Genomic DNA, 55,670 nt, shown 5'->3' with positions numbered 1-55,670 from the left:
GGCATTGCCACACCGGATGATCAGACCGTCGTCTTCACGTTGTCGCGTCCCGACGCCACCTTCCTGCACGTTCTCGCCATCAACTTCGCCTCCGTCGTACCCAAGGAAGCCGTCGAGGCAGCGGCCGGCGATTTCGGCAAGAAGCCGGTCGGTTCGGGCACGTTCGTGCTGAAGGAATGGACCATCGGCCAGCGTCTCGTGTTCGAGCGCAACCCGGATTATTTCGTCAAAGACATGCCACATATCGACAAGTTCACCGTCGAAGTCGGCCAGGAGCCGCTGGTAGCGCTGTTGCGCCTGCAGAAGGGCGAAGTCGATATCGCTGGTGATGGTGTTCCGCCGGCAAAATTCCTTGAGATCAAAAACTCGCCTGAAGGTGCCGAGATCATCGTCGATGGCGCCCAGCTGCATACCGGCTACATCACACTCAATACCAAGGTCGCTCCGTTCGACAACGTGAAGGTCCGCCAGGCCCTCAACATGGCCATCAACAAAGAGCGCATCACCCGCATCCTCAACGGCCGCGCAACGGCTGCCAACCAGCCGCTGCCGCCGCTGATGCCGGGCTATGACAAAGCCTTCACCGGCTATGCCTTCGACGTCGAAAAGGCCAAGGCGCTCTTGGCGGAAGCCGGCTTCCCGGATGGTTTCGAAACGATCCTCTACTCGACCAATACCGATCCGCAGCCGCGCATCGCCCAGGCAATCCAGCAGGATCTGGCCGCTGTGGGCGTCAAGGCCGAGGTTCGCGCTCTGGCCCAGGCCAACGTGATCGCCGCCGGCGGTACCGAAGGCGAAGCACCGATGATCTGGTCGGGTGGCATGGCCTGGATCGCCGACTTCCCGGATCCGTCCAATTTCTACGGCCCGATCCTCGGCTGCTCGGGTGCTGTCCAGGGCGGCTGGAACTGGTCCTGGTATTGCAACAAGGACCTCGACGCCCGCGCGATTGCCGCCGATTCGATGTCGGACCCGGCCAAGGCTGCCGAGCGTCAGGCCGAATGGGGCAAGATCTTCACCGATATCATGACGGATGCGCCGTGGATTCCCCTCACCAACGAACGCCGCGTCGTCGCCAAGTCGCCGCGCATGGGCGGTGACGGCAATATCTACATCGATCCGACCCGCGTCATCAACTACGACGCGATCTTCGTGAAGGACGAATAATCGAAAACGCACCATGGCCTGGTGAAAATCGGAGCCATGGAACGGCTATTGAGGATGGCGGTACGGCGCTGTCACTTCTCCCCAACGGGGAGAAGTGACAGCGGATGCGGGCGATGAGGGGGCGGCACGGCACGTTCAGAGTGTTTGGCTCCCCCTCATCCGACCCTTCGGGCCACCTTCTCCCCGTTGGGGAGAAGAGGGAGCATGCCGCCACTGCAGACCAAGAACACCGATATGCGGAGGTTCGGGACAATCCGGCAAACCGCTCTTCTAAGGGAGAACAACCAATGTGCGTCGCCTGCACCCACACCATCCACCGCGCCCAGCACAATTTCGGCTGGAACAAGGATTTCGAACCCGCTCTCATCGCCAAGCCCGGTGAGACCATCCATTTCGAATGCCTGGATTCCTCCGGTGGCCAGCTCGGTGCCGGTTCGACGCTCGAAACCCTGGCGGGGCTCGATTTCAACAAGATCAATCCTGTCACCGGCCCCGTCTATGTCGAAGGCGCCAAGCCCGGCGATGCGCTGAAGGTGACGATCCGCCGTTTCATCCCGTCCGGTGTCGGCTGGACCGCGAATATTCCGGGCTTTGGCCTGCTGGCCGACCAGTTCAAGGAACCGGCTTTGCATATGTGGTCCTACGATCCGCACAGCATGGCGCCGTCGCTCTATGGCCCGGGCGGCAAGGTGCCGTTGAAACCCTTTGCCGGCACGATCGGCGTTGCCCCGGCCGAGCCCGGCTTGCATTCCGTCGTACCGCCGCGCCGGGTCGGCGGCAATCTCGATATCCGCGACCTGACCTCCGGCGTGACGCTCTATCTGCCGGTCGAAGTCGAGGGCGCGCTGTTCTCGATCGGGGACACCCACGCCGCCCAGGGCGACGGTGAAGTCTGCGGCACCGCGATCGAGAGCCAGATGGAAGTCGAGGCGACGATCGAGCTGGTCAAGGACGCGCGCCTGCAAAGCCCCCGCTTCACCACCACCGGACCCGTCACCCGCCATCTCGACGGCATGGGCTACGAGGTGACGACCGGCATCGGCCCGGACCTGATGACCGGCGCCCGCGAAGCGCTGATGCGGATGATCGATCTGCTCGGTTCCGAACATGGCATGAACCCCGTCGATGCCTATCTGCTCTGCTCGGTCTGCGGCGATCTCAGAATCAGCGAGATCGTCGATATGCCCAATTGGGTCGTCTCCTTCTATTTCCCGAGGATCGTGTTCGCGTGACATCACCTTCCCCCGTTTCCCCATCGGTCCTCACCGTCGGCAAGCTCTGCGTCGATGCGCGCACACCGGAAGGCCGGCGGCGCGTTCTCGACGACGTCAGTTTCGATCTGAAGCTTGGGGAAACGCTCTGCATTGCCGGCGAAAGCGGATCGGGAAAATCGGTGACGTCGCTGGCGATCATGGGGCTTCTGCCGAAGGCGTCGCTGCAGATCGCCTCCGGCAGCATCGCGCTCGAAGGCCGGGAACTGTCGCAACTGTCCAACAGCGCCATGCGCAGCGTCCGTGGCGGCGATATCGCCATGGTCTTCCAGGAGCCGATGACCTCGCTCAATCCGGTGATGTCGATCGGCGCGCAGCTGACCGAAGCCATTCGCGAGCATCAGGCGTCCGAAGGAAATAGTGCCGAGGCCGTGGCGTTGCGCATGCTCGATGCCGTCCATATCACCGAGCCTGCCAAGCGGCTGAAACAATATCCGCACGAACTGTCCGGCGGCATGCGCCAGCGGGTGATGATCGCCATGGCGCTGTCCTGCCGTCCAAAGGTGCTGATCGCCGACGAGCCGACGACGGCGCTCGACGTGACGGTACAGGCGCAGATCCTTAAGCTGATGGACGAGCTGAAGCGTGAATTCGGCGCCTCGATCATCCTGATTACCCATGACATGGGCGTTGTCGCGCAGATGGCCGACCGCGTCGTCATCATGCAAGCCGGCCGCATCATCGAGCAGGGCGATGCCCTGCCGATCTTCAGCGCCCCGACGCAACGCTATACCCAGGAATTGCTGGCCGCCGTGCCCCGGCTCGGCGCCCATGCCGGCACCGATGGCCCGCCGCGTATCAGCCCCGCAGCGGTGGATGCGCCGCCGCTTGATCGCACACCGGTGCTGACCGTGCGCGGGCTGGACGTCACCTATGGCAAGGCGACCGGCTGGCTCTCGGGCAAGACGCCGCCCGCTTCCGCGGTCAGCGATGTCTCCTTCGAGATCCTGCCCGGCCAGACACTGGGCCTCGTCGGCGAAAGCGGTTCGGGCAAATCCACCACCGGCAAGGCCGTGCTCGGCCTCATTCCCTTTACTGGCGACGTTGTCATCGACGGCCAGAATATCGGCGGCCTCAGCCAGCGGCAGATGCGTCCGGTGCGGCGCAGCGCGCAGATGATCTTTCAGGATCCCTACGCCTCGCTCGATCCGCGCATGGCGGTCGGCGCCGCCATCGCCGAACCGCTGATCATCCATGGCCTCGCCAACAAGGGCGAGCGCGACGACCGCGTGGCGGAACTCCTGCGCCGCGTCGGCCTGCAGCCCGATGCCGCCAGCCGCTATCCGCACGAATTTTCAGGCGGCCAGCGCCAGCGCATCTGCATCGCCCGGGCGCTGACGCTCGGCCCAAAACTGATCGTCGCCGACGAAAGCGTCGCAGCCCTGGATGTCTCGGTGCGCGCCCGCGTGCTCGACCTGATGCTGGAGCTGCAGGAGACGATGGGGCTTGCCTATCTGCTGATCTCGCACGACATGGCGGTGATCGAGCGCATGTCGCACAATGTCGCGGTCATGCGCTCCGGCCGCATCGTCGAAATGGGATCGCGCCGGTCGGTCTTCGAAAATCCGCAGGACGCCTATACGCGGGCGCTGATGGCAGCTGTGCCGATCCCCGACCCGGCCTTGCGCAACGTCGCTTGATAGGCCGGTAGCGAGCACGCATCTGTAGCCGGATAATCTTCTGTCTGGGCTACGTCGGGGTAGCGAGCGAATCGCGTTCGATGAGGTTGCAATCCATCTTGGTCAGCGGATAGCCCTCTTTGCCTGGTCTGCGGCCCTTGCCAAGTTCGGAGATAGCCCAGGCGCCCATCGCCCGGTGCGGCAGGATCAGCGTGCTCAACTGCGGCCGCAGGTGGCGGCAGAGTTCGTCGTCGTCATAGCCGATGACGGAGACATCCTGCGGGATTTTCAGGCCGACATCGCGCAGCGCGTTGTAGCAGCCGGATGCCATCTTGTCGTTCTGGCAGAAGAAAGCGGTCGGGCGATCCTTCAGCGCCAGAAACCGCTGCGTCGCCTCGAACCCCGAGGTCGGCGACCAGTTGCCTTCGCCGACCAGGCCGGCATCATAGGCGATACCGGCCTTTGCCAGCGCCTTCTTGTACCCCTTCAACCGGTCCTGCGCGGCTTGCATGAACGGTTCGCCGATAATGGTCGCGATGCGGCGATGGCCAAGCCGGATCAGCGTCTCGGTGGCGGCAAAACCGCCGGCGACTTCATCGGGAACGACGGACGGAAACCGGCTTTCCGGCGCGTAGCAATTCAAAAGCACGACGGGGACCGGAAGACCTTCGAGAAAAGCCGGCGGCGTTACCTGCCGGGTAAAGATCGTCATGTAGATCAGTCCCTCGATGCCGCTGCGCAACATCGCCTCGACGGCCTTTTCCTCGCGGTCAGGATTGCCCATCGTCTGGGCAACGAGGATGGTCGCCCCCTCGTCCCAGCAGGCCTGCCGCGCGCCCTCGATGGCATTGACCGATTCCGGCGTCGTGGCCAGCTGATCGCAGATGAAGCCGATTGTGCCGCGGCCGAGATTGCCGAGCACGGGCCGATGGATCAGCGACGACGCGCCATAGCCCAGCGTGCGGGCCGCCTCGATGACCTTGCCGCGCGTTTCCGCCGAGATCGTCACCCCCGTCGCATTGTTCAGAACAAACGACACGGTCGCCTGCGAGCAGCCGGCAAGCCGCGCAACATCCGTCATCGTCACGCGGCGCGGCGGTTTTTCATGTTTGGTTTTCGTCAAGACTGCAATTCCCAGGACAGAGCGGGAAATCTAGCTCATTTATTCTCATAAGCATATTGACTAATAATTATTAGTTGCACTAGGCTGGGAGTAACGGAGGAGACCGATCATGAATGCACCAGCGCGTTTTTCGTATGACCTGCAGGACAATCTCAAGACCCTGAAGGAGGACGGCATCACCGGACTGAAGGGCGCCTTTGCGCCCGAATGGGCCGATGCGATGCGGGAGGACATGATGACGGCCTTCTGGTCGGCCATCCAGCGTCCGGGCGGCGCGGTCGGCCGTGGTCCGCGGCGCTGGTATGTGGAAATCCATCCGCAGGATTTTCGCGGCTTCGTCGATCTGATCATGCATCCCTGGGTGATCGCCATGTGCGAGAACGCGCTGGGGCCGGACTACCAGATCGTCGAGATCGGCCTGGACGTGCCGTTCGAAGGTGCAAGATACCAGCCCTGGCACCGCGACTTCCCCTCGCCGGAGGATACCTATGTGGACCGCCGCATCACGTCGCTCGCCTTCAACCTGACCGGCGTCGATGTCACGCCGGATATGGGGCCGTTCGAGATCGCCCCCGGCACCCAGTATGACGACGGCCGCCACTGGAAGCACGAGATGTTTCCGGACAAGGCGCTCTGGGCTCCTTTTCAGGAACGCGCCACCCGCAAATTCCCGCAGCGCGGCGACATTTCCTGCCGCTCGGCACTGACTGTCCATCGCGGTACCGAACACCTGTCGCCGATCGCCCGGCCGGTCATGGTCTTGGGCGTCGATGCGCCCGGTGCCGGCCATGCGGAACTGCACGACATGATGGTGACGCAGGACTATTTCGATGCCCTGCCGGACAAGGCCAAGAAGCACCTCGTCTGCCGCGTCGTCGATGAACTGGTGCCGATCACCCAGAAGCATGACATCGAGGGGCTGGTGATGGGTGCTGATCCCGCTTAGGCGGATTTTCCGGCGAGGGCGGATCAGTTACGTGTCTTCGCCGGGATATTGTGAGGCCTTGAGCAGACCGGCAAGATGCGCGGTATTGCGGGCAAGTATGGAGATCATCGTCTCCACCACTTCCGGAACCGTGTCCAGATCGACGAAATTGACCGAGCCCATCGCCTCGCCGACCCAATAGGCCACCGCATTGGCCGGGATGGTGAAGCCGACATCGTTGAGCGCCTGATAGACTTCGGCCGAGACATGATGGGCGCCGTCTTCGTTGCCGACCACCGCGACGGCGGCAACCTTGCCATAGGAAACCATTCGCCCGGCATCATCGGTTTCATCGAGAAACGCGTCCATCCGCTCGAGAGCCCGCTTGCAGACGCTGCCCGGCTGCCCCATCCAGATGGGGGTGCCCATGATCAGAATATCGGCGGCCAGAATCTTGCTGCGTATCTCCGGCCATTCATCGCCCTCCCCTTCGTCAGAGGCTACGCCCGGCTTGATATTATGGTCAGCAAGCCAGATGGTGTCGGTACTGACGTCGTACTTGGTGAACTCAACCGCGATCAGGTCGAGCATTTGCGCGGTCGATGATTTCTCGGTCGAGGAAGAGGATTTGAGCGTGCCGTTCAGGGCGAGGGCTTTCAGGGGCATTGGCTTTTTCTCCGTTGACATCAGCGCTAACGCGCCTTGACCGGAAAAGATGCGGCCTGGATCGGATTCCCCTTCGTCCAACAGCCGGCCCACTGACACGATCGGTGATTTCCTTCGATCGTGTTTCCGGCTAAGCAGGAGACAAAGACGACGGGAGGAAGCATGCGCAATATCATCGACACCGTGGAAGCGCGCCGCACTGAAGCGCGTCTTGGCGGCGGGCAGAAGCGCATCGATGCCCAGCATGCCAAGGGCAAGCTGACGGCACGCGAGCGCATCGAGGTGCTGCTCGACGAAGGCTCGTTCGAAGAATACGACATGTACGTCACCCACCGCGCCGTCGATTTCGGCATGGCCGAGCAGAAGGTGGCCGGCGACGGCGTCGTCACCGGCTGGGGCACGATCAACGGCCGCCAGGTCTATGTCTTTTCCCAGGATTTCACCGTGCTCGGCGGCTCGCTGTCCGAAACCCATGCGCAAAAGATCTGCAAGATCATGGACATGGCGGTGCGCAACGGTGCGCCGGTGATCGGACTGAACGATTCCGGCGGTGCCCGCATCCAGGAAGGTGTCGCCTCGCTTGCCGGTTATGCCGAAGTGTTCCGCCGCAATGCCGAGGCGTCGGGCGTCATCCCGCAGATCTCCGTGATCATGGGACCCTGCGCCGGCGGTGCCGTCTATTCGCCGGCCATGACCGACTTCATCTTCATGGTGCGCGACAGTTCCTACATGTTCGTCACCGGCCCGGATGTGGTGAAGACCGTCACCAACGAGATCGTCACGGCCGAAGAGCTGGGCGGCGCCGGTACCCATACGAAGAAATCCTCGGTCGCCGATGCGGCCTATGAAAACGACATCGAGACGCTGGAACAGGTCCGTCTGCTGTTTGATTTCCTGCCGCTCAACAACCGCGAAAAGCCGCCGGTCCGCCCGTTCCACGACGATCCGGCCCGCCTTGAAAACCGGCTCGACACGCTGATCCCGGACAGTTCGGCAAAACCCTACGACATGAAGGAGCTCATTCACGCGATCGCCGACGAAGGCGATTTCTTCGAGCTTCAGGAAGCGTTTGCCCGCAATATCATCACCGGCTTCATCCGGCTGGAAGGCCAGAGCGTCGGCGTCGTCGCCAACCAGCCGATGGTGCTGGCCGGCTGCCTGGATATCGACTCATCGCGAAAGGCTGCCCGCTTCGTGCGCTTTTGCGATGCCTTCTCGATCCCGATCCTGACGCTGGTCGACGTGCCCGGTTTCCTGCCCGGCGTGGCGCAGGAATATGGCGGCGTCATCAAGCACGGCGCCAAGCTTCTGTTCGCCTATTCACAGGCAACCGTGCCGATGGTGACGCTGATCACCCGCAAAGCCTATGGCGGCGCCTATGACGTCATGGCCTCTAAGCATATCGGCGCCGACGTCAACTATGCCTGGCCAACCGCCGAAATCGCCGTGATGGGCGCCAAGGGCGCGACTGAAATCCTCTATCGCTCCGAACTCGGCGACCCGGAAAAGATCGCTGCCCGGACGAAGGAATACGAGGAACGCTTCGCCAATCCCTTCGTCGCCGCCGAACGCGGCTTCATCGACGAAGTGATCATGCCGCACTCCTCCCGCCGCCGCCTTTCCCGCGCCTTTGCCTCGCTGCGCGGCAAACGGAAAGAGCAACTGTGGCGCAAGCACGATACGATACCGCTATAGCCTTCGCAGGCGTTTGACCCCACAATCGTCATCCTCGGGCTTGACCCGAGGATCCACAGATACCCACTCCGCCGGAATGTTGGGCATGGATCCTCGGGTCAAGCCCGAGGATGACGGAGAAAGAAAATACGCCTTGGGGGAAATTGACGATCTACACTAGCGAAAATCATTACGCGCTTCCCATATGCCTATTGTGCTCCCCTCTCGCGCACATCTCCCATTATCAAGGACCACACCCATGACCGAAAAATCCCCCGCCGATAATTTTCCCGCCGGTTACGAAGTCCCGAAGGTCTGGACTTGGGACAAGGGCAATGGCGGCACGTTTGCCAACATCAACCGGCCGATCGCCGGACCGACGCAGGAAAAGCCGCTGCCGGTCGGCAAACATCCGCTGCAGCTCTATTCGCTCGGCACGCCGAATGGCGTCAAGGTCACGATCATGCTGGAAGAGCTGCTCGCTGCAGGTCATACAGGTGCCGAATACGACGCATGGCCGATCCGGATCGGCGATGGCGACCAGTTCGGCTCGGGTTTTGTCGACGTCAATCCGAACTCGAAAATCCCGGCGCTGATGGACCATGCGCCAAAGGGCGGCGGCGCGCCGGTGCGCGTGTTTGAATCCGCCTCGATCCTGCTCTATCTCGCCGAAAAGTTTGGCGCCTTCCTGCCAACGGACCTTCGCGCCCGCACCGAGACGTTCAACTGGCTGTTCTGGCAGATGGGCTCGGCCCCCTTCCTCGGCGGCGGCTTTGGCCATTTCTACGCCTATGCGCCGATCCACATCAAATACGCCATCGACCGCTACGCCATGGAAGTGAAGCGCCAGCTCGACGTGCTCGACCGGCACCTGGCCGACAACCAGTTCCTGGCGGGCTCGGAATACACCATCGCCGACATGGCCACCTGGCCCTGGTATGGCAACTTGGCGCTCGGTCAGGCCTATGGCGATGCCGGTATCTTCCTCGATGTGCAGAGTTATAAGAACGTCCAGCGCTGGACGGCCGAGATCGCTGCCCGCCCTGCGGTCAAGCGCGGCCGCATGGTCAACCGTCTGAGCGGCGATCCCACTGAGCAACTGCATGAACGCCACGACGCCTCCGACTTCGATACGAAGACGCAGGACAAGATCGCCCCGGCCAGCGCGGCCAAGGCGTAAGGAGACCAAGATGGCCAAGCGGCCCGAGATGACAAAACACAGGGGCTTTCCCTCCGGCTTGCCGGGCCACGGCCATCATTTCACCATCCGGCGGGCGAACGAGAAGGGCGTCACTCCGCTCAAGGCGTTGCAACGCCTTGCCCGCCCGAACTCGATCGAACAGAAGGTCGATGCCGCCTTCCTGCATGCACTCTGGCACCAATTTGGCACCGAGCCGTTCGAGCGCGGCAATCTCGATGCCGGACGGCTGAACCTTTTGTTCGGCCGCGAAGTCGTGCCGGCCGAGGAACCGTTCAATGCCACATCCTATGAGGCATTGCTGCGGATCGACGAACGGGTGGGGCGCAAGAACTTCCCGGAAGCTTTCGAAGACGTGTTCGAGGTGTGACGCCATGGCCAAGACCCCTGAAATGCCCAAGCATCGCGGCTTTCCGCCCGGCCTACTCGGAACCCAGTGGCAGTTCACCCTGCGCCGGGCCAATTCCAAGGTCACCCCTTTGACGGCATGGCCGCGGCAGCGGACCATGGATCAGACGGTGGCACTGGCCGATATCGGCTTCGTGCAGGCGCTGTGGCAGTATTTCGGCACGACGCCGTTCCAGCGCGGCAATCTGGACGGAGAGCGGCTGTGCCGCCTGTTCGGGCGCGAACTGCTGCCGGCGGAACGGGGTTTTGATCCTGCCTCATACGAAGGACTGCTGAAGCTCAACGAGGCCTTGGCCCGGAAGAATTTTCCGCAAGCTTTCGAGGTTGAGAAGACAGATGCAGGCGCGGTGCGCGGCAGCGGGAAATCGCGCGGCGACTAGCGCATATGCCGCCCCCCGCGCCGTGCTCGACCGTCTGGAAGGCCGGTCGCGCCCCGCGTTAGGCAGGCTTCACCCCCATTAATCACCGCTCAAAAATTCTGCTTTCGATTTCAAGGAAATGACGCATTCTGTTCACGTGCTCAGCTGATTCGCCTCATGTGCCTGCGTCCAGACCGGATTGAGAGCCGAACGACAACGCTAAATGATTTAGCCGGGGGGCAGGCGCAATGCAGAAGCGCGACGACGTCGAAAACTGGGCAGTTTACAGGGCACAACAAATTCTGATGCGCGAGGGCATGGACCTCGCGCTATCGGCACGCGATTTCGATAGCGGCATGGTGAGAGCCAAGGGCAAGCTCCTTGCCATGGCCATCGCAGCCTCGCTGGTCGAAGCGTCGGCAGCCCGGGCGGATTGATCGGACGGAGCAGGCGTCGCGACCGGCAATTCTTCTGTCCGATAGCTCATTCTCCGGCTTAATACCCTAAGATCTGGATACCCTAAGATCTGGGACTTGTCAGCGCTGCTGAAGGCTCTACACTATCGGTCCGAACTGGGTATGTTTCGAACGATAGGTGAAGCAATGTCGTTTCTCTCGGACATGGCCTTGAACCAGAGTGAAATCGAAGTGGTCTGCGGCGCGCTCGAGGAGTGGTGCCGGCAAACCCGAACGGCTCTTGACAGCGATGATGGCCGCGATGCCGCCACCGTCATGCTCGGCCTCTACAAAACCGGCCACGAGACCAAGGACTCGATCCTTGCGGCGATGCGCCGGGTCAACGGTGGGTGACGCCGAGCAACTTGCATGATGCAAGCCGAGGCTCTACATAAGGGCCATGCAGCGCCGGAACTTCGACGAAATGAATTGCCCCATCGCCCGCACCCTCGACCGGGTCGGCGAATGGTGGAGCATTCTCATCCTGCGGGATGTCTTCTTCGGCCGCACCAAATTCGACGAATTCCAGAAAAGCACCGGCATTGCGCCGAACATCCTGACCCGTCGGCTGAAATCGCTGGTCGAAGCCGGGCTTCTGGAAAAGCGCGCCTATCAGGACCGGCCAATGCGCTACGAGTATCTGCTGACCGGTATGGGACGTGAATTGCAGCCGCTGTTGATCGCACTGTCGGTGTTCGGCAACCGGCATTTTGCCGATCGTGGCGTGACCATGCGGCTGACCGACATTGAAACAGGGGCGGCCGCACAACCGATCTATGTCGATGGGCTGACCGGCAAGCCGATAGACGCCGAAAATTTCTCTCTGAAATCAATCCGCCAAGCCTGAATTTTCCCCGGCCCCAGAGACGGCGGTAAACTCCTCTGAGATCGTCAGTAGAGATCGTCTCTTTGCGCTTTTCTACCCCTACAGTTCCCGAGCCGTCTTGCCGATGAGGCACAGCCCCACGCTGTTCGCCATCCTCCCCGCCAGTAACTTGCATCATGAAAGCTTTTGTATTAGTGACTTTTACATTAATAGTCACTCAGTCGCATCGCTCCTGATGCCGGCGCCCGTTGAGAACCCCGCCCATGCTCTCCACAACGCTCTCCAAACGGCTTGAACAACGGGATATCCACTATGGCTGGATCGTTGCCGCTACCGCATTCCTCACCATGCTCGTCACCGCCGGCACGATCGGCGCGCCTTCGGTGCTGATCGTGCCACTGCAAAAGGAATTCGGCTGGGAGGCAACGGAGATTTCGGCGGCGCTGGCCATGCGCTTCATCCTGTTCGGGTTGATGGCGCCGTTTGCGGCGGCGCTGATGAACCGTTTCGGCATGCGGTTGATGGCGCTGACGGCGCTGACCGTGGTTTTCATCGGCATGGGGCTGTCGCTGTTCATGCGCGAAGTCTGGCAGTTGGTCGTGCTCTGGGGCTTCGTCGTCGGCACAGGCACCGGGCTGACGGCGATGGTCATGGGCGCAACGGTTGCCACCCGCTGGTTTACGGCCCGGCGCGGCCTTGTGATCGGTCTGTTGACGGCCAGCACCGCCACCGGCCAGCTCGTGTTCATGCCGCTGATCGCGGCGCTGACGGAAGCCTATGGCTGGCGTGCGGCCATCCTGTTCATTCTCGGCATGCTGTTCGTCTGCGCCGTGGCCATGCTGCTGTTCATGCGCGACAGGCCTTCCGACCTGGGTCTGCGCGCCTACGGCCAGGTGGTCGACGACCCGCCAGCAACAGGTCCGCTCAAGACCAATTCGCCGATCGACGTGCTGATCGAGGCTTCGAAGACGCGGATTTTCTGGGTTCTGTTCCTGTCGTTCTTCGTCTGCGGCGCTTCGACCAACGGGCTGATCCAAACCCATTTCGTCTCGCTCTGCGCCGATTACGGCATGACGGCGATCACCGCGACCGGCATTCTCGCCATTATCGGCCTATTCGATTTCGCCGGCACCGTCGCCTCGGGCTGGCTGTCCGACCGTTACGATAATCGCTGGCTGTTGTTCTGGTATTATGGCCTGCGCGGATTGTCGCTGCTCTGGCTGCCGTTCACCGGCTTCGAATTCCTCGGCCTGTCGATCTTCGCCATTTTCTACGGGCTGGATTGGGTGGCCACCGTTCCGCCGACGGTCAAGCTCACCGCCCAGCATTTCGGCCGCGAGCGCGCCAACATGGTGTTCGGCTGGGTGTTTACTGGCCACCAGATCGGCGCCGCTTTTGCAGCGTTCGGCGGCGGCTTCATCCGCGACAATTACGCGAGCTACCTGCCCGCGCTGATGATCGCCGGAGCGCTTTGCCTGATGGCGGCACCCTTGGTGCTTTCGGCGGGCACATCCAAGCTGAAGCCGGCAACGGCCGGTTGACGGTGGTCAGTTGACGCTGACGGGCTTGGAACGCATGCGGGACACCGTCTCGCGCTCCGCCCGTTTGCAGCGCATCGGCGGCAGGTTGCGGTCCATCAGGTCCATATCCTCCAGCACCATGTCGCCCATCTTCTTGAAGGCGCTATCGAGCGCTCCAGCCCGATGGGCCGAGCGGAGAAAACCCTTGAGGTTGCGGACGGGATGATCAAGCGGCAATGGCTCGTCGGGATAGACGTCGCTGGCTGCCACGATATGGCCGCTTGCGACCGCCGCCATCAGCGCATCGAAATCGACGACATTGGCGCGGCTGAGCAGGATGAAGGCGGCGCCCGGACGCATGCTGGCAAACGCCGGAGCGCCAAGGAAATGCTGGTTCTCGCTGGTAACGGCCGCGACGACGAAGATGAAATCGCTCTGCGTCAAAACATCCTCCAGGTTCGACGGCGTAACGCCGTTATCGATCAGGATCGAGGCCGGCATCCAAGGGTCGTAGACGCGAGTATGGGTGCGAAAACCGGAGAGCACACGGTTCAGCGCCTTGCCGAGATCGCCAAAGCCGATGATGCCGACATCGGCGCCCGAAAGCAGCCTCGCTTGGACATTGCCTTCGCCACCCCAGAGCTCCCGGCCCTCGCGAAAATCGACGTCCGCATCGACGATGCCGCGGGCGATGTTCAGCGCCATGGCAAGGCCCATCTCGGCGACCGGCTCGGCAAACACTTGGCCCGTCGTCACCACATGGATGCCGCGGGCAAACAGCACCTCATAGGGCATGTTGTTGATCAGGTTGCTTTCGACATTGAGGATACAACGCAGCTGCGGCATCCGCGCCAAGGTCTCGGCGCTCAAGGGCGGCTGGCCGATGATGTAGCGGGCTTCACCGAGGATATCATCGCTGAGCCCGGCGATATTGTCCGGATCGGCTTCGACGATCCGATATCCGGCTTTCAGCTGCTCCAGTGCCTGCGGCGTGAAGATCAGATCGAGCGTGCGCGGCTCCGGCGCGCAGATGGCCAGCGGCCGTTGCGTTTCAGGCATGAAATCATCTCCCTGGCCGGGCGCGGGAAAGGCCCGGCATTCCTCTTGGCCGAACTTGTATTGATGATCCGCCGATTTGCAAGGCGGCTGGCCGCGAGGATCGGGCTAATAATCGAGGCCACGCATGTAGCGGTCGATCGAGCGGGGGGTGCCGGGAGACTGGAACACCGGGCCGTCGCCCTGGCGGCAATTGTTGATGGTCCGGTAGCGCGGTGCGAAGGTCGGGTGCCCCTCGCGCTCGACGACCGTCTGTTCGCAGTAAATCCGTTTGGCATCGAACGCCTCTTCCGGTGTCTTCACACCCGGCAGATCGGTGTAGACCTGCGCAAGCTCAACAGGCGCAGTGGAGAGCGGCGCAGCGACGGCCGGGACAGCGGAGAGAACCAGGGAGGTGGAGAGAAAAACAGTCTGCAGGGTCAACATCTACGTTCCAACTGATGCCCGATCAACGCCACAGGTCTCCCCCGGGCGTGAGGAGACGGTATCGCTTCCGGCGAAGTTGCGCTATAGCCCAACGACTTGAACCAAAGCGCGGCACATCGTCCGGCTGATGTGGGGTTTTCCATGGCAAATACAATACGGCTTCACGAAGGCGATATCTCAGTTGAAGACGCTGCCCGCTACAAGGGTGCCATCGCCGTCGATACCGAAACGCTCGGCCTCGTTCCGCGCCGTGACCGGCTCTGCCTCGTCCAGCTTTCGCCGGGCGATGGCACGGCCGACGTGATCCGGATCGCCAAGGGCCAGACGCAGGCGCCGAACCTCGTTGCCATGCTGGAAGACCCCAGCCGCCAGAAGATTTTCCATTTCGGCCGCTTCGATATCGCCGTGTTGTTTCACACGTTCGGTGTGACGACGACACCGGTGTTCTGCACCAAGATCGCCTCGCGGCTGACGCGGACCTATACGGACCGGCACGGGTTGAAGGACAATCTGAAGGAACTGCTAGAGGTCGATATTTCCAAGCAGCAGCAGTCCTCCGACTGGGCCGCCGAAAAGCTTTCGCAGGCACAGCTGGAATATGCCGCGTCCGACGTGCTGTATCTGCATGCGCTGCGCGACAAGCTGACTGCGCGCCTGATCCGCGACGGCCGCGCCGAGCATGCCGACGCCTGTTTCGCCTTCCTGCCGACCCGTTCCAAGCTTGACCTGATCGGCTGGGAAGACACGGATATTTTCGCACACAGCTGATGCAGCCCATCAAAAATCACCAGACCGGGCCTGTCCTTGAACCGATACGGGTGTGGATCCGCCAGCAGCTGGCCAGGCTGCCACCGGCGCTTGCCGAATTCATTCTGTTTGGACTGAAACAGGCGTGGTCATGCCTGTTTGGCGCCCTTGTGCTGTTTCTGATCATCGTGACCAAGCTGATCTGGAACGAGGATTGGGTGGTCAATCGCTACGATGCGCTGTTTCTGGCGGCGCTGATCATCCAGATTACCTTCCTGCGCCTGAAGATGGAGAGCTGGGAAGAAGCCAAGGTCATCCTGATCTACCATGTCACCGGAACGTGCATGGAGATCTTCAAAGTCCGGATGGGATCCTGGGTCTATCCCGAGGATGCCCTCTTCCAGATTGCCGGTGTGCCGCTTTTCTCCGGCTTCATGTACGCATCCGTCGGCAGCTACATGGCGCGTGCCATCCGCATCTTCGACATGCGGTTCACCCACTATCCACACTTCGCCCTGACCGCCCTTCTGGCGGCCGCCATCTACATCAATTTCTACAGCCACCATTATATAATCGATATGCGCCTGGGGCTGTTTGCGGCCACGCTTCTGCTTTTCGGGCGGGTGCGGATCTGTTTTACCGTGGAGCGGGAGGCACGCTGGATGCCGTTGGTTCTGGCGGCCTTCCTCACCAGCATCTTTCTCTGGATTGCCGAGAACATCGGCACGGCAACGGGCATATGGCTTTATCCCGGCCAGACCGAGTGGCACATGGTATCGCTGCAGAAATTGGGCTCCTGGTACCTGTTGCTTTATGTCAGCTTCGTTCTGGTGACGATCGTGTGCAAACCCCAGCCACCGGCGAAAATGATCGGAAGGACGGCTTGGCCTCCTCACGACGCATGACTGACCGCTAATACAACGATCGCGAAAATAGGTTAATCAGACATTAAAGGTTGCCGGTTACTGTTTACGACATCCCACGTTGCAGACCGCGCGGAGCAGCCATGATTACCCCTCTTCAGTCCAGTGCCGCAATCGTTACCACCACTCTGATGCAGTCGATGATCGACCAGGCGGACGAGAAGCGTGCCGAAGACGAAAAGAAGGCGCGCAGGGAGACGAAAGAAGACGATATCCTCAAGGCACGCATTTCGGCAAGCAAGAGCCATGCCGCCCTGAACGACAAGGTCAATGCCCATTTCTTCGGCGCCCTGAAGGGCGACGACAGCCCCATGGTCGCGCTGATCTCGCGTTTTCTCAATATCCTCGGCGTGAGCCGTGACGAGGGCGAATCCGACTCGGATTTCGGTACCCGTGTCGAGGATACGCTGACGCTGGTCTCGATGATCGGCAAGAAGGAAGCGAACCTCCCTGTCAGTTCGCCCATCCCTGGTGGAGCACAGGAGATCACCCTGGCTCGCTTCCGGGTCAAAGTCGATGACATCGATGCGGTGCTCAACGGCACCGCCGAAGAGCCGACCGAAATGACGAAGATGGCTGCCCGCTTCGTGACGCGTTACGGTCTGACACAGACCGACGGTGAAGAGGATCTGCCCTACAGCAAGCGCATCGGCGAAACGATGGCAAGCGTGCGCAAGTCGATGCCGGCCGATATTGCAGAGCTTGAAACCAAGGCCGGTTTGAGGGACCTTGGGATCACCACGGCCCAACTTGTGGATGCGATCAAAAACCCCACCGGCAAGCAGGCGCAAATCATCCAGGAAGCTCTCGATGATGCGGCGCGCGATACCGGCGGATCGAAGGAAGACAAGCAGATCGCCATCCAGCGGCTGGAGGATGTCGCCGATCCAAAATCCATCGAAGAACTGAAGCTTGAAAAGACACAGCAGCCCGACCCAACCCGCGTCGAGACTGCCGAAACGCGCAAGGAGCGCGAAGAGGATATTCGCAAGCTGGAGGCGGGCGAGAAACTGGAGGACATCAAGGACGTTCAGGAGACGATCGAGAAGGTCAACGATGCCATCCTCGGCGCACCCGGCCAAACCGATACACCGGCCGCTGACGGCAAGCCCGCAGCAGAGGTCGTCACATCGGGCGATCTGCTTCTGACTCTGGCTGCGGGCGCCGAAATGGCGGAAATCGAAGAAGAGGCCGAAAGCGCTACTGCCAGCAGCACGGCTGGCCGCACCGATGCGGTCGATACGGAAGCCGGAACGACGGACACGTCAGAGGAAGCCAAGGAAGAGGCCGATGCGGCCGTTCTGCTGGCCCGAGCCGGCTCAGGAGACGCAGCAGCGCCTGCAGGCGGGGATGCGGAAGCAAGCGGCATTCTGCCCGTTAGCCTGGATGAAAACGGGATTTACGAAATTCTCAAGCGTCAGGCCCAAGGAACGCGGGCCGCCTGATCGAAACCGCAGCTTGAACGACAAGATAGCGCGCTCAACATGACGCCTCAACCGATTGGATCGATTTGACATGCTGTTTCCCACCCAGCAAGCGGCCGCGACCGGCATTACTTCCCTGATGCAATCGGTCATCGATGACGCCGAAAAGCGCCGGGTCGAGGAAGACGAGAAGCTGAAAGGCAAGAAGGACGACAAGGTCCTCAAGACACAGCTGCGTTCCGACGAGGTGCAGAGCGCCGCCAACGATAAGATCAACGCGCATTTCTTCAATACGAGCGCTCTCGATGTCAACGCGATGAAGATCAAGCTGATCGAATCGCTTGGGGAAATGCTCGGCATCGAAAAGCAGGAGGGCCAATCCGGTTACAGCTACGGAGTGCAGCTTGAAAAGGCCATTGCGCAACTCGATCCGCAGCAGAAATTTGCCTTGACCGACAAGCTTGGGCTCAATGAGCTCAAAATTTCCCTTGATGACCTCGTGAAGGCGATCAAGAACCCCTACGGCAAGCAGGACGACAAGCTCGAACTCGCCTTGGAAGAACGCGCCACCGGCCTTTCGGGAACCACGACGTCACGGACGAAGACCCTGCAGAGGATGGAGGCTATTGCCGATCCGAAAACCCTCGAGGAACTGAAACTTGAGCGGGCGGGAGAGATCAGCGACCCGACCAAGGTCGAGGACGAGGAAACGAAGGCTGAGCTTGAAGAGCATATTGGCGCATTGGAGGCCGGAGAAAAGCTGGAGGATGTCAAGGACCTTCGCGCAGCCGTGAAGACGCAGAACGAACAGGCGCTCGGGAAAGGTACTGCCGAAACCGGTGCAACCGAGGACCCGGTGGCGGTGGCCGTCGAGACGATCCAGGTCCTGGCGGCGGTGGATGGAGAGGCGATCGGCAGCACCGTGGACCCGACAGAGGCAGCTGAGGGCCTTGCCAGCGAGATGGCCGACAAAGGTCCAGCAAACGCCAATGGCAAGAACGATATTTCGTTGAGCGAACAGGACGAGGTCTACCTGATTGCCAAGAACGGCCCGGACATGACCGACGTTGCCGACCCGTCAATCCTACCGATTGCGGTCGATGAAAACGGCATATACGCGCTGCTTTTACAGAAGGAAAAGCAAGCCGCCTGATTACGCCTGACGAGGCCGAGGCGCGCCACCATCACTTCCTGGGGCAAAACCCTATTTTGCCCGGGTGCGGATTTCCTCAAAGCTCCAATCGCGCAGCAGATCGCCGTTCTTCCAGACCGTTTCAAGATGATTGTGGCGATCCTTGAGCTCATCAAGGCGCGCCGCTTCGAGGCCACCCAGACCGCTGACAACGGCCTGACGGCCCGCCTTTGAAGCCTTGACGTTCATGGTCGCGGGGCGTTTGAAGACATCGTGCCATTTGCCGGTTTCATCGAGACGCGCATTGGCTTTCATGGCGAAGGAATAGGTGTCGCGGTTGACCTTCTGCAAAAGCCCGCCGCCCATGCCGAAGGCGATGTTTTCGGCCGAAAAGCCGAAAGCCTCCAGCCGGCCGAGGATTTGGCTAATATCGGCGTTGGAAATACCGTCGCCCTGGATCACCCGGACGGACTTGTCGAGCACCTTGTAGCCCTTGCCGTTCAGCGTTGAGCCGAAGTGACAGTCTAGCTGCTTGATCACATGAACCGGCGTCTCGATCGGATCGCCGCTGTCGGGCCTTATGACCACCGTACCGCCGCTGGCCCTGACCTTTTCACGCAGCTGCTTGCCCCAGATTTCCGAGACGGCATAGTTGATATCGTAGCTATCCGACACGACGGCGAACATGCCCCCGCCGGCAAAACGATCGATCATGTTGGAATAGGCTTCGGCTTCCCGCTCGACGCCCCAGGCGGTCATCGTCGAGTGTTCGGATGCGGGGATCGAGAACCCGGCCATTTCGGCGCCATAGTAGCGCCGGGCATAAAGCACGCCGCTCATCGTGTCGGTGCCCATGAAATTGACGAGATGGGCAGCGCCGCCGATACCGGCCTGCTCAAGCGCGCCGACCCCACGCGCGCCAAAATCGTGCAGGCGGAAGGGCAAGGCGGCGTCCGGGTCGTCGCAGGTCTTCTCAAGAATCGGCCGGATGATCTGCTTGACCTTGCGGGCATTGCTGGCGACCGACGACGGATACCAGACGGCGCGCAGCAGCGCGGTCTCGATATAGGATGTCAGCCAGAAACTCTCCGGATCGGTATTGACCACCTGCACCATCGGCACGCCGCGGCGCAGCAAGGTGCCCTCCGGCAGGGCCTGGATTTCCAGCGGCAGGTAGCCGCCGAAATGACCGAGGATCCGCATCCAGCCGGCGCGGTTGAACGGCAGGCCATGGGCAAGGACGATCGCTTCGGCTTCATCGATATCGGCTGATGTCACCGGCTTGCCGAGATATTCCTTCAGGAACATCTGCAGGCCGAAGAACAGGACGTCGGCCTGATCCGGATGTCCGCGCGTTTCGATATAAGCGGAGATTGCCCGCGTGCCCGGCGGATATTGTAGGAAATGGCTGAACTTGTAGCTATCGGTGTTGAGGATCAGGTTGGTCAAGTTCATCGCATTCCCCCCGAAAGCAATTCCATGCCCACCGCACAATGGCCGGTGACGCAGCGCCAAGATGTACGCGAGCGAAGAAAGGGCGGCAAGGGCCAACGGGCGGCCTTCCGCCCAAGATAACCCGCCTTCGGTATGGTTAATATTCTGTCAATCATTCTGCCCTAATATGAAGGACATACAATGCTCGGCCACCTTGGTTCCGAAGCAGCCGCCGCAGTCTGGTTTGGCCGTGAACGAGCCGTCGGGCATGCGCATGAAGCGCCAATATCCCCTGACATATGCGTGGCGACGTCCGGTCCTTAGCCGGCATACCGCACAGCCACGGAGCTTCAACCCGAGCTTGACGGAGATTGCGATGCTGATGCCCATTCTCTCAGTCAAAACGCCCCTCGCAGTGGCACAGGCGGCCGTCGCCGTTGAAACCGTCACGCCCAAGGAACGGACACTGCCCGTCTCGATGCCGGGGCGAATTTCGGGAATCCAGTCGGAAGCGGTTCTCAAAATCCTGGAGACGCTGAACCGGCATCTGCTCGGAAGCGAGCCCCTGCCGAAGGATGCGTTGATCCGCCTGCTCGATACGCTGGCAAAAATCCTAAAATTTCCGCCACTGCCGCAGGAGACGCTGCGCGATTTCGGCAAGCGGCTGGCCGTCTTTCTCGAAACGCTGCCGCCGGCAGCCCGGGCAGCGCTGGAAAAGCAATTGGGGCAGCACAACCTGGCGATCTCTGTCAAGATCCTCGCCGAGGTGCTGAAGATGCCCTCGATCATCGATATGCCGCGACTGCTGGACAAGCCCTTCGTGCCGCCGATGGTGCCGCGTACCGGCGTCGGCCAGCCCGATGGCAGGCCGCTGCCAACGCAGTCACAACCGCAGGGACAGACACCCGTGCCGGGCCGGCAGGCGCCGGTGCCCGCCTTGCAAACGATCATGGCCAGCCCCCCTGTCGTCATTGCCGACCCCGGGATGTTGCAGGCCGCACTGAAAAAGGCTTTCGGTGGCGACGAAACGACGCCCGCCATTTTAGCCTTCGAAGAAAGCCTCAACGAGGACGGTCCGGCAACTACCTTGCGCGCGGAGCAGCCGGCAAAGGCTCCGACGGCACGCGGCAGTGACTCAGCGCCGGTCAGCGGGCAACCTCAACAGGCCGCGAAGGCAAGTTCCGACACGATCCCGCTGCTGCGCGCCGCTGCGGCCTTTCTCGCTGCCGATCCGGAGGCCCTGTCCCTGGTCGCCACAATCGCTTCCGACATGGATGGACAGTTGAAGGCGGAGTTGGTGGAGGAACTGGGGCTCGACCTTTTCGAGCCAAAGGACGCATCCACACAGCCGGAGGATTCTGCCGGGGCGGACAAGACTGGAGCCGACATCGATGGCGGCGATCTCAACACGCTGGAAGCCGAGACAGACACGCGGGCAACTGCGGAAACGTCAACTGTCAAACCGGCCGGCGCCCGCAATCTCACCGAAGTTGACGGCTTCAAGGGGCACGATCTCGGAGAGTGGGAACTGGAGCCCCAGGCACAGGATCAAACGTTCACGGATGCCGAATATATTCCTTCGCCCTTGGACGACGCGGAGATGGACCGCTCGGAAAGAAGCCTCGCCCAGACGCTGAAGGCCCTGGTCGAAGCCAGCCTACCGCTGCCCGGCGGCGCGAATGCGCCAGAGACGCTGTTTGCCATGCTGGCCGCCGAGACGGCGGATATGGGCGCCGAGATCCTGTTTGCGCAGCTGGAAGCCACCGACAATGCCGAGATGATGCCGGACACATCCCTGCTCACCGGCGATATCGGCGACGGGATGGAGATGGCGGGGATGGAACCGGACACATGGAGCGCAATGCTGGATGGACCTGAGGAAAAAGCGGCCGGCCGCCAGACGCTCCTGCATTCCGCGACGATGGAAGAGAATGCACGCGAAGCCCTGACGCCGCGGCTGCCCGACGCGGGCATTATCCGCGACGCCATCCCCTTTGCTATGATCCCCTACCTGCCGGCAAAGACGCTAGACGCGCGCGCCATCGAGTTGGAGGACGAGGAGAAACAGGCCTTTGCGGACGAAGAGGACAAAGGCCAGCAAGGCGAAGACGGCGACCACCCGGAAAGCCGGGAAGAGGATGGGCCCACTGCGCAGCAGACCGATCAGGACGAGCGCGAGAACGACGGCGACGCCGCCTATGATCTCTACCGCCGCATGGGCGGATACGGCTGAGCCCATTCGCGCGCAGATACCACTTGGAACAGGAAACGAAAAAGCCCGCGGAAATCGCTTTCCGCGGGCTTCTTTATTCAGACTGCAGAGGCTTATTCGCCGCCGCGGTTCTTCAGGGCTGCGCCCAGGATGTCGCCGAGCGAAGCGCCACTGTCGGACGAACCGAACTGTGCGACGGCTTCCTTCTCTTCAGCGATTTCCAGAGCCTTGATCGACAGCATGACCTTGCGGTCCTTCTTGGAGAAGTTGGTGACGCGGGCGTCGACAACCTGACCAACGGAGAAACGCTCCGGACGCTGTTCGTCGCGGTCACGCGACAGATCGGCACGGCGGATGAACGAGGTGAGGTCTTCGTGGTTGACGAGCTTCACTTCGATGCCACCGTCGTTGACGGCCAGGACTTCGCACGAGACAACGGCGTTCTTGCGCAGATCGCCAGATGTAGCGGCATCGCCGACTGCATCCTTGCCGAGCTGCTTGATGCCGAGCGAGATGCGTTCCTTTTCGACGTCCACATCCAGAACGACGGCCTTGACCATGTCGCCCTTGTTGAACTCTTCGATGACCTGTTCGCCCGGACGGTTCCAGTCGAGGTCGGAGAGATGCACCATGCCGTCAACGTCGCCGTCGAGGCCAATGAACAGGCCGAATTCGGTCTTGTTCTTGACTTCGCCTTCAACTTCCGTACCAGCCGGATGGCTGTGCGCGAATGCCTGCCACGGATTCTCGAGCGTCTGCTTGAGGCCGAGCGAAATGCGGCGCTTGGTCGGGTCGACTTCGAGAACGACAACGTCGACTTCCTGCGTCGTCGACAGGATCTTGCCGGGATGTACGTTCTTCTTGGTCCAGGACATTTCGGAAATGTGGATCAGGCCTTCGATGCCCGGCTCCAGCTCTACGAATGCACCGTAGTCGGTGATGTTGGTGACGGTACCGGAGATCTTCTTGCCGACCGGGTATTTGGCACCAATGCCATCCCAAGGATCCGACTCGAGCTGCTTCATGCCGAGCGAGATGCGGTGGGTTTCCTGGTTGATGCGGATGATCTGAACCTTGACCTGCTGGCCGATGTTCAGGATTTCCGACGGATGGTTGACGCGGCGCCATGCCATGTCGGTGACGTGCAGCAGGCCGTCGATGCCGCCGAGGTCAACGAACGCACCGTAATCGGTGATGTTCTTGACGACGCCGTCAACAACCTGGCCTTCTTCGAGGTTCTGGACGATTTCCGAACGCTGTTCAGCACGCGATTCTTCAAGAACCGTACGGCGCGAAACGACGATGTTGCCGCGGCGCTTGTCCATCTTGAGGATTTCGAAGGGCTGCGGGTTGTGCATCAGCGGAGTGACGTCGCGGATCGGACGAATGTCGACCTGGGAGCGCGGAAGGAAGGCAACGGCACCATCCAGATCGACGGTGAAACCACCCTTGACCTGATTGAAGATGACGCCTTCGACGCGTTCGCCGGCTTCGAACTTGACTTCGAGACGGATCCAGCTCTCTTCGCGGCGAGCCTTTTCGCGCGACAGAACAGCTTCGCCCATCGCATTTTCGATGCGCTCGACGTAAACTTCGACTTCATCGCCGACCTTCAGCGTGCCGTCCTTGGCCTTCGCGCCGAATTCCTTCAGAGCGATACGGCCTTCGACCTTGAGGCCGACGTCAACGATTGCGACGTCCTTCTCGATGGCCGTTACAATACCCTTGGTGACGTAGCCTTCGGCAAGATCCTGCGTAGCAAAGGATTCCTGCAGCAACGCGGCAAAATCGTCGCGGGTGGGGTTAGCTTGAGACATGAATACTCCTGATGTGCCTTCATGGGGCACAGGCGCCGGGGGTTAGCGTTGACAGGTCCAAAAACCATCCGCTCCAATCATGAAGGAGCAAATCCGGCGCGGGGATGGTGGTTCGGACTATTTCGTCGCAGGCTTGACCGGAAAATCGTGGTTCAATTTTCCGAACCTGCTGAATGCTTCAATGCGGCATCGACAAACGTCTTCGCCGTTAAGAATGCGGCCTCTATACTCATTTCGGACGTATCTAGCAAGTGCGCATCGGAAGCCGGGCGCAGCGGGCTGTCGGCGCGTCCCATGTCGCGTTCGTCACGTTTGACGATATCGGCCAGGATCTCCAGGAAATCGGCCGGAATGCCGTTGCCGACGATCTCGTCGAACCGGCGCCGCGCCCGCACTTCGGCCGAGGCGGTCACATAGAGTTTCACCGGCGCATCCGGGCAGACGACGGTGCCGATATCGCGGCCATCGAGCACCGTGCCGGGTTCACGCAGCGAAAAGGCGCGCTGCGTCTCGACAAGCGCCTGGCGCACCAGCGGCATGACCGCGATCTTGGAGGCCGCTTCGCCGATTGAATGGGCGGAAAGGACGCTGCGGTCGAGCCCTGCAAGCTCGATGTCGCGAGCCATCTGCTCGGCGATCCTTTCGTCGTCCAAAGGCAGTCCGGCATCCAGCAGCGCCTTGGCCGTGGCGCGGTAGGTCAGCCCGGTATCGAGATGATGGAAACCGTATTCCTCAGCGATCCGGCGCGACAATGTCCCCTTGCCCGCAGCCGCAGGTCCGTCGATGGCGATGATGAAAGTCATTGTGCTACCTGAAAATGGATATGATCGTCGTGGCGTGCCGCGCTCTGGAATCTCACAGTACCGTTGTCCGCGGCAAGCGTTTTTGCGAAATCCACCTCCGGTCCTGGCCAGACCATCCACGCACTTCGGCGGTAGATAAAAAAACTCAACGGGCGTGGAACCCGCTATCCGCGACTTTGCATGCTGCGTAACACCAAGTTGCAGAATGGTCATCCTCTCTTCCAAAGAAAAGCGCAGCGGACGCTTGCAGAAGTTAATCTTTGACAGACGGGGCCAAGACGATTATGGGGACCGGCTAATTCATTTCACCTTCAACGCCGGTATTCCGGCAGATGCCGGTAATTCCGGCCATTCAAGAGGCTTTGACCGTGGCAAAAGCGGAACTTGGAACAAAACGCGTCGATCCGGAAACGGGCCGTAAATTCTACGACCTGAACAAGGACCCGATCGTTTCTCCCTATACCGGAAAATCCTATCCGCTCTCCTTCTTCGAGGAAACATCCGTTGCCAAGGTAATGGAAAAGGCTGCAGAAGAAGACGAGGTTCAGGAAGTCGATACCGAGAACCCTGAAGTCGAACTGGTCTCGCTCGAGGATGCCGACAGCGAAGCAGCCGGCGGCGACGACATTCCGGATCTGGGCGATGACGACGTCGAAATCGAAGGCGATGACGACGATACGTTCCTGGAAGCAGACGAAGACGACGAGGACGGCCTGTCCGACCTGATCGGCGTCTCGGACGACGACGACGAGGTCTAAACCTCACAGAATTCAAACAATTGCGTCCGCACGGGGTTTTCAACCCTCATGCGGACGCAAGGCTCCGGGCGCACACAATAAAAACGTCGCCCTTTGTCTTTTTCGGCTTGCCATCTTCAAAAAGCAGAAGTATGAAGCCGCCAACCGACCGGACAAACAGTTCGGACGGCCTTCCCGGAACCGGCTTTGCCGGACCCAAAATGGGGCTATAGCTCAGCTGGGAGAGCGCTTGCATGGCATGCAAGAGGTCAGCGGTTCGATCCCGCTTAGCTCCACCAATTTCTTAAATTGATACAATCACTTGCTAGTTTTGCCTACACGGGCTCAAATTTGTATTTCTTTTAGGCCCCCAGGCACCTCCGAGGGCGATTTCGGTATTTTCGCAAACATCGCCGCCGCTCGGCTGAAGTAATGGCCCTAGGTCTTACATCAGGCTCTCGCAGGGCAACGCTTTACAGTTGAATCGTAAATCACATATAATGTTTGTGGGTGAGATGATCGACTTAAACCGTTTACCGCTTAGGCCGATCGTGGCCGCAATGGAGAAAGCGTCATGACCGCCGGAATGTCGATGAGATGACCTACGTACCGACCATTCCTGATTGGTTTTTAACCCGCAAGGCTGCGCAGGTAACGGCTTTCTTTGCCCTGCAAGCTGGTGGCGCGATCAACATTCTTAAAGCCACCAAACTTCTTTACCTCGCGGATAGGCTGAGCATGGAGCGGCGGGACTTCCCAATTACGAATGATACCTACGTTTCGATGAAGTTTGGGCCCGTGAACTCCTACACTTACAGCTACATGAATGGTGTTGCACCGTCTCGCCAGGACGATTGGCATGAATTCATCTCACCTCGGCACCACGACAACCTCCCTCTGTCTCAACAAGTTGAGGTGGGCGATCTGGACGAATTGAGCCGTGGCGACCTGAAGGTGCTGGAAGACACTTGGGAGAAGTTCAAGGACATCGACCGTTTTGAGTTAGCAGAATGGACTCACTATTTTTGCCCGGAATGGAAAGACCCTGCAGGCTCTTCTATTCCCATTGAACTCGCAAGGATTTTCCAAGTCCTCGATAAAAAAGATCCCATTGACCTTGCTGAAGACCTTCAGAACGAGCGCCGAATGGTGTCCACCTTCAGGGCGGCATGACAGGATACATTCCCTATCGCACAGCGTCATTCCTTGGACCGATCAACGAGGTTCATCACCTATTCGCAGTTATGAACGGACCCTGTGGCGAGAAGCAATGTCTCATCATAAACGTGACTACGATCAAAGCTGGCAAAAGCCACGATACATCCTGCGTTCTTGAAGCCGGAGCCCATCCATTTATCAAGCATCCAAGTTTTCTTTTGTACCGACTGGCTCAAATCACTCGCGCCGCCCATATTGGCAACATGATCGATAAAAAATACTACCTCACTCGCGAAGACTGGGACGCGGGGGTATTTCAGCGGATTGTTGATGGCATCCGGATTTCTGACGATACATCCGGCCGAATAATCCGCTATGCCGATCAGAACGGGATTGTTTAGTTACATCGTAGATATCGGTCGTCTGCGGTTATGCCAGCCTTGAGGCGCGGCGTATCGAATGCGACCATCGTTGGCGTAAAGCCCGCCTCTCGTTTCATGAACTTGCCGCACTCAATCGTGCGCCGCTATTGCTCGGAGAATGGAGAAGGCATTCTCGCCGGGCGCTCGTGCTCCCTACAGGTCGCTCTTCCTCGCGAACTCAATGAGTGTCTGCCTATTGGGCTCGCTATGATGTCGAAGTGCGACGCGCCGCACCTAACAGTCCGCCCCTCATCTTTTCCATTGACTGCAAGCCACCCTCGCGCTCCAACCGTCTCCATAGCAAACGACAGCAGGAGCACACCATGGATCTCGGCATCAACGGCAAACGGGCACTCGTTCTCGGCGGCAGCAAGGGGCTGGGCCGCGGGATTGCCGAGGCGCTGGCGGCAGAGGGAGCGATTGTTGCCCTGACGGGGCGGGATCAGGCCAAGTCGGCGTTGAGTGCGGCGGAGATCGGTGATTCGGTCCGCGGATTTGCGCTTGATCTTGAAGACCCCGATGCCATTGACCCATTCCTCGACCGGCTTGCGGCCGATTTCGGTGATATCGATATCCTCGTGTTGAACGGTGGCGGGCCGCCGCCAAGCCTGGCTTCGGAGATCAATCCGGCGTTCTGGCGCGCGCAATTCGATACAATGGTGCTGGCCGGCATGCGCATCACCAACCGTTTGCTGCCGTCCATGCGGCAGAACGGCTGGGGGCGGATCATGGCCGTGGCTTCCACCAGCATTCGCGAGCCGATCGCGGGCCTCACCGCCTCCAACGCGCTGCGCAGCGCCGTTGCCGGCTGGCTGAAGACGCTGGCGGGGGAAGTGGCGGCCCAAGGCGTTACCGTCAACATGCTTCTGCCTGGCCGGCTGGCGACGGACAGAACGCTGAGCTTCGACAAAATGGATGCCGAAAGCGAAGGCTTGAGCCTCGAGACGGTTGCGGCGCGCAGCCAGTCAGACATTCCGGTCGGCCGCTATGGTACGCCAGCCGAGTTCGGGGCGGTTGCAGCGTTCCTGGCCAGCCGTCAGGCAGGCTACATTACCGGTATTGCTCTGCCAATCGACGGGGGCCTCAGCCGGGCAATGCTGTAGCTGGATTCATTGCTCCGGCTCGCCGGCCGCCCGGTCCACGGACGGCCGGCGAGCCGATGCTGCTATTCGGTTGGTTCGGCCTCGAACCATGAATTGCTGAAGGTCAGATTGGCCATGGAAACAGCTCTGCCTTTGTCATCGCGAACCACAACGGATACTGCGCCGTTTGGCTGCTCGCCAATCTCGTCCTGGACGACATCCAGCAGGATCCGGCTGACTTCCCGGGTCACGCTTTCGCGTGTTGAGAGCTCCAACCCGTCTTCGTCGCGCGTTGCGCCGTCGCCGTTGTGCAGATCGAAAAAGTATCGGCTCATCATCTTTGCATCCCTTGAACGATCAGGAATTCGCCGGAATGAAAATAGTTCCTGAAATCAACAGGATTCGTCATTCATATGTCAATGTTAAATGAGCCCCGGCCGTTTGTGGGATAGGTGGAGAGCCCATCCCTCACATGGCATGCCGCAAATTGATCGATTCCCTTCTTCTCAATCTCCAAAGCCATGATGTGGTGTTGCCGCACGAGGTGGCACTGCTCAGGAACCTGATCTGGCGCGACCGGCGCTTCAAGGTCGACGAGGAGATCGTGGTCGAGGGATCGCGGCCAGGCTACAGCACGCTGCTGATCGACGGCTTTGCGGCGCGTTACAAGTTCCTGGCCGACGGCACGCGCCAGATCACCGCCCTGCACATTGCCGGCGATTTCGTCGATCTGCACGCATTTCTGCTCAAGACCATGGACCATGGCATCGTGGCCATGTCGCAATGCCATGTGGCATTCGTCGAGCACGGCGACCTCAAGGCCATCACCGAATCACAGCCGCATCTCAGCCGCCTGCTCTGGCTCGACACGCTGATCGATGGCGCCATCCACCGCGAGTGGATCGTGGCGATGGGGCGGCGCTCGAAAAAGTCGCATCTCGCCCATCTGGTCTGCGAATTGTTCATGCGGCTGCAGGTGGTCGGGCGCACGACCGGCTACAGCTTTCATTTTCCACTGACGCAGGTGGAACTTGCCGATGTTCTCGGCATATCGCTGGTGCACCTCAACAAGACCCTGCAGATCCTGCGCAAGGCGGAGTTGCTGACCTGGATCGGCCAGATGATCACCATTCTCGACTGGCCGCGCCTGCAGGAGCTGGCGCAGTTCGACCCGACCTATCTCAGCCAGACGGTCGAGCCGCGATAGGCCTGAAGCTCTTCTTCTAACGATGCGCGGCCCAGGGTACGAACCAGCGCTCCAGCAGGCGCGCCAGGATTTCGAACAGGAACGCGATCGCGGCAATGACGATGATGCCGGCAATGACGATGTCGGTGACGAGGAATTGCGCGGCAGACTGGATCATGAAGCCGAGACCGCGGCTTGCCGCCACCAATTCGGCTGCCACCAGCGTCGACCAGCCTGCGCCGAGCGCGATGCGGGTTCCAGTCAGGATCGACGGGATGGTGCTGGGCAGGATCACCTGCAGCAGGATCTGCAGACGGGAAGCCCCAAACGATCTGGCCGCATTGATGAAATCGGCAGGCGCCGATTTGACCCCTGCGGCGGTCGACAGGATGATCGGTGGCAGCATGGCGAGCGAGATGACGGTGATCTTCGAGGCTTCGCCGATGCCGATCCAGATGATGATCAGCGGCAGATAGGCCAGCGGCGGCAGCGGCCGCAGGAATTCGACGATCGGATCGAGAATGCCCTTGCCGACACGGCTGGTGCCGATGGCAAGACCGGCTGGAATACCGATGACGATGGCGGCGGCAAGGGCTGCAAAGATGCGCAGCAGGCTGGCCAGCGTGTGCTCGGCAAGCGTCGAATCGACGAAGCCATTGACCGCAACGGAATAGATCGCCTTCAGGACGATCAGAGGCGACGGCAAAAAGAGCGGCGACACGAGGCCATAGGCCGAGGCAAGGCTCCAGGCGGCGACGATGACGGCGATGGTTGCCAATGAGACCGGCAAGGTCCCTAAGCTGCGCCTGGGCTTTTGCGCTTCGATCACGGCATCCGCAGGCACAGTCGGGGTGACGGGTACAATGGCGCCGATATTGATGGTCATGCCGCTTCCTCCTCGCTATCCGCATGAATGAGGCCGTTCAGGCCATCGTGAAGACGCCGGTATTCCGGCGTATTCTTGATAGCCTGCAGTGATTTTCCGCTGAGCAACTGCCTGCCGAAGCTTGCCGGGATATCGGCGATGATACGGCCGGGATTGGGCGCCAGCACGATGACGCGGGTGGCGAGCAGCATGGCCTCCTCGATACTGTGGGTGATCAAGAGCGCTCCGGTCTTGCTGTCCGACCAGACCTTGAGCAGGAATTGCTGCAGGCGGGTGCGGGTCAGCGCATCGAGCGCGCCGAGCGGCTCGTCGAGCAGCAGGAAGCGGGGCTCGGAGGCCAGCGCACGGGCGATGCCGACGCGCTGGCGCATGCCGCCTGACAGTTCCCAGATATTCTTGGCACCGGCATTTTCCAGGCCGACCTTGGCGAGCAACTCATCTGCCCGCAGCCGGCGCTCGCCCTTGGCGATCCCCTTGAGCTTCAGCGGAAAGGCGACATTGTCGCGGGCGTTCAGCCAGGGATAGAGCGCATCGTCCTGAAAGACGACCGCACGATCGGCGGCCGGCCCGGTAATATCCATGCCATCCACAGAGACGCGGCCGGACGTGGGTTTGAGGAACCCCGCGGCAAGGTTGAGAAGGCTAGTCTTGCCGGAACCGGAGCGGCCGATGACCGCAATGAATTCATCCGAGGCAAGATGCAGCGTCACGCCATCCAGCACCAGCCGCGTTTGACGGCTGTCGCGCTCGGCCGGAAACGCCAGGGATACGGATTGCAGCGACAGGACGCTCATGATCACACCGATGGTTTGTGGCGCTGGAATCCCTGATGGATTCCAGCGCCTGTTTCTTAAAGGCCGGCCTTGGCGGCTTCGCCGACCCAGCGCGACGAGACGTAGGGCGCATAGTCCGGAAGAACCGCCGGAATCTTGCCCTGTTCAAGCAAGAAGGCCGAGGTTTCCGCCACGGCCTTTGCCGTACCGCCGCCGAGCAGATCGGCACCGGCCTGCTCCTTGAGAGATGGGAAGTGATAACCCTTCAGGAGAGCGGGAACTTCCTCGACCTTGGCGCCGGTGAGCTTGGCGATTTTTTCCGCTTCCGGCGATGCGGCATTCCAGCTGTCCGGATTGGCAAGGTAGGATGCGTAGGCCTTGCCGGTCACCTGGACGAAGCCGGTCACGATTTCCGGATGTTCCTCTGCGAACTTCTTGCTGACGATCCAGGCATCGAAGGTCGGACCGCCCCATGAAGCGACATCCGCCGACGTGGCGAGCACGCTGCCGGTTTTTTTCAGCTCCGACAGGACCGGATCCCAGACGTAGGCGCCGTCGATATCGCCGCGTTCCCAGGCGGCTGCGATTTCCGGCGGCCGCAGGTTGAGGATTTCGACCGATTTCGGATCGACCTTCCAGTGCTTCAGCGCCGTCAGCAGGCTGTAATGGGCAGTGGAAACGAAAGGCGTGGCGATCTTCTTGCCGGCAAGACCTTCGGGCTTGTCGATGCCCTTGACGGCCAGCGCTTCGGCTTCCGAGATCAGGCCGACGACGAAGATCGTCTCGATCGGAATTTCGCGGCTGGCGGCAGCAGCCAGCGGCGAGGAGCCGACATAGCCGATATCGAGCGAACCGGAGGCGATCGCGGTGATCACGTCGGCACCGCTGTCGAATTTCTGCCAGTTGATCTTGGCGCCGGTGACCTTTTCATAGGTCCCGTCGGCCTGCGGGACGCGCGACGGCTCGACGATCGGCTGGTAGCCGATATTGACGTTGACGTCGGCGGCGTATGAAAAATTGCTCTGCGTTGCAAAGGCGAGAACGGCCAAGGTGGCGGTTCCCAAAAGGCGGCGTCGGTTGATTGTCATGTCCCTCTCCCGGCAATGGTTCAATGGCATTCCGCGCCGAAGGCTCCGGTGGAATGATGTTTAATCATTGTAAAATTCATAGAATTTATAGAGATAAAAAATTCCTGAATTCGCTATGCTTTCGTAATGCGAATCTAAATTAACGAAGGACTTGGGTCTTTTCGCCGGAATGGTACTAAACAGAGAAAAACGCGACCGAAAGACAGGGGATGGCAGGATGAAGACAATGCAGATCTACGCCTTCGACATGAACTGCGTCGGGCACATCAATCATGGCCTGTGGACGCATCCGCGCGATCAGTCGGTGCGCTATACCGATCTCGACTACTGGACGGATCTGGCCATCACCGCCGAACGGGGCAAGCTCGATGGGCTGTTCCTGGCGGATATCGTCGGGGTCTATGACGTCTACAAGGGTAGCCCAGCACCGACGATCCAGACCGGCGCGCAGATCCCGGTCAACGATCCGCTGATCCCGATTTCAGCCATGGCGCATGTCACCAGGCATCTGGGCTTCGGCGTCACCGTCAACACAACCTACGAGCCGCCATTTCTACTGGCGCGGCGGATGTCGACGCTGGACCACCTGACCAAGGGGCGGATCGGCTGGAATATCGTCACCGGCTATCTCGACAGCGCTGCCCGCAGCATGGGTATGGAGCGGCAGCCGGACCATGACGCCCGCTACGACGCGGCGGAAGAGTATCTCGAGGTGCTCTACAAGCTCTGGGAAGGCAGCTGGGACGACGATGCCGTGCTACGCGACAAGACGGGCCGGATATTTGCCGACCCCTCCAAGGTGCGGGCCGTGAGATATGATGGGCGCTATCACAAGATGGAGGGCATCCATCTCAGCGAGCCCTCGCCGCAGCGGACGCCGCTGTTGTTTCAGGCCGGCGCTTCGGTGCGGGGGCAGGATTTTGCCGGCAAACATGCGGAATGCGTGTTCATTGCCAGCGCCGCGCCGCAAGCCGCCAGGCCGATCGTTGAAGGCTTGCGCCGCAAGGCCGAGGAATTCGGCCGGGGCCGCGATGCCTTGCGCATCCTCAATCTGTTGACCGTCGTTGTCGGGCGGACGGAGAAGGAAGCGCAGGACAAGCTGGAGGACTATCGCCGCCACGCCAGCATCGAAGCGTCACTGGCACATTATTCAAGCTCCATCGGCATCGATCTATCCAAATATGGGCTGGATGAACCGATCGAACAATTGACCACCAATGCCAACCAGTCGGCACTGGCGGCGATCACCAAACAGGCGGCAAAGCCGGTGACGGTGCGGCAGATTACCGAGCAGATGGTGCTGGGAAGCCGGATGAAGCCGGTAATCGGCTCGCCGGAGCAGATTGCCGACCACTTGCAGATGTGGATCGAGGAGGCCGGCATCGACGGCTTCAATCTCGCCCGCACGGTCGCGCCGGAGAGCCTTGGGGATTTCGTCGATCTGGTCGTGCCGGTGCTGCAGGAACGCGGTCTGTTCAAGGCCGATTATGCTGAGGGTCCGCTGCGGCAGAAACTGTTCGGCGGCGGAGACGGAAGGCTGACCGCCTCCCATCCCGCCGCCGCATTCAGGCATAAAAGAGATTAGCCGGCTATTTATGATCCAGTCTGGCGACGAGGCGGTCGCCAAGCCACTGGATGCCGCAGACCAGAATGATCAGCACGATCACCACGGCAATCATCACCGTGGTCTCAAACCGCTGGTAACCGTAGCGGATGGCGAGATCGCCGAGGCCACCGGCGCCGATGGCGCCGGCCATGGCGGAAGCTCCGACCAGGGTCACCAGTGTGACTGTAAAACCGGAGATGATGCCCGGCAGCGCTTCCGGCACCAGCACTTCGCGGATGATCGTCCAGCGATTGCCGCCCATGGCGCGCACCGCATCGATCAGGCCACGATCGACCTCACGCAGCGACACTTCGGCAATACGGGCGTAATAGGGCGTGGCGGCAATCGCCAGCGGCACGATGGCAGCCCAGGTGCCGAGCGCCGTTCCGACGATCAGCCGCGTCAGCGGGATCAGCGCGACGAGCAGGATGATGAAGGGCACGGAGCGGAAGCCGTTGACGATGGCGCCGAGCACGCTGTTCAACCAGGGCTTTTCGGCAATGCCGCCACGGGCGGTGGCAACGAGCGCCAGACCGAGCGGCAGGCCGGCGACCAGCGAAATGATGCCGGAGGCGCCGGTCATCAGGATGGTTTCCCACAGAGAGCGGAAAAGCAGTTCAAGCATGATTGGTGTCATAACCAAGCACCTCCACCCGCGCACCGCGAGCTTTTAGAAAATTCTGGACCTGTTCCGGCAGTGCTGCATCGCGTGTCGGAACGGCAATGAAGAACCGCGCCACCGGCTGGTCCTGGATATGATCGATACCGCCGTGAACGAGGCGGAAAGACTGTGGCAGCGCCTGCGACAGATCGGCAAACAGCGCGCCCTGCGCAGCAGGTCCTGCCATATCGATGCTGAGAATCTGCTCGGCACCGGACACCGGCGACAGCCGCGCGGCGATGGTGTCCGGCAGTTGCGGGCGGATGCCGCTGAGCAGGCTCTGCGTGATCGGCGCCTGCGGATCGGCGAACACCGACCAGACCTGGCCCTCTTCGACGATACGCCCGGCATCGATGACGGCGACCCGGTCGGCGACGCTGCGCACCACTTCCATTTCGTGGGTGATCAAAAGGATGGTCAGGCCGAGCTTGCGGTTGATGTCCTTCAGCAGAGCCAGGATCGAGCGCGTCGTTTCCGGGTCGAGCGCCGAGGTGGCCTCGTCCGACAGCAAAAGTGCGGGACGGGCAGCAAGAGCGCGGGCGATGCCGACGCGCTGCTTCTGACCGCCAGATAGCGACGAGGGATAGGCTTTCGCCTTATCGGACAGCCCGACAAGGTCGAGCAGTTCGGCGGCACGCTTCAGGCGCTCGGCCTTGCCGAGGCCTTCGATCTTCAGCGGCAAGGCGACGTTTTCCTCCACGGTCTTTGCCGACAGAAGATTGAAATGCTGAAAAATCATGCCGATACGGCGGCGCAGTGGTTGCAGATCCTTTTCGCTCAGGCCGGTGATATTGCGGCCTTCGATATGGATTTCGCCGCTATCGGCCTGTTCCAGCCCGTTCAGGCAGCGGATCAGCGTCGACTTGCCGGCACCGCTGCGGCCGATAATGCCGAGGATTTCGCCCTTGCGCACCGTCAGCGACACGCCGTCCAGAGCAGGCGTCGTGCCGAAGCTCCGCTTGACGTCCGTCAGCCGGACGACCTCTTCGGCCAGCGGCGGTACCGCGATCGCAGACGCGGAAACAACAGAATTCATGCCTTGTCCTTCGTTGGGTTTTCGGCGTTTGGTTTCGGGCGTCTCTATAACGCCCAAGGCGGCCCCGGCAAATGAATGCCAGAGCCGCCCGGTTTTGAAGTCGTTCGACGGACCGCCGATAGTGATCAATAGGCGCTGATGCCGGTGCCCTTGTAGACCTTGTCGAATTCGGCCTTGACGGCGTCGTTCTGGTAGGCTGAGACCAGTGTCTTCACCCAGGATTCGTTCTCGCTGCCCTGCTTGACGGCGATGAAGTTGCGGTAAGGATTGTTGTCGACCGGCTCCTGGGCGATGCGGTCGTCTGCAGACAGACCGCTCTTCAGCGCCCAATCGGTGTTGACGACGGCGGCATCGAGATCTTCGATCGCGCGGCCGACGACGCCGGCGTCGAGTTCCTTGATTTCGACCTTCTTCGGATTTTCAACGATGTCGGCGATCGTCGCCAGGATCCCGGTGCCATCCTTGAGCTTGATGATACCTTCGTTCTGCAGCACGCGCAGGGCACGGCCTTCGTTCGACGGATCGTTCGGCACGCCGATGACGGCACCTTCCGGCAGTTCGGCAATGGTCTTGAACTTCTTGGTGTAGAGGCCGATCGGCCAGACGCCGGTATAGCCGACATTGACGATGTGGTAGCCGTGCTGCTGGATCTGATTGTCGAGATAAGGCTGGTGCTGGAAGGCGTTGGCATCGACTTCGCCGCGCTCAAGCGCCTCGTTCGGCTGGGTGTAATCGTTGAAAACGATGGTTTCGATGGTCAGGCCCTGCTTTGCAGCTTCTGCGGTGACAACGCGCCAGACATCCTCGTCCTCACCGCTGATGATGCCGACCTTGATCGACTTGTCTTCGGCAAAGCTTGCCGACGGCGCGGCAAAGCCAGCGATCGCAGCGGCGGAAACGGCAAGAGCGGTCAGGGCCGCGCGGCGCGAGAGAGTGTGAAGAAACGTCTTTTTGGTCATTGTCAGTCCCGTCCTGTCAAATGAGGCGAGCGCCCCGGTGTGGGATGGTTATCGCAAAATAGGATGCACTGGGCGAAGCACGAACGCCTCTTATCAGGTGATGGCCGGGAAAACTCTTGCGGATGTCCGGCTGTTTATGGACACAAATTTCCATAAAATCCGTAGACTAATTATTCCGGCAGGTTTTATTGGTCGCAGAAGCCAATAATGCTTCCAACACAGGAAAATTGCATATCAAATGAGCTGCGCGTGACTTGAGGAGAGCAAAATGGCGGAATTAACGACAAAAACCAGGCCGACGGGCGCAACCGCTGTTCTGGGCCGGCACGGCTTTCCGCAGGTGACATCCGCGACCGGCGGCGAAATCCAGATCGTCACCGGTCCGTCGCAGCCAGGCTTCAACCCGATCGACCTTTTATATGCATCGCTGTCGGCCTGCCTGACGATGAGCGCCCGGATCGCTGCAAACCAGATGGGCCTGCTCGACCGGTTGACTGAAATCCGCGCCGACGTGACCGGCGAAAAATCCACCGAGGGCCTGTCGCGGGTAGTAAAATTCAATGTCGTTCTGACGATCAGGGGAGACATCCACGCGGAAGCAAGACATGCGATTGCGCAAGCCGCCGAGGAGGAAATCTGCACGGTCAGCAATACGCTTCGCGGCGGTGCGGATTTTTCAATGACCGTTCACGATTAAAGCGACCGCGACTTAGTCGTTATCCACATCATGAAGAACGCGGCTGATCGGCGCGCCGACGGCGATATCGCTGAACGTCGCCTCAAACCCACCGCGCTCCGGCGAGCATGCCGTGATCCCGAATTGAGCATCCTCGGCTGAGAACGGGCAAAGCCGCGCCATCTGCCATGGCGCATGCTCGGCAAACCGGAATTGAACGCGCACGGCAGCGTCATGGCGCGTCAGCCGCACGAAAAGCGGTGCGGACGGAGACAGACCGGGCAGCGGGATCACCGACCAGTCCGACACGCCGCGCGTGACGACCACGCTGAAATGCATCATGCCGTCGGTAAATTCTATGCCGCACTTGATCCAGTTGCGCTCATCCAGCCGCAGCATCAGCCCGGCCTGATCATAGAGAGTTTCGTAGACGCCGGTGATCGTCGCAGAGCCGGTGAAATCGCCGGAGACCGGACGCAGATAGGCATGACCGCTATCACGATGGAAGCCATAGAAAGTGTCCTGCCAAAAATCAGTTTTCGCATCGGTTTTCAGCGAAAGCCCGCTGGCGTCTTCGTGCCAGACGGCCGGTTCGTTATGCCAGCGAAATGCCTCGGCCATGTTTGCTTCCCTCGTCACTGGTGTCGTGGCGGCAATCTATCCATCGGCGACCGGCTGGCAAGCCCGACGGCGGGCCGGCGCTTCACATCCGGCATTGGCAAGGCGCGTGTGTTTGACTATGGATGCCGACAAGTGCGCATGTGACGCAGGGCGTGATGCGCCCGTATGATGACATTCTGGAGTGTGCCATGAAAATCACGATGATCGGTGCCGGTTATGTTGGACTTGTCTCCGGCGTTTGTTTTGCCGATTTCGGCCATGACGTTGTCTGTATCGACAAGGACGCGGGCAAGATCGAAGCTTTGCTCGCCGGCCGCATCCCGATCTTCGAGCCTGGCCTCGAGCAGCTGGTCGCCGAAAATGTCAAGGATGGCCGCCTGAGCTTCACCACGGATCTCGCTACCAGCGTGTCCGAGAGTGAGGTGATTTTCATTGCCGTCGGTACGCCGTCGCGCCGCGGCGATGGCCATGCCGACCTGTCCTATGTCTATGATGCCGCCCGCGAGATTGCCGCGCACGTGACCGGCTTTACCGTCATCGTCACCAAGTCCACCGTTCCGGTCGGCACCGGCGATGAAGTCGAGCGGATCATGCGCGAAACCAATCCGGATGCCGATATCGCCGTGGTCTCCAATCCTGAATTCCTGCGCGAGGGTGCCGCTATCGACGATTTCAAGCGGCCTGACCGCATCGTCATCGGCCTCAACGACGAACGTGCCCGGGGCGTGATGACCGAGGTCTACCGGCCGCTCTACCTCAACCAGTCGCCTCTGCTCTTTACGACGCGGCGCACCTCCGAGCTGATCAAATATGCCGGAAATGCCTTTCTGGCGATGAAGATCACCTTCATCAACGAAATGGCTGACCTGTGCGAAAAGGTCGGCGCCAATGTACAGGAAGTCGCACGCGGCATCGGCCTGGACGGGCGTATCGGCGGCAAATTCCTGCATGCCGGCCCCGGCTATGGCGGCTCGTGCTTCCCGAAGGACACGCTGGCGCTGGTGAAGACCGCCCAGGATCACGACAGCCCGGTGCGGCTGATCGAGACGGTGGTCTCCGTCAACGACAACCGCAAGCGCGCCATGGGCCGCAAGGTCATCGCGGCTGCCGGCGGCGACGTGCGTGGCAAGAAGGTCGCGGTGCTCGGCCTCACATTCAAACCCAATACCGACGACATGCGCGACAGTCCCGCCATCGCCGTTATCCAGGCGCTGACAGATGCCGGCGCCATCGTCACCGGTTACGATCCTGAGGGCATGGATAATGCGAAACACGTGATCGACGGCATCGCCTATGCCGACAACCCCTACAAGGCGGCGGAGGGCGCAGACGCACTTGTCATCGTTACCGAGTGGAACGAATTCCGGGCGCTCAATCTCGATCGCCTGAAGGCTCTGATGAACACGCCGGTCCTCGTCGATCTCAGGAACATCTATCAGTCCGGCGAGGTCACCAAGCATGGCTTCGCCTATACCAGCGTCGGCCGCCCGGAATAGGCTGCGATGGGTCCGATCCGGGCAGACAAGACAGGCAAGGAGCCGGCATGCGCTATCTGATAACGGGAACGGCAGGGTTCATCGGGTTCCATCTGGCCAAGCGGCTGCTGGACGACGGTCATTTCGTGACCGGCTTCGATGGCATGACGCCCTACTACGATGTCCGCCTGAAGGAACGGCGCCATGCAATTCTCGCACGGTCCAACGGCTTTCGGCCGGTGATCGGCATGCTGGAAGACAAGAATGCGCTGGAGCAGGCGGCCGAGATCGGCGAACCCGACATCATCGTTCACCTCGCGGCCCAGGCGGGTGTGCGCTACAGCCTGGAAAACCCCAAGGCCTATGTCGATTCCAACCTGATTGGCTCCTGGAACATCCTGGAACTGGCCAAGGCTGTGCAGCCGAAGCATTTGCTTCTGGCCTCAACCTCTTCGATCTATGGCGCCAACGAGAAAATCCCGTTTGCCGAGACCGACCGTGCCGACGAGCCGATGACGCTATACGCCGCCACCAAGAAGTCCGGCGAGCTGATGGCGCACAGCTATGCGCATCTCTACAAAGTGCCGACGACAGCCTTCCGCTTCTTTACAGTCTACGGCCCCTGGGGGCGTCCGGATATGGCGTTGTTCAAATTCGTCGATTGCATCCTCAACGGCCGGCCAATCGAGATCTATGGCGAAGGCCGGATGAGCCGCGACTTCACCTATATCGACGATCTCGTTGAAGGCATCGTCCGGTTGATCGGCGTCGTTCCGGCCGAGGAGAACCGCGTCGAGCAGATCGATACCCTGTCGCACCATGCGCCTTTCAGGATGGTCAATGTCGGCGGCGGACAGCCGGTCGAACTGATGCGTTTCGTCGAGACGGTCGAAGCTGCCGTCGGGCGCCCGGCGATCCGCACGATGCTGCCGATGCAGCAGGGCGATGTGCCCAGAACCTTCGCCGCACCTGATCTTCTCAACAGCCTTACCGGCTTCACGCCGTCCATTTCGGTGGAAGAGGGCGTGCGCCGCTTCGTCGAGTGGTATCGCGCCGAGATGGTGGCGACAGGGGCGCCTGATGATCCGCGGCATTCTTGATTTCCTGCGCGGCGGCGCTCAAGCGCTACAGCCCAAACAAAGGCAAAAGCTCTTTTTCGAGAGCGGCCCTGACCATATCTATGCCGTCGGAGACGTGCACGGTTACGATGACACCCTGGGCAGGCTGGAAGAGCTGATCGTTGCGGATGGCTCCAAGCGGGACGGCACCAAATGGCTGGTCATGCTTGGGGATTACGTCGATCGCGGACCGAGATCATCCGCCGTGCTCACCCGGCTGACCACCCGGCCTCTGGTCGGCATCCGCCGCGTCTGCCTCGCCGGCAATCACGAGGCGGTCATGCTCGATTTCCTCGGCAATCCCTCGGCGGATCATCCATGGCTGAGATTGGGGGGGCTTCAGACACTGTCTTCATACGGGCTGAACACGCTTCCGGCCAACCGCGAAGAGCAGAAAAAACTGTTGCGGTCTCTCATTCCCGTCGCCCACGTCGCTTTCCTCGAATCCCTACCGTCGATGCTGCAGGTACCGGGCTTTTGTTTCGTGCATGCGGGTTTGAAAAAAGGCGTGGCACCGGCCGACCAGACGGATGCGGACCTGCTGTGGCTGCGCCCACTGGCCACTGACGGCAACGCCGCCATCAACGGCTTCGTTACCGTGCACGGCCACACCCCGGTGGCAGGGGTAGAGATCAGGCCCGAGCGCATCAATATCGACACGGGCATCTACATGAGCGGCGTCCTGTCGGCCGTGCGGCTGTCGCGCCGCGAACCGCCGGAAATCATTCAGAGCCGCTGAGCGGCCTCACACGAGCGCACGCATCAGAGCAATCCGCGCGCCGCCAGATTGCGCATCAACGCCGACGGACCAAACGTCCAGGGCGGGCATTCGGTCGAGAGACGCACGGTGTTGGTCAGCGATCCCAGTTCAGCATTGGCAATCGTCACCACATCGCCGAGCTTGTGGGTAAACCCCTGCCCCGGTGCATCGCGGTCTTCGACCGGCGCAAACAGGGTTCCCATGAACAGCATGAAGCCATCCGGATATTGATGATGGCGGCCGATCGTCTGGGAGACGAGATCGAGCGGATCGCGGCTGATTTCCCGCATCGTGCTCGCCCCCTTGAGGACGAACCCGTCGGGACCGCTGATGGTCAGCGACAGATCGGCGCTGCGAACGTCGTCAATCGAATAGGTATCGTCGAACAGGCGGATGAACGGGCCGATGGCGGATGAAGCGTTGTTGTCCTTGGCCTTGCCGAGCAGCAGTGCCGAGCGGCCCTCGACATCGCGCAGGTTGACGTCGTTACCGAGTGTCGCTCCCTTGACGCGGCCCTGGCTATCGACGGCCAGCACGATCTCAGGCTCGGGATTGTTCCATTTCGAGATCGGATGCAGCCCGACCGAGGCACCCCAGCCGACAGAGGCCAGAACCTGCGCCTTGGAAAACACCTCCGCATCCGGGCCGATGCCGACTTCCAGATATTGCGACCAGACGCCCACCTCGATCAGCGCCGCCTTGACCTTGGCGGCTTCCGCCGATCCGGCCTTCAGGTCGCGCAGGCTGTCGCCGATGATAGCGGTAACGCGCTTGCGCATTGTTTCGGCCAGCGCCGGGTTTCCCGCTGCCTTTTCCTCGATGACCCGCTCGATCATCGAGCGGGCGAAAGTGACTCCACAGGCTTTGACCGCCTGTAGGTCGCAAGGGGCAAGCAAATGGATAACACTGAGATCGCCGGCTGCCTCCACCGAGGCGGCCGTCACGGCCTCAAGGCTGGACAGCCGTTCACCTTGACGGCCCGAAAGAAACCCGATGGGGTCGTCGAGTTCCAAAAGGTCGCGCATCGTCGGCACCTCTTTCGACGTGATGTCGATGAGATCGCCACCCCGCAGAACCACCAGCGCTGGACCCGCAACATCGGGCCGCCAGACGCGCCCGACGAATGTTCCCGTTCCAAACACCTCGTTGGCCGATGTCATGCTGTCCCTCCCGAACCAAGATCACGGCGGCAAGATACAAGCCGCTAGATTACGGACAAGGTGCCAAATGGAAAAACAACTCTGCTAACGCCCCGAAACATTCGCGAATACCCCAAAGAGTGTTCATCGAAGAGCTCGGACGCTCTATTTAATTTTACTGATTTTCTGCTAGCACCTGTTTCAGCGAATAAGCGTGTCGAACCAACCGTTAGACGGACGGGCACCAGCAGAGGGACGAGGGGTATGAGCTTTACGGAAACAACCACGAAATCGTGGTTTTCAAAACTGAAAAGCGGCCTTGCCGGGCTTATCATCGGTCCTATCCTGGTGATCGGGATGATCTGGCTGTTGTCCTGGAACGAAGGCCGTTCCGTCCAGACCTATCGCGCTCTGGTGGAAGGTGCCGGCATCGTCGTTTCGATCGATAACGGCAGCGTAGATCCGGCCAATGAAGGCAAGCTCGTCCATGTCTCCGGCCCGGTCAAGCCGGATGGGACGCCCGAGGATCCGATGCTGGGTGTCTCGGCAGAAGGTGCGGCCGGGCTCAACCGCCAGGTCGAGATGTACCAGTGGATCGAAGACAGCAAGAGCGAGACACAGAAGACGCTCGGCGGCGGCGAAGAAACCGTCACGACCTATAGCTACAAGAAGGAATGGCGCCCGCGCCCGGTCGATTCCTCCGATTTCAAGCAGAGCGACCAGCACCAGAACCCCGAGATGCCGATCGAAGGTGACCGCTTCACGGTGGCAACCGCAACGCTCGGTGCTTTTACGGTCGATGGTAAAGCCGTTGCCAATCTCGGCACGGAAACCCCGGTCAAGCTTTCTCCCGATGTCATCAGCAAGGTCACCGCTGCGATCGATACCGGCAAGCCGGTCAATGCCAATGGCACCACAATCTACGTGTCGCAGAACCGTCAGAACCCGGCCATCGGCGACCTGCGCATCAGCTTCAGCCGCGAAGACATTGCCGAAGCCAGCTTCGTCGGCGCCCAGAAGGGCACAAACGTCACCGGCTACAAGGCATCCAACGGCCGTGACCTGTTCCTGAGCGCTGCCGGAAAGGTCGATGCACCGCAGATGTTCGATGCCGCCCAGAGCGAGAATACGTTAATCACCTGGCTCATTCGCGGAGGCGGGTTGCTCGGTATGTTCATCGGCTTTGCCCTGATGCTGTCGATCCTCGGCATCATCGCCGATGTCATTCCGTTCGTCGGCTCGATCGTCGGTTTCGGCACCTCGGTCATCGCCGTCATCCTGACGCTGATCCTTGGGCCTCTGGTTATCGCCATCGCCTGGATTGCCTACCGGCCGGTGCTGGCCATCGCCATCATCACTACCGGCATCCTGCTCGCTGCCGGGCTGATCTATCTGAGGCGGAACAAGACGGTTGCCCCACAAGTGCCAACAACGCTCGGCCGCGCCTGAAAGCCCGGACCGTCTGTAGCCCGGAAGGCCCGTTGCGGATGAACCGCCGCGGGCCTCTTCCTGTCTAGATTTGACTCCATTGGCCAATACCGCTCGGGCTGCTAGGTTCGCCCTCCGCGATCCCATACTCCCAGGAAGAGACGGTAACAGGCACCATGTTTCTCGCATCAAAACTGTTCTGGCTGCTTGCCCAGCCCCTGTCGCTGGTCTTCATTCTCCTGGTCATGAGCTTCCTTCTCGCTGCCGCCGGCTTCCGGCGGCTGTACCGGTTTCTGTCCGGCCTTGCCGTTACCCTGCTTTTCCTCACCCTCTTCACCAGCACCGGTGCCGTTGCGCTTCAGGTGCTGGAAAACCGCATCGCAAAGCCTGCAGGCCTGCCGGCTGATCTCTCCTGCATCATCATCCTTGGTGGAGCGTTCGAAAACGAGGTGATTGCCAAGCGGGGCGGCATCGAACTCAACCAGGCCGCGGACCGGTTCGTCGAGGGGCTGAAGATCGCCCAGTCTCACCCGTCGGCGCGAATTCTGGTCTCGGGCGGCGACGGTTCGTTCAGCGGGCGATATGACGGCGACGCGCAGACATCCGAGACATTCTTCTCGACCTTCGGCATCGCTCCCGAACGGCTGATCCGCGAAGATCAGTCGCGCACCACCTTCGAGAATGCGGCCAATACGAAACAGTTGCTGGACGAAAACGGGTTGTCGAACTGCGCCCTCATCACCTCGGCCTTCCACATGCCGCGCTCCGTCGGACTGTTCCGCAAGCTCGGCATTGCCGTGACGCCATGGCCGGTGGATTATCGCACCAGCGGCGAAGCGACCCTTGGCCCCGATTTCAGCCAGCCTTCCTTGAACGCGCAGCTGACGACAACGGCGATGCGCGAATGGACGGGACTGGTCGCCTATTTCATCAGCGGCCGCACACACGTTCTCTTTCCGCAATAGGCAATGATATCTGCTTTAAGACCTGCCGTTGACGCGAACGCGCGGTTGTGGTCCTTCTCGATTTTTTGACGGGCTCGATTTTCTGGCGGGGGGAAAAATGCCGATCCTGGAAATTCTCGACTATGCGGGGGTGGCGGTTTTCGCCGCAACCGGGGCGCTGTCGGCCTCGCGCAAGCAACTGGATATTATCGGCTATATCTTCCTGGCCTCGGTCACCGGCATTGGCGGCGGCACGTTGCGCGACGTCATCCTTGGTGCGACGCCGGTCTTCTGGGTGACCAATCCGATCTATCTGCTCGTCTGCGGCAGCATGGGCCTTCTGGTGTTCTTCTCGGCCCACATGATGGAATCACGCTACAAGTTCCTGGTCTGGCTCGATGCCATCGGTCTTTCGGCCTATAGCGTCATGGGCGCTGCCAAAGGGTTGGCTGCCACAGGCTCGCCGATCGTCGCCCTGGTCACCGGCATGCTGACGGCAACATTCGGCGGCATCCTGCGCGACCTGCTTGCGGGCGAACCGTCGGTGCTGCTGCGTCCGGAAATCTATGTGACGGCGGCGCTTGTCGGCGCAGGTGTCTTCACCGGTGCAACCTGGCTCGGTGCTCCGCTACTGATCGCCTCAAGCCTTGGCGTGCTGACCGCCTTTGCGGTGCGCGGCGGCGCGTTGAAATACGGCTGGACGCTGCCAACCGGAGACACCAGGCCAGGCCGTCATCCCGACGACGTAATGTAGAACGTCGTCGATGACACAATATCAAAAGAAGGCTTAGCCGCGCTTGGGGCGTAAACGGATGATGACATCCACATGGGCAATTTCCATTCCCTCGGGCGGCTCGGGCAGATTGCCGATCGTCAGGCTGCTGACCGGAATATCGAGGACCTCGTTATGGCCTTCGACGAAGAAATGGTGATGATCCGACACGTTGGTGTCGAAATAGGTCTTGGCGCTTTCCACGGCCAGAACACGGATCATGCCGGCCTCGGTGAACTGGTGCAGCGTGTTGTAGACCGTCGCCAGCGACACCGGAACACCGGCCGTCACGGCTTCTTCATGCAGTTCCTCGACCGTCAGATGGCGATCGCCCTTGGCAAAGATCAGGTCGGCAAGCGCCATACGCTGGCGCGTCGGCCTGAGGCCGGAGCGGCGCAGGCGTTCTTCCGAACAGATCTCGATGGCAGTCGTCATACGGACAGATCCAGATTTCCAAGCTATTGCAGAACACACTTACAGAGCCGATATAACTTTTGCCGAGAATGCTTTCAATAGTAAGCAAGCTCCCTCAAGGCATCCAGGCGGTAAAAACCGCCTGATTCTTGGGGCAAAAGGCAATTATCTCTGGCTGTTGCAGCAGCCATCATGTATGCGACGGCGGAAATAGGCCTTGTGCTTGGTCAGACAGGAATACGCGAAACGACGCGCTTGGGTCATACCGGAGCTTCAATTCGCACCCATCTTGCTCTAAACCAAGTCAACCAAAAACGGATGTAGCGGGGAAACCACAGTTCATGACGACCAGACAATCCAGCTTCAATTATGAAGAGATCCTGAAATGCGGTCGCGGCGAACTGTTTGGCCCGGGCAATGCCCAGCTGCCCCTGCCTCCGATGCTGATGGTTCATCGCATTACCGACATTTCCGAAACCGGTGGTGCCTTCGACAAGGGCTACATCCGGGCAGAATATGACGTGCGTCCCGATGACTGGTATTTCCCCTGCCACTTCCAGGGCAATCCGATCATGCCGGGCTGCCTTGGCCTTGATGGCATGTGGCAGCTGACGGGCTTCTTCCTCGGCTGGCTCGGCGAACCCGGCCGTGGCATGGCGCTTTCCACCGGCGAAGTGAAGTTCAAGGGCATGATCCGCCCGGAAACGAAGCTCCTTGAGTACGGCATCGACTTCAAGCGCGTCATGCGTGGCCGCCTTGTGCTCGGCACGGCCGATGGCTGGCTGAAGGCCGATGGCGAAACCATCTATCAGGCGTCCGACCTTCGCGTCGGCCTGTCGAAAGAAAAAGCTGCCTGAACCGCGGCATAGCCGCACTCAGCTAGATTATAGAAGAGGTCATCCACATGAGACGGGTTGTTGTTACGGGTCTGGGCATTGTTTCCTCGATCGGAAACGATGCGCAGGAAGTCACCACGTCGCTGCGTGAAGCAAAATCCGGCATTTCGTTTTCGAACGATTTTGCCGAACACGGCTTCAAGTGCCAGGTCTGGGGTGCGCCCAATCTCGACACGACCGATCTCGTCGATCGCCGCGCCGCACGCTTCCTGTCGCAGGGCGGTATGTGGAACCACGTTGCGATGAAGCAGGCGATCGCCGATTCAGGCCTTGAAGACAAGGATATTGGCGGCAACGAGCGCACCGGCATCATCATGGGTTCGGGCGGTCCCTCCACCCGCACGCTGATCGAAGCGGCTGAAATCACCCTGAAGAACAACAGCCCCAAGCGCATCGGCCCGTTTGCCGTGCCGAAGGCGATGTCTTCGACCGCATCGGCGACGCTTGCCACCTGGTTCAAGATCCACGGCGTCAACTACTCGATCTCGTCGGCCTGCTCGACCTCGGCGCACTGCATCGGCAATGCCATGGAAATGATCCAGTGGGGCAAGCAGGACGTCATGTTCGCCGGCGGCCACGAAGACCTCGACTGGACCATGTCGAACCTGTTCGACGCGATGGGCGCGATGTCATCCAAGTACAACGACACGCCTTCGACCGCTTCGCGCGCCTATGACGTCTCCCGCGATGGCTTCGTCATCGCTGGTGGTGCCGGCGTTCTGGTTCTGGAAGAGCTGGAACATGCCAAGGCCCGCGGTGCCAAGATCTATGCCGAAATCACCGGTTATGGCGCAACATCCGACGGCTACGACATGGTGGCTCCGTCGGGTGAAGGTGCCATCCGCTGCATGCGCCAGGCACTGGCAACGGTGAAGGGCGAAGTCGATTACGTCAACACGCACGGCACCTCGACGCCCGTTGGCGACAGCAAGGAAATCGGCGCCATTCGTGAAGTTTTCGGCGACAAGATCCCGCATATCCAGTCGACCAAGTCGCTGACCGGCCATTCGCTCGGCGCTGCCGGCGTGCAGGAATCGATCTACGGCCTGTTGATGATGCAGGCCGGCTTCATCGGCGAAAGCGCCCATATCACCGAACTCGACCCGGAATTCGACGGCGTGCCGATCGTGCGCAAGCGCATCGACAATGCCAAGATCGATACCGTCCTGTCGAACTCCTTCGGCTTCGGCGGCACCAATGCCACGCTCGTTTTCCAGCGCCATAACGGATAAATCCATGACCGGTATCATGAACGGAAAGCGCGGCCTCATCATGGGGGTCGCCAACAGCCACTCCATCGCATGGGGCATTGCGCAGAAGCTGGCTGGCCAGGGCGCTGAACTCGCTTTCACCTACCAGGGCGAAGCGCTCGGCAAGCGTGTCAAGCCGCTCGCCGCCGAACTCGGCTCCGATTTCGTCATCCCCTGCGATGTCGAGGACATTGCTTCGGTGGATGCGACCATCGATACGATCAAGGAGAAGTGGGGCAAGCTCGATTTCATCGTGCACGCCATCGGCTTTTCCGACAAGAACGAACTGAAGGGCCTTTACGCCGACACCTCGCGTGAAAACTTTTCGCGCACGATGGTGATCTCCTGCTTCTCCTTCACGGAGATCGCCAAGCGCGCCGCAGGCCTGATGAACGAAGGCGGCGCGATGCTGACGCTGACCTATGGCGGCTCCACCCGCATCATGCCGAACTACAACGTCATGGGCGTCGCGAAAGCCGCATTGGAAGCGTCCGTCCGCTATCTTGCTGGCGACTACGGTCCGCGCGGCATCCGCGTCAACGCCATCTCCGCCGGCCCGATCCGCACGCTGGCTGGCGCCGGCATTTCCGATGCCCGCGCCATGCTTTCCTGGCAGCAGAAAAATGCGCCGCTCCGCCGCACCGTCACCATCGAGGATGTCGGCAACTCGGCGCTCTACCTTCTCTCCGACCTCTCAAGTGGCGTCACCGGCGAAATCCACTATGTGGACTCCGGCTACAACATCACCTCGATGCCGGCCATCGATGCCTTGCGCACGGCGGACACGGAGTAACATCCGGGCCGCCACCCCTTTCCGTGCCTCTTGAATTTTGCACCTGCACTTGCCAGTTCAGAGCGCGCAAACCATCCAGATACACGTTGAGGACAGATACGCATGAGCAATGCCGCTGAAAAACCCGTCGAAAATCACGTCTTCGAAGCCGATGTCGCACGCCTGCTGCATCTCATGGTGCACTCGGTCTATTCCGACAAGGACGTGTTCCTGCGCGAGTTGATCTCCAACGCCGCCGATGCCTGCGAGAAATTGCGATACGAAGCCATCAGCGCGCCCGAACTGCTGCTGGACGATCCGACACCGCGCATCACGCTGACGCTCGACGCGGACAACAACAAGCTCACCGTCGAAGACAACGGTATCGGCATGAGCCGTGACGACATGATCGAGGCGCTCGGCACTATCGCCCGGTCCGGCACCCGCGCCTTCATGGAACGCGTCGAGGCCGCAAAGGCTGGCGAAGGCGCCCAGTTGATCGGCCAGTTCGGCGTCGGCTTCTATTCCGCCTTCATGGTCGCAGACAAGGTCGATGTCGTCTCGCGCCTTGCCGGTAGCGCCCATGCCTTTGTCTGGTCGTCCGACGGCAAGGGCAGCTACACGGTATCCGAGGCCGATCTGACGGACGCGCCCGCGCGCGGTACCCGCATCACCATGCATCTGATGGACGACGCCAAGAGCTATACGTCCAAATGGAGCGTCCAGAAGATCGTCAAGGACCAGTCCGGCCATGTTCCGGTGCCGATCGACCTGATCGAGAAACCCGGGGCGGACGCCGAGCGCATCGGCGATGGCACGGCTCTGTGGACGAAATCCCGCAACGAGATCAGCAAGGAAGAATACGCCGATTTCTATCGCGGCGTTTCCGGCCAGTACGACGAGCCGGCTTTGACCGTGCATTTCCGTGCCGAAGGCCGGCATGAATATACCGGCCTTGCCTTCGTACCGGAATCAAAGCCGATCGACATGTTCGATCCTTCGGCCAAGGGCCGCATGAAGCTCTACGTCAAGCGCGTCTTCATCACCGACGATGCAGAGCTGCTGCCGCGCTACCTGCGCTTCGTGCGTGGCCTGGTCGACACATCCGACCTGCCGCTCAACGTCTCGCGCGAGATGATCCAGGAAAGCCCGATCCTTGCTGCCATCCGCAAGGGCCTGACCAACCGCGTGCTGACTGCCATCGAGAAGATGGCCGACAGCGACGCTGACGCCTTTGCCAAGCTCTGGGACGCCTTCGGCGCCGTGCTCAAGGAAGGCATTTACGACGATTTCGAGCGCCGGGAACAGCTGATCGCCTTGTCGCGCTTCCGCACCACCACCTCTGACGAGGCGACACGGTCGCTTGCCGACTACGTCAAGGACATGAAGGACGCGCAGGCGGCGATCTATTACCTGACGGGCGACAATCTCGACCGGCTGAAGGTCTCGCCGCAGCTTGAAGGTTTTCGCGCCCGCGGGATCGAGGTTTTGCTGCTCACCGATTCCGTCGACAGTTTCTGGGTCACCGCTGCGCCCGATTTCGAAGGCAAGCCGTTCAAGTCGATCACCCAAGGGGCGGCCGATCTGACGCAGGTTCCAACAGCCGACGGCGAAACACCGGTAACGCCGGAAACATCCGAAGCCGTCACCGATTTCATCGCCTTTGCCAAGACGACACTCGGCGATGCGGTATCGGATGTGCGGGCGTCCGACCGGTTGACGGAAAGCGCCGTTTGCCTTGTTGCCCCTGAGCAGGGTTATGACCGCCAGCTGGAAAAGCTGCTGCAGGCTTCCGGTAGGCTCGACTTGATTGCCAAGCCGGTGCTTGAGATCAATCCGGGCCACGGCCTGATCGCAGCGCTTGCCTCCGGTGGTAGCAACGAATTCCGCACCGACGCCGTACAACTCCTGCTCGACCAGGCCCGCGTCCTCGACGGTGACAAGCCACAGGACCCGCGCGCCTTTGCCGAGCGGCTGTCGCGGTTGTTTGAGCGGGCTTTGAAGGGCTAATTTCGCTGGGTGCCTGACGGCCGCCCCCCTCTGTCACTTCGTGACATCTCCCCCTCAAGGGGGGAGATCATTCTTTTCCTCATAATGCGACAAAGCCAGCCAATCTCCCCCCTTGAGGGGGAGATGTCACGAAGTGACAGAGGGGGGTGCTTGCGGCATAGCCAGAGTGCCTATGGCGTGACGTTTCCGGACCTACCGGGCGTTTTCTCTGCTGCCGATGAGGAAGAGGATTTGACCGCAAACGCGGTGGAAGCAATTCGGTTATGGGCTGAGGATCAGCCGCTGCCAGCTCCCTCTTCACATGACGAAATTATGCGCCGGAAGAATATTCTCGGTGAACTCGCGGCGGGTGCCTTTCCTTATGCGCATTCCCTTCATCGAGGATAGCACCCGCATCGTGCGTGCCAATGTTACCTTTGAAAAAGGCATGCTGGATGCCATCGACATGGCTGCCCGCGAACGCGGGCTGACACGTTCGGCCTTTCTTGCCAGCTGCGCCCGCAAAGAAATCGAGGCTGCCTAAAGGCTTAGGCGGCCCACCAGACCGCGAGCAGAACGGCGAGGACCCCGACAGCAAAGATGGCGAACATCGTCATCTGCTTGCGGGTATTGCCCAAAACGACTGGATCGATCGGCGCACGCGCGCCGGTCTGAAAGGCCAGGGGCACCTCGGATGTTGCGCCCTTGCCTTCGATGCTCTTGATATCCTTTACCATCGCCTCAGCGACGCCCTCGGTAACGGGCGGGCGGTACCCAGCGCTAGAAGTCATAGGCACACTCCATTTACGCCTCAACATGGGCGCGTGGCTGCGAGAGCCTGAGCGTGTACCCGTTTCGTCAATAAAGCAATTGCAAAAGCAAGCGCGTCAGCGCTTGCCCCAGAGCACCTTGAACCGCGCATTGCGGCAGGTTTCGCCCCATTCCTTGAAGGTTTCGGGCATGACCGTCTCATAGGGCAGGCCGCGATTGGCAACCAGCATCAGCCGTCCGCCAATCTTCAGCGCCTTGGCGGCCGCCTTGATCATCGCAGCGCCGAGCGCCGGATCGGCAGCCTGCGTCTCGTGGAACGGCGGATTCATGACGATCAGGTCGTACTTGTCGCGGGTTTCTTCGGACGTCAGGTCCTGCCAGAAGAAGCGGGTCGGCACGTTCGGGCAATTGGCCTTCAGATTTGCCCGTGCGGCTTCCAGCGAATGATAATCGGCCTCGAACAGGTCGATGCCCTTCAGTCCTGGTGCCTTCTCGGCCAGCATGACCGACAGATAGCCCCAACCGGCGCCGAAATCGGCGGCGTGGCCCTTGAAGTCGTCTGGAAGGCGCGAGGCCAGCAGTTCGGAGCCGGCGTCGATCCGCTCATGCGAAAACATGCCCGGTGCTGCATCGAAGCGGCCCTCGACACGAGCCGGCTTCTTTGAAAATTTGGCGATGACGTCGGTGGCGTCTTCCGGACGGCCGAACCAGAAGGCGATGCCGTGATATTTCGGCAGGCTGTCGCCACCCCAGCCGAGCTGGTTGACGCGCTTGCGCAACGACTGGATGCCGTCGTCCTTGCCGCCGGCGACAACGATCAGGCCGCCGACCTTAACGCGCTTCAGCGCTTCGGCGATGCGGTCTTCGTTCTCGCCCTTGTGCTTGCCGCAGAGGATCAGGGCCGCGTCATAGTCTTCACCCTCGACAACTGGGGACACGGACGCCTTGGCGGCCTCCAGAGCCTTGTAGAGCGGCTTTGACGCCTGCACGGCGGCAATCGCACCAAAGAACTCTGCCGGCAGCCGGTAGCCAGCCTCGGCTCCCAGGAACAGCACACGCTCGCCTTCGCCGGGTGCCGGAACAACGCCGGTTTCGAAAGGATGGAAAAGGGTCTTCAGCGTGTCGCGGCTCATGGTCGAGGTCCTCGGGCTTGTCAGGGAAGATGGAAAGTGATTTCCCGAAAATGACAAACGGTAACAAAGGGAATGAGAGATTGCCCGGCTCGGACGGCTCTCAGGGAAAATAAGAAAGGGCGCGGAACGATCCGCTCCGCGCCCGTAGTCGATTAAACGGTCGAACGCTTATTCAGCGGCTTCGCCTTCGCCCCTGGCGACTTCCTTGCCGGTTGCCTGATCGACAACCTTCATGGAGAGACGAACCTTGCCGCGCTCATCGAAGCCCATCAGCTTGACCCAGACCTTGTCGCCTTCCTTGACGACGTCGGAGGTCTTGGCAACACGGTCGGAAGCGAGCTGCGAGATGTGCACGAGGCCATCACGCGGACCGAAGAAGTTGACGAAAGCGCCGAAGTCGGCGGTCTTGACGACCGTGCCTTCGTAGATCTGGCCGACTTCCGGTTCTGCAACGATCGAGTGGATCCACTTGCGGGCCGCTTCGATTTCCTTGGCGGAGGACGAAGCGATCTTGATCGTGCCATCGTCTTCGATGTTGATCTTGGCGCCGGTCTTTTCGACGATTTCGCGGATGACCTTGCCGCCCGAACCGATGACTTCACGGATCTTGTCGACCGGGATGTTCATCACTTCGATGCGCGGTGCGAATTCGCCGAGCTGCGAGCGGCCTTCGGTGATGGCGTTGGCCATCTCGCCGAGGATGTGCTTGCGGCCGCCCTGTGCCTGCTCAAGTGCGACCTTCATGATCTCTTCGGTGATACCGGCGATCTTGATGTCCATCTGCAGCGAGGTGATGCCGTCGGCAGTGCCGGCGACCTTGAAGTCCATGTCGCCGAGGTGATCTTCGTCGCCGAGGATATCGGAGAGAACGGCGAAGCGTTCACCTTCGAGGATCAGGCCCATGGCGATACCGGCAACCGGCTTGGCCAGGGGAACGCCGGCATCCATCAGTGCGAGCGAGGTGCCGCAGACGGTTGCCATCGAGGACGAGCCGTTCGATTCGGTGATCTCGGAAACGACGCGCAGCGTGTAGGGGAACTGGTCCGCAGCCGGCAGCATCGGACGGATAGCGCGCCATGCGAGCTTGCCGTGGCCGATCTCGCGGCGGCCCGGGGAGCCCATGCGGCCTGTTTCACCGACCGAGTAGGGCGGGAAGTTGTAGTGCAGCAGGAACTTTTCCTTGTACATGCCGGTCAGGCTATCGACGTACTGTTCGTCTTCGCCGGTGCCGAGCGTGGCAACGACGATCGCCTGCGTCTCACCGCGGGTGAACAGCGCCGAACCATGGGTGCGCGGCAGGATGCCGACTTCGGAGACGATCTTGCGGACGGTGTCGAGATCGCGGCCGTCGATGCGGCTCTTGGTGTCGAGGATGTTCCAGCGAACGATCTTGGCCTGCAGGTGCTTGAACACTGCGCCGATGACTTCGTTCGAATACTTCGGCTCAGCACCTTCCGGGAAGAAGTGGGCCTTGACCTTCGCCTTGACGGCGTCGACGGCAGCGTAGCGTTCAGCCTTCTGGGTGTTCTTGTAGGCAACACGCAGTTCGGCTTCGGCGATGCCGAGCATTTCGGCTTCGAGTTCGGAATGATCTTCCGGCGTGAAATCGCGCGGTTCCTTGGCAGCCACTTCAGCGAGCTTGATGATCGCGTCGATGACCGGCTGGAAACCCTTGTGGCCGAACATGACGGCGCCGAGCATGATCTCTTCGTTGAGTTCCTTGGCTTCCGATTCGACCATCAGGACGGCGTCCTGGGTGCCGGCAACGACGAGGTCGAGGATCGACTCAGGCATTTCGTCGAGATGCGGGTTGAGAACGTACTGGCCGTTGATGTAGCCAACGCGTGCACCACCGACCGGGCCCATGAAAGGAACGCCGGAGATCGTCAGGGCAGCAGAGGCCGCAACCATCGACAGGACGTCCGGATCATTTTCGAGGTCGTGCTGCATGACGGTGACGACAACCTGGGTGTCGTTCTTGTAGCCATCAGGAAACAGCGGGCGGATCGGGCGGTCGATCAGGCGGGAAACCAGTGTTTCCTTTTCCGACGGACGGCCTTCGCGCTTGAAATAGCCGCCGGGGATCTTGCCGGCTGCGTAGGTCTTTTCCTGGTAGTTGACGGTCAGCGGGAAGAAATCCTGGCCCGGCTTCGGCGACTTGGCCGAAACGACGGTGGCGAGAACGACGGTTTCGCCGTAGGTGGCGAGAACTGCGCCGTCAGCCTGACGGGCGATCTTGCCGGTTTCGAGCTTGAGCGGGCGGCCTGCCCATTCAATTTCGACTGTGTGGGTATCGAACATGTTTTGTCCTTCGTGTGCGGCAATGCCGCGCCGCAGCCAGTGTGGCGCGGGCGGCAGTGTTTTCGCTGATATGACACATCACGGGCAAGACAACGGGAGGCTTCCAAAATTGGCTGGCGCTCGTTCCGTTCCCTCAAAGCATGACGCTCCGGGTGCGTGGAAAACGCGCAAGCGCCGAAGCATCCTGCAATCCTGCCCCATGACAGGTCATCGGTTGGTTCCGCAGAGCCGGCCCATCCGGTCTGCTGGGGTGTCCGCTTCCAACCGCGCCTTTTCGGCATTTTTGGAAGCGCAAACGCGGGGTGTACTCCCCCGCAAAAAACAAACCGGCGGGCCCTTGTTGAAAGGTCCCGCCGGTGTAAGGCTTAGCGGCGAATGCCGAGAGCAGTAATCAGCTTGGTGTACCGTGCCTCTTCCTTGCCCTTGACATAG

55 protein-coding genes, 1 tRNA gene and 1 pseudogene (2 of these 57 cut by a window edge) are annotated in these 55,670 nt (G+C 60.7%); 36 read left to right on the top strand and 21 right to left on the bottom strand.

From position 1 onward, the window contains the following. From ACP7BS_RS19295 to ACP7BS_RS19285, 3 genes are all read left to right on the top strand, one after another. On the top strand, positions 1 to 1,167 hold the 3' portion of the coding sequence (locus ACP7BS_RS19295; protein ID WP_426239404.1) for an ABC transporter substrate-binding protein. The gene continues 456 nt to the left of window position 1, outside the view; the window shows 1,167 of its 1,623 coding nt (coding positions 457-1,623); its start codon lies beyond the left edge, outside the window; its stop codon occupies positions 1,165 to 1,167. A gap of 287 nt (positions 1,168 to 1,454) precedes the next feature. After that, positions 1,455 to 2,399 carry an acetamidase/formamidase family protein gene (locus ACP7BS_RS19290; RefSeq protein WP_426239403.1) on the top strand — a complete coding sequence of 315 codons (945 nt, stop codon included), beginning with the start codon at positions 1,455 to 1,457 and terminating at the stop codon, positions 2,397 to 2,399. Next, entirely contained in the window at positions 2,396 to 4,078 is a 1,683-nt protein-coding gene (locus ACP7BS_RS19285; RefSeq protein WP_426239402.1) for an ABC transporter ATP-binding protein, read from the top strand. Before ACP7BS_RS19290 ends, ACP7BS_RS19285 begins: the two co-directional genes overlap by 4 nt. 49 nt (positions 4,079 to 4,127) lie before the next feature. On the opposite strand, the gene ACP7BS_RS19280 is transcribed toward ACP7BS_RS19285, so the two are convergent. Beyond that, the gene (locus tag ACP7BS_RS19280; RefSeq protein ID WP_426239401.1) at positions 4,128 to 5,180 is read right to left on the bottom strand and encodes a LacI family DNA-binding transcriptional regulator; all 1,053 of its coding nucleotides are present in this window, start codon (positions 5,178 to 5,180) and stop codon (positions 4,128 to 4,130) included. Positions 5,181 to 5,289: 109 nt separating this feature from the next. On the opposite strand from ACP7BS_RS19280, the gene ACP7BS_RS19275 reads away from it, so the two are divergent. Next, on the top strand, positions 5,290 to 6,126 hold the full coding sequence (locus tag ACP7BS_RS19275; protein ID WP_426239400.1) for a phytanoyl-CoA dioxygenase family protein: 837 nt from the start codon (positions 5,290 to 5,292) through the stop codon (positions 6,124 to 6,126). 27 nt (positions 6,127 to 6,153) lie between these two features. Here ACP7BS_RS19275 and ACP7BS_RS19270 read toward each other — a convergent pair whose 3' ends face one another. Beyond that, positions 6,154 to 6,771 carry a flavodoxin family protein gene (locus tag ACP7BS_RS19270; protein ID WP_426239399.1) on the bottom strand — a complete coding sequence of 206 codons (618 nt, stop codon included), beginning with the start codon at positions 6,769 to 6,771 and terminating at the stop codon, positions 6,154 to 6,156. 162 nt (positions 6,772 to 6,933) lie between these two features. On the opposite strand from ACP7BS_RS19270, the gene ACP7BS_RS19265 reads away from it, so the two are divergent. The 8 genes from ACP7BS_RS19265 to ACP7BS_RS19230 all read left to right on the top strand — a co-directional run bounded on the left by ACP7BS_RS19265 (position 6,934) and on the right by ACP7BS_RS19230 (position 13,232). Then, a complete protein-coding gene (locus ACP7BS_RS19265; RefSeq protein ID WP_426239398.1) occupies positions 6,934 to 8,466 on the top strand; it encodes an acyl-CoA carboxylase subunit beta in 1,533 nt (510 codons plus the stop codon). A gap of 238 nt (positions 8,467 to 8,704) precedes the next feature. Beyond that, a complete protein-coding gene (gene yghU, locus ACP7BS_RS19260) occupies positions 8,705 to 9,625 on the top strand; it encodes a glutathione-dependent disulfide-bond oxidoreductase (protein ID WP_426239397.1) in 921 nt (306 codons plus the stop codon). Between the two features lie 10 nt (positions 9,626 to 9,635). Next, positions 9,636 to 10,013 (top strand): hypothetical protein, encoded by a 378-nt coding sequence (locus ACP7BS_RS19255; protein ID WP_113246236.1) that lies wholly within the window; start codon positions 9,636 to 9,638, stop codon positions 10,011 to 10,013. A gap of 4 nt (positions 10,014 to 10,017) precedes the next feature. Next, on the top strand, positions 10,018 to 10,431 hold the full coding sequence (locus ACP7BS_RS19250) for a hypothetical protein (protein ID WP_426230946.1): 414 nt from the start codon (positions 10,018 to 10,020) through the stop codon (positions 10,429 to 10,431). A gap of 227 nt (positions 10,432 to 10,658) precedes the next feature. Beyond that, positions 10,659 to 10,847, top strand: coding sequence for a hypothetical protein (locus tag ACP7BS_RS19245; RefSeq protein ID WP_426230945.1), 189 nt, complete (start codon positions 10,659 to 10,661; stop codon positions 10,845 to 10,847). A gap of 165 nt (positions 10,848 to 11,012) precedes the next feature. Continuing rightward, positions 11,013 to 11,219, top strand: a complete 207-nt coding sequence (locus tag ACP7BS_RS19240; RefSeq protein ID WP_426239396.1) for a hypothetical protein — start codon at positions 11,013 to 11,015, stop codon at positions 11,217 to 11,219. Positions 11,220 to 11,289: 70 nt separating this feature from the next. Further along, a complete protein-coding gene (locus ACP7BS_RS19235; RefSeq protein ID WP_426239395.1) occupies positions 11,290 to 11,712 on the top strand; it encodes a winged helix-turn-helix transcriptional regulator in 423 nt (140 codons plus the stop codon). Positions 11,713 to 11,954: 242 nt separating this feature from the next. Continuing rightward, positions 11,955 to 13,232 (top strand): MFS transporter, encoded by a 1,278-nt coding sequence (locus tag ACP7BS_RS19230; RefSeq protein WP_426239394.1) that lies wholly within the window; start codon positions 11,955 to 11,957, stop codon positions 13,230 to 13,232. 6 nt (positions 13,233 to 13,238) lie between these two features. Here ACP7BS_RS19230 and ACP7BS_RS19225 read toward each other — a convergent pair whose 3' ends face one another. Both ACP7BS_RS19225 and ACP7BS_RS19220 read right to left on the bottom strand, forming a co-directional pair. Beyond that, positions 13,239 to 14,270: a hydroxyacid dehydrogenase gene (locus tag ACP7BS_RS19225; RefSeq protein ID WP_426239393.1), complete on the bottom strand. Its 1,032-nt coding sequence runs from the start codon at positions 14,268 to 14,270 to the stop codon at positions 13,239 to 13,241. A 105-nt stretch (positions 14,271 to 14,375) separates the two neighbouring features. Then, positions 14,376 to 14,693 (bottom strand): hypothetical protein, encoded by a 318-nt coding sequence (locus ACP7BS_RS19220; RefSeq protein WP_426230940.1) that lies wholly within the window; start codon positions 14,691 to 14,693, stop codon positions 14,376 to 14,378. 141 nt (positions 14,694 to 14,834) lie between these two features. On the opposite strand from ACP7BS_RS19220, the gene ACP7BS_RS19215 reads away from it, so the two are divergent. The 4 genes from ACP7BS_RS19215 to ACP7BS_RS19200 all read left to right on the top strand — a co-directional run bounded on the left by ACP7BS_RS19215 (position 14,835) and on the right by ACP7BS_RS19200 (position 18,940). Then, positions 14,835 to 15,461 (top strand): ribonuclease D, encoded by a 627-nt coding sequence (locus ACP7BS_RS19215; RefSeq protein ID WP_426239392.1) that lies wholly within the window; start codon positions 14,835 to 14,837, stop codon positions 15,459 to 15,461. Beyond that, a complete protein-coding gene (locus ACP7BS_RS19210; protein WP_426239391.1) occupies positions 15,461 to 16,345 on the top strand; it encodes a DUF817 domain-containing protein in 885 nt (294 codons plus the stop codon). Before ACP7BS_RS19215 ends, ACP7BS_RS19210 begins: the two co-directional genes overlap by 1 nt. A gap of 101 nt (positions 16,346 to 16,446) precedes the next feature. Beyond that, positions 16,447 to 17,808: a hypothetical protein gene (locus ACP7BS_RS19205; RefSeq protein WP_426239390.1), complete on the top strand. Its 1,362-nt coding sequence runs from the start codon at positions 16,447 to 16,449 to the stop codon at positions 17,806 to 17,808. A gap of 70 nt (positions 17,809 to 17,878) precedes the next feature. Beyond that, entirely contained in the window at positions 17,879 to 18,940 is a 1,062-nt protein-coding gene (locus ACP7BS_RS19200; protein WP_426239388.1) for a hypothetical protein, read from the top strand. A 51-nt stretch (positions 18,941 to 18,991) separates the two neighbouring features. Here the strand turns inward: ACP7BS_RS19200 and ACP7BS_RS19195 are convergent, their stop codons facing one another. Continuing rightward, on the bottom strand, positions 18,992 to 20,374 hold the full coding sequence (locus tag ACP7BS_RS19195; RefSeq protein WP_426239387.1) for a nicotinate phosphoribosyltransferase: 1,383 nt from the start codon (positions 20,372 to 20,374) through the stop codon (positions 18,992 to 18,994). A 355-nt stretch (positions 20,375 to 20,729) separates the two neighbouring features. On the opposite strand from ACP7BS_RS19195, the gene ACP7BS_RS19190 reads away from it, so the two are divergent. Continuing rightward, positions 20,730 to 22,586, top strand: a complete 1,857-nt coding sequence (locus ACP7BS_RS19190) for a hypothetical protein (RefSeq protein WP_426239386.1) — start codon at positions 20,730 to 20,732, stop codon at positions 22,584 to 22,586. 92 nt (positions 22,587 to 22,678) lie between these two features. Here the strand turns inward: ACP7BS_RS19190 and rpsA are convergent, their stop codons facing one another. Together rpsA and cmk are read right to left on the bottom strand one after the other, a co-directional pair. Then, positions 22,679 to 24,382: a 30S ribosomal protein S1 gene (gene rpsA, locus ACP7BS_RS19185; protein ID WP_426124856.1), complete on the bottom strand. Its 1,704-nt coding sequence runs from the start codon at positions 24,380 to 24,382 to the stop codon at positions 22,679 to 22,681. Between the two features lie 152 nt (positions 24,383 to 24,534). Continuing rightward, on the bottom strand, positions 24,535 to 25,185 hold the full coding sequence (cmk, locus tag ACP7BS_RS19180; protein ID WP_426239385.1) for a (d)CMP kinase: 651 nt from the start codon (positions 25,183 to 25,185) through the stop codon (positions 24,535 to 24,537). A gap of 368 nt (positions 25,186 to 25,553) precedes the next feature. Between cmk and ACP7BS_RS19175 the strand changes: the two genes are divergently transcribed. The 5 genes from ACP7BS_RS19175 to ACP7BS_RS19155 all read left to right on the top strand — a co-directional run bounded on the left by ACP7BS_RS19175 (position 25,554) and on the right by ACP7BS_RS19155 (position 28,605). After that, on the top strand, positions 25,554 to 25,943 hold the full coding sequence (locus ACP7BS_RS19175) for a TIGR02300 family protein (RefSeq protein ID WP_060638155.1): 390 nt from the start codon (positions 25,554 to 25,556) through the stop codon (positions 25,941 to 25,943). A gap of 202 nt (positions 25,944 to 26,145) precedes the next feature. Next, positions 26,146 to 26,221 (top strand) — tRNA-Ala (locus ACP7BS_RS19170). Between the two features lie 298 nt (positions 26,222 to 26,519). After that, positions 26,520 to 27,095, top strand: coding sequence for a Panacea domain-containing protein (locus tag ACP7BS_RS19165; protein ID WP_426239384.1), 576 nt, complete (start codon positions 26,520 to 26,522; stop codon positions 27,093 to 27,095). Continuing rightward, positions 27,092 to 27,481 (top strand): hypothetical protein, encoded by a 390-nt coding sequence (locus ACP7BS_RS19160; protein ID WP_426239383.1) that lies wholly within the window; start codon positions 27,092 to 27,094, stop codon positions 27,479 to 27,481. Before ACP7BS_RS19165 ends, ACP7BS_RS19160 begins: the two co-directional genes overlap by 4 nt. 344 nt (positions 27,482 to 27,825) lie before the next feature. After that, positions 27,826 to 28,605 (top strand): SDR family oxidoreductase, encoded by a 780-nt coding sequence (locus ACP7BS_RS19155; RefSeq protein ID WP_426239382.1) that lies wholly within the window; start codon positions 27,826 to 27,828, stop codon positions 28,603 to 28,605. A 62-nt stretch (positions 28,606 to 28,667) separates the two neighbouring features. Here the strand turns inward: ACP7BS_RS19155 and ACP7BS_RS19150 are convergent, their stop codons facing one another. Continuing rightward, on the bottom strand, positions 28,668 to 28,919 hold the full coding sequence (locus ACP7BS_RS19150; protein WP_426239381.1) for a DUF6894 family protein: 252 nt from the start codon (positions 28,917 to 28,919) through the stop codon (positions 28,668 to 28,670). A 152-nt stretch (positions 28,920 to 29,071) separates the two neighbouring features. Here ACP7BS_RS19150 and ACP7BS_RS19145 point away from each other — a divergent pair, with 152 nt between their 5' ends. Then, positions 29,072 to 29,791, top strand: a complete 720-nt coding sequence (locus ACP7BS_RS19145; protein ID WP_426230930.1) for a Crp/Fnr family transcriptional regulator — start codon at positions 29,072 to 29,074, stop codon at positions 29,789 to 29,791. A gap of 16 nt (positions 29,792 to 29,807) precedes the next feature. Here the strand turns inward: ACP7BS_RS19145 and ACP7BS_RS19140 are convergent, their stop codons facing one another. Genes ACP7BS_RS19140 through tauA form a run of 3 tightly spaced genes read right to left on the bottom strand, consistent with a single transcriptional unit; the run spans position 29,808 to position 32,517 of the window. After that, positions 29,808 to 30,656, bottom strand: a complete 849-nt coding sequence (locus ACP7BS_RS19140) for an ABC transporter permease subunit (RefSeq protein ID WP_426239380.1) — start codon at positions 30,654 to 30,656, stop codon at positions 29,808 to 29,810. Next, positions 30,653 to 31,450 carry a taurine ABC transporter ATP-binding protein gene (locus ACP7BS_RS19135; protein WP_426239379.1) on the bottom strand — a complete coding sequence of 266 codons (798 nt, stop codon included), beginning with the start codon at positions 31,448 to 31,450 and terminating at the stop codon, positions 30,653 to 30,655. Before ACP7BS_RS19135 ends, ACP7BS_RS19140 begins: the two co-directional genes overlap by 4 nt. Before the next feature lie 56 nt (positions 31,451 to 31,506). Continuing rightward, positions 31,507 to 32,517 (bottom strand): taurine ABC transporter substrate-binding protein, encoded by a 1,011-nt coding sequence (gene tauA, locus ACP7BS_RS19130; protein WP_426239378.1) that lies wholly within the window; start codon positions 32,515 to 32,517, stop codon positions 31,507 to 31,509. 217 nt (positions 32,518 to 32,734) lie between these two features. Between tauA and ACP7BS_RS19125 the strand changes: the two genes are divergently transcribed. Further along, positions 32,735 to 34,102 (top strand): LLM class flavin-dependent oxidoreductase, encoded by a 1,368-nt coding sequence (locus tag ACP7BS_RS19125; protein ID WP_426239377.1) that lies wholly within the window; start codon positions 32,735 to 32,737, stop codon positions 34,100 to 34,102. A gap of 4 nt (positions 34,103 to 34,106) precedes the next feature. Here ACP7BS_RS19125 and ACP7BS_RS19120 read toward each other — a convergent pair whose 3' ends face one another. The 3 genes from ACP7BS_RS19120 to ACP7BS_RS19110 all read right to left on the bottom strand — a co-directional run bounded on the left by ACP7BS_RS19120 (position 34,107) and on the right by ACP7BS_RS19110 (position 36,779). Beyond that, complete coding sequence (locus ACP7BS_RS19120) at positions 34,107 to 34,760, bottom strand: methionine ABC transporter permease (RefSeq protein WP_426239376.1); 654 nt, start codon at positions 34,758 to 34,760, stop codon at positions 34,107 to 34,109. Next, positions 34,741 to 35,820, bottom strand: coding sequence for a methionine ABC transporter ATP-binding protein (locus ACP7BS_RS19115; protein WP_426239375.1), 1,080 nt, complete (start codon positions 35,818 to 35,820; stop codon positions 34,741 to 34,743). Before ACP7BS_RS19115 ends, ACP7BS_RS19120 begins: the two co-directional genes overlap by 20 nt. Positions 35,821 to 35,945: 125 nt before the next feature. Further along, positions 35,946 to 36,779 (bottom strand): MetQ/NlpA family lipoprotein, encoded by an 834-nt coding sequence (locus ACP7BS_RS19110; protein ID WP_426239374.1) that lies wholly within the window; start codon positions 36,777 to 36,779, stop codon positions 35,946 to 35,948. A 268-nt stretch (positions 36,780 to 37,047) separates the two neighbouring features. Here ACP7BS_RS19110 and ACP7BS_RS19105 point away from each other — a divergent pair, with 268 nt between their 5' ends. Then, the gene (locus ACP7BS_RS19105; protein WP_426239373.1) at positions 37,048 to 37,476 is read left to right on the top strand and encodes an OsmC family protein; all 429 of its coding nucleotides are present in this window, start codon (positions 37,048 to 37,050) and stop codon (positions 37,474 to 37,476) included. A gap of 12 nt (positions 37,477 to 37,488) precedes the next feature. Here the strand turns inward: ACP7BS_RS19105 and ACP7BS_RS19100 are convergent, their stop codons facing one another. Next, a complete protein-coding gene (locus tag ACP7BS_RS19100) occupies positions 37,489 to 38,076 on the bottom strand; it encodes a DUF1349 domain-containing protein (protein ID WP_426239372.1) in 588 nt (195 codons plus the stop codon). 188 nt (positions 38,077 to 38,264) lie between these two features. Between ACP7BS_RS19100 and ACP7BS_RS19095 the strand changes: the two genes are divergently transcribed. The 3 genes from ACP7BS_RS19095 to ACP7BS_RS19085 are packed head-to-tail and all read left to right on the top strand — an operon-like array spanning position 38,265 to position 41,408. Further along, positions 38,265 to 39,572 carry a UDP-glucose dehydrogenase family protein gene (locus tag ACP7BS_RS19095; protein ID WP_426239370.1) on the top strand — a complete coding sequence of 436 codons (1,308 nt, stop codon included), beginning with the start codon at positions 38,265 to 38,267 and terminating at the stop codon, positions 39,570 to 39,572. A gap of 47 nt (positions 39,573 to 39,619) precedes the next feature. Next, entirely contained in the window at positions 39,620 to 40,651 is a 1,032-nt protein-coding gene (locus tag ACP7BS_RS19090) for an NAD-dependent epimerase (protein ID WP_426239369.1), read from the top strand. Next, positions 40,632 to 41,408: a metallophosphoesterase gene (locus tag ACP7BS_RS19085; RefSeq protein ID WP_426239368.1), complete on the top strand. Its 777-nt coding sequence runs from the start codon at positions 40,632 to 40,634 to the stop codon at positions 41,406 to 41,408. Before ACP7BS_RS19090 ends, ACP7BS_RS19085 begins: the two co-directional genes overlap by 20 nt. Positions 41,409 to 41,431: 23 nt before the next feature. Here the strand turns inward: ACP7BS_RS19085 and ACP7BS_RS19080 are convergent, their stop codons facing one another. Next, positions 41,432 to 42,589 (bottom strand): fumarylacetoacetate hydrolase family protein, encoded by a 1,158-nt coding sequence (locus ACP7BS_RS19080; protein WP_426239367.1) that lies wholly within the window; start codon positions 42,587 to 42,589, stop codon positions 41,432 to 41,434. A gap of 243 nt (positions 42,590 to 42,832) precedes the next feature. Here ACP7BS_RS19080 and ACP7BS_RS19075 point away from each other — a divergent pair, with 243 nt between their 5' ends. The 3 genes from ACP7BS_RS19075 to ACP7BS_RS19065 all read left to right on the top strand — a co-directional run bounded on the left by ACP7BS_RS19075 (position 42,833) and on the right by ACP7BS_RS19065 (position 45,694). Further along, complete coding sequence (locus ACP7BS_RS19075) at positions 42,833 to 44,017, top strand: TMEM43 family protein (RefSeq protein ID WP_426239366.1); 1,185 nt, start codon at positions 42,833 to 42,835, stop codon at positions 44,015 to 44,017. Positions 44,018 to 44,172: 155 nt separating this feature from the next. Then, entirely contained in the window at positions 44,173 to 44,961 is a 789-nt protein-coding gene (locus ACP7BS_RS19070; protein WP_426239365.1) for a YdcF family protein, read from the top strand. Between the two features lie 97 nt (positions 44,962 to 45,058). Next, a complete protein-coding gene (locus tag ACP7BS_RS19065; protein WP_426239364.1) occupies positions 45,059 to 45,694 on the top strand; it encodes a trimeric intracellular cation channel family protein in 636 nt (211 codons plus the stop codon). A gap of 33 nt (positions 45,695 to 45,727) precedes the next feature. Here ACP7BS_RS19065 and irrA read toward each other — a convergent pair whose 3' ends face one another. Beyond that, entirely contained in the window at positions 45,728 to 46,147 is a 420-nt protein-coding gene (gene irrA, locus ACP7BS_RS19060; RefSeq protein WP_060637917.1) for an iron response transcriptional regulator IrrA, read from the bottom strand. Between the two features lie 320 nt (positions 46,148 to 46,467). Between irrA and fabA the strand changes: the two genes are divergently transcribed. The 5 genes and pseudogenes from fabA (at position 46,468) to ACP7BS_RS19035 (ending at position 51,577) form a co-directional block, all read left to right on the top strand. Further along, the gene (gene fabA, locus ACP7BS_RS19055; RefSeq protein WP_318415760.1) at positions 46,468 to 46,983 is read left to right on the top strand and encodes a 3-hydroxyacyl-[acyl-carrier-protein] dehydratase FabA; all 516 of its coding nucleotides are present in this window, start codon (positions 46,468 to 46,470) and stop codon (positions 46,981 to 46,983) included. Between the two features lie 47 nt (positions 46,984 to 47,030). Next, complete coding sequence (gene fabB, locus ACP7BS_RS19050) at positions 47,031 to 48,254, top strand: beta-ketoacyl-ACP synthase I (RefSeq protein WP_426239363.1); 1,224 nt, start codon at positions 47,031 to 47,033, stop codon at positions 48,252 to 48,254. A 4-nt stretch (positions 48,255 to 48,258) separates the two neighbouring features. After that, entirely contained in the window at positions 48,259 to 49,065 is an 807-nt protein-coding gene (gene fabI, locus ACP7BS_RS19045; protein ID WP_426230912.1) for an enoyl-ACP reductase FabI, read from the top strand. 102 nt (positions 49,066 to 49,167) lie between these two features. Next, entirely contained in the window at positions 49,168 to 51,054 is a 1,887-nt protein-coding gene (htpG, locus tag ACP7BS_RS19040; protein WP_426239362.1) for a molecular chaperone HtpG, read from the top strand. A gap of 123 nt (positions 51,055 to 51,177) precedes the next feature. Beyond that, positions 51,178 to 51,577: pseudogene (locus tag ACP7BS_RS19035) on the top strand (type II toxin-antitoxin system HicB family antitoxin). Between the two features lie 4 nt (positions 51,578 to 51,581). On the opposite strand, the gene ACP7BS_RS19030 reads toward ACP7BS_RS19035, so the two are convergent. The 4 genes from ACP7BS_RS19030 to rpsO all read right to left on the bottom strand — a co-directional run. After that, complete coding sequence (locus ACP7BS_RS19030; RefSeq protein WP_426230910.1) at positions 51,582 to 51,824, bottom strand: hypothetical protein; 243 nt, start codon at positions 51,822 to 51,824, stop codon at positions 51,582 to 51,584. Between the two features lie 96 nt (positions 51,825 to 51,920). Further along, entirely contained in the window at positions 51,921 to 52,937 is a 1,017-nt protein-coding gene (locus ACP7BS_RS19025) for a class I SAM-dependent methyltransferase (protein ID WP_426239361.1), read from the bottom strand. A 168-nt stretch (positions 52,938 to 53,105) separates the two neighbouring features. Beyond that, complete coding sequence (pnp, locus tag ACP7BS_RS19020) at positions 53,106 to 55,238, bottom strand: polyribonucleotide nucleotidyltransferase (RefSeq protein WP_426239360.1); 2,133 nt, start codon at positions 55,236 to 55,238, stop codon at positions 53,106 to 53,108. Between the two features lie 365 nt (positions 55,239 to 55,603). Then, on the bottom strand, positions 55,604 to 55,670 hold the end of the coding sequence (gene rpsO, locus ACP7BS_RS19015; RefSeq protein ID WP_060637911.1) for a 30S ribosomal protein S15. It continues 203 nt past the right edge of the window; the window shows 67 of its 270 coding nt (coding positions 204-270); the start codon falls outside the window, past its right edge — the gene reads right to left on this strand; it ends in the stop codon at positions 55,604 to 55,606.

This window comes from Pararhizobium sp. DWP1-1-3, assembly GCF_049896125.1.
Classification (GTDB): Bacteria; Pseudomonadota; Alphaproteobacteria; order Rhizobiales; family Rhizobiaceae; genus Pararhizobium.
This window is presented reverse-complemented; position numbering and strand designations above follow the sequence as displayed.

Coding starts and splice junctions, on each gene's coding strand:
- ACP7BS_RS19290 (WP_426239403.1), top strand. CDS start 1,455: ATGTGCGTCGCCTGCACCCACACCATCCACCGCGCCCAGCACAATTTC.
- ACP7BS_RS19275 (WP_426239400.1), top strand. CDS start 5,290: ATGAATGCACCAGCGCGTTTTTCGTATGACCTGCAGGACAATCTCAAG.
- ACP7BS_RS19270 (WP_426239399.1), bottom strand. CDS start 6,771: ATGCCCCTGAAAGCCCTCGCCCTGAACGGCACGCTCAAATCCTCTTCC.
- ACP7BS_RS19265 (WP_426239398.1), top strand. CDS start 6,934: ATGCGCAATATCATCGACACCGTGGAAGCGCGCCGCACTGAAGCGCGT.
- yghU (WP_426239397.1), top strand. CDS start 8,705: ATGACCGAAAAATCCCCCGCCGATAATTTTCCCGCCGGTTACGAAGTC.
- ACP7BS_RS19255 (WP_113246236.1), top strand. CDS start 9,636: ATGGCCAAGCGGCCCGAGATGACAAAACACAGGGGCTTTCCCTCCGGC.
- ACP7BS_RS19250 (WP_426230946.1), top strand. CDS start 10,018: ATGGCCAAGACCCCTGAAATGCCCAAGCATCGCGGCTTTCCGCCCGGC.
- ACP7BS_RS19245 (WP_426230945.1), top strand. CDS start 10,659: ATGCAGAAGCGCGACGACGTCGAAAACTGGGCAGTTTACAGGGCACAA.
- ACP7BS_RS19240 (WP_426239396.1), top strand. CDS start 11,013: ATGTCGTTTCTCTCGGACATGGCCTTGAACCAGAGTGAAATCGAAGTG.
- ACP7BS_RS19235 (WP_426239395.1), top strand. CDS start 11,290: ATGAATTGCCCCATCGCCCGCACCCTCGACCGGGTCGGCGAATGGTGG.
- ACP7BS_RS19230 (WP_426239394.1), top strand. CDS start 11,955: ATGCTCTCCACAACGCTCTCCAAACGGCTTGAACAACGGGATATCCAC.
- ACP7BS_RS19225 (WP_426239393.1), bottom strand. CDS start 14,270: ATGCCTGAAACGCAACGGCCGCTGGCCATCTGCGCGCCGGAGCCGCGC.
- ACP7BS_RS19220 (WP_426230940.1), bottom strand. CDS start 14,693: ATGTTGACCCTGCAGACTGTTTTTCTCTCCACCTCCCTGGTTCTCTCC.
- ACP7BS_RS19215 (WP_426239392.1), top strand. CDS start 14,835: ATGGCAAATACAATACGGCTTCACGAAGGCGATATCTCAGTTGAAGAC.
- ACP7BS_RS19210 (WP_426239391.1), top strand. CDS start 15,461: ATGCAGCCCATCAAAAATCACCAGACCGGGCCTGTCCTTGAACCGATA.
- ACP7BS_RS19205 (WP_426239390.1), top strand. CDS start 16,447: ATGATTACCCCTCTTCAGTCCAGTGCCGCAATCGTTACCACCACTCTG.
- ACP7BS_RS19200 (WP_426239388.1), top strand. CDS start 17,879: ATGCTGTTTCCCACCCAGCAAGCGGCCGCGACCGGCATTACTTCCCTG.
- ACP7BS_RS19195 (WP_426239387.1), bottom strand. CDS start 20,374: ATGAACTTGACCAACCTGATCCTCAACACCGATAGCTACAAGTTCAGC.
- ACP7BS_RS19190 (WP_426239386.1), top strand. CDS start 20,730: ATGCTGATGCCCATTCTCTCAGTCAAAACGCCCCTCGCAGTGGCACAG.
- rpsA (WP_426124856.1), bottom strand. CDS start 24,382: ATGTCTCAAGCTAACCCCACCCGCGACGATTTTGCCGCGTTGCTGCAG.
- cmk (WP_426239385.1), bottom strand. CDS start 25,185: ATGACTTTCATCATCGCCATCGACGGACCTGCGGCTGCGGGCAAGGGG.
- ACP7BS_RS19165 (WP_426239384.1), top strand. CDS start 26,520: ATGACCTACGTACCGACCATTCCTGATTGGTTTTTAACCCGCAAGGCT.
- ACP7BS_RS19160 (WP_426239383.1), top strand. CDS start 27,092: ATGACAGGATACATTCCCTATCGCACAGCGTCATTCCTTGGACCGATC.
- ACP7BS_RS19155 (WP_426239382.1), top strand. CDS start 27,826: ATGGATCTCGGCATCAACGGCAAACGGGCACTCGTTCTCGGCGGCAGC.
- ACP7BS_RS19150 (WP_426239381.1), bottom strand. CDS start 28,919: ATGAGCCGATACTTTTTCGATCTGCACAACGGCGACGGCGCAACGCGC.
- ACP7BS_RS19140 (WP_426239380.1), bottom strand. CDS start 30,656: ATGACCATCAATATCGGCGCCATTGTACCCGTCACCCCGACTGTGCCT.
- ACP7BS_RS19135 (WP_426239379.1), bottom strand. CDS start 31,450: ATGAGCGTCCTGTCGCTGCAATCCGTATCCCTGGCGTTTCCGGCCGAG.
- tauA (WP_426239378.1), bottom strand. CDS start 32,517: ATGACAATCAACCGACGCCGCCTTTTGGGAACCGCCACCTTGGCCGTT.
- ACP7BS_RS19125 (WP_426239377.1), top strand. CDS start 32,735: ATGAAGACAATGCAGATCTACGCCTTCGACATGAACTGCGTCGGGCAC.
- ACP7BS_RS19120 (WP_426239376.1), bottom strand. CDS start 34,760: ATGACACCAATCATGCTTGAACTGCTTTTCCGCTCTCTGTGGGAAACC.
- ACP7BS_RS19115 (WP_426239375.1), bottom strand. CDS start 35,820: ATGAATTCTGTTGTTTCCGCGTCTGCGATCGCGGTACCGCCGCTGGCC.
- ACP7BS_RS19110 (WP_426239374.1), bottom strand. CDS start 36,779: ATGACCAAAAAGACGTTTCTTCACACTCTCTCGCGCCGCGCGGCCCTG.
- ACP7BS_RS19105 (WP_426239373.1), top strand. CDS start 37,048: ATGGCGGAATTAACGACAAAAACCAGGCCGACGGGCGCAACCGCTGTT.
- ACP7BS_RS19100 (WP_426239372.1), bottom strand. CDS start 38,076: ATGGCCGAGGCATTTCGCTGGCATAACGAACCGGCCGTCTGGCACGAA.
- ACP7BS_RS19095 (WP_426239370.1), top strand. CDS start 38,265: ATGAAAATCACGATGATCGGTGCCGGTTATGTTGGACTTGTCTCCGGC.
- ACP7BS_RS19090 (WP_426239369.1), top strand. CDS start 39,620: ATGCGCTATCTGATAACGGGAACGGCAGGGTTCATCGGGTTCCATCTG.
- ACP7BS_RS19085 (WP_426239368.1), top strand. CDS start 40,632: ATGATCCGCGGCATTCTTGATTTCCTGCGCGGCGGCGCTCAAGCGCTA.
- ACP7BS_RS19080 (WP_426239367.1), bottom strand. CDS start 42,589: ATGACATCGGCCAACGAGGTGTTTGGAACGGGAACATTCGTCGGGCGC.
- ACP7BS_RS19075 (WP_426239366.1), top strand. CDS start 42,833: ATGAGCTTTACGGAAACAACCACGAAATCGTGGTTTTCAAAACTGAAA.
- ACP7BS_RS19070 (WP_426239365.1), top strand. CDS start 44,173: ATGTTTCTCGCATCAAAACTGTTCTGGCTGCTTGCCCAGCCCCTGTCG.
- ACP7BS_RS19065 (WP_426239364.1), top strand. CDS start 45,059: ATGCCGATCCTGGAAATTCTCGACTATGCGGGGGTGGCGGTTTTCGCC.
- irrA (WP_060637917.1), bottom strand. CDS start 46,147: ATGACGACTGCCATCGAGATCTGTTCGGAAGAACGCCTGCGCCGCTCC.
- fabA (WP_318415760.1), top strand. CDS start 46,468: ATGACGACCAGACAATCCAGCTTCAATTATGAAGAGATCCTGAAATGC.
- fabB (WP_426239363.1), top strand. CDS start 47,031: ATGAGACGGGTTGTTGTTACGGGTCTGGGCATTGTTTCCTCGATCGGA.
- fabI (WP_426230912.1), top strand. CDS start 48,259: ATGACCGGTATCATGAACGGAAAGCGCGGCCTCATCATGGGGGTCGCC.
- htpG (WP_426239362.1), top strand. CDS start 49,168: ATGAGCAATGCCGCTGAAAAACCCGTCGAAAATCACGTCTTCGAAGCC.
- ACP7BS_RS19030 (WP_426230910.1), bottom strand. CDS start 51,824: ATGACTTCTAGCGCTGGGTACCGCCCGCCCGTTACCGAGGGCGTCGCT.
- ACP7BS_RS19025 (WP_426239361.1), bottom strand. CDS start 52,937: ATGAGCCGCGACACGCTGAAGACCCTTTTCCATCCTTTCGAAACCGGC.
- pnp (WP_426239360.1), bottom strand. CDS start 55,238: ATGTTCGATACCCACACAGTCGAAATTGAATGGGCAGGCCGCCCGCTC.